This is a genomic window from Corynebacterium meridianum, from assembly GCF_016342265.1.
Lineage (GTDB): Bacteria > Actinomycetota > Actinomycetes > Mycobacteriales > Mycobacteriaceae > Corynebacterium > Corynebacterium meridianum.
In genome coordinates this window covers 230686-288356 of the sequence record NZ_JAEIOS010000012.1, presented here as the reverse complement: position 1 = coordinate 288356, position 57671 = coordinate 230686, and the positions used below count along the sequence as shown (strand labels likewise).

General features: G+C 64.5%; 42 protein-coding genes, 1 tRNA gene, 1 other RNA gene and 3 pseudogenes (1 of these 47 running past the window's edge). 26 read left to right on the top strand and 21 right to left on the bottom strand.

The features are described from left to right. Positions 1-101: 101 nt before the first annotated feature. Together nrdF and nrdI are read right to left on the bottom strand one after the other, a co-directional pair. Positions 102-1100 (bottom strand): class 1b ribonucleoside-diphosphate reductase subunit beta, encoded by a 999-nt coding sequence (gene nrdF / locus JDV75_RS07800; protein ID WP_198738693.1) that lies wholly within the window; start codon positions 1098-1100, stop codon positions 102-104. Positions 1101-1121: 21 nt separating this feature from the next. Continuing rightward, positions 1122-1556 carry a class Ib ribonucleoside-diphosphate reductase assembly flavoprotein NrdI gene (gene nrdI / locus JDV75_RS07795; RefSeq protein ID WP_232958324.1) on the bottom strand — a complete coding sequence of 145 codons (435 nt, stop codon included), beginning with the start codon at positions 1554-1556 and terminating at the stop codon, positions 1122-1124. Between the two features lie 87 nt (positions 1557-1643). Here nrdI and JDV75_RS07790 point away from each other — a divergent pair, with 87 nt between their 5' ends. Further along, entirely contained in the window at positions 1644-2048 is a 405-nt protein-coding gene (locus JDV75_RS07790; RefSeq protein ID WP_198738691.1) for a pyridoxamine 5'-phosphate oxidase family protein, read from the top strand. After that, positions 2045-2557 (top strand): flavin reductase family protein, encoded by a 513-nt coding sequence (locus JDV75_RS07785; protein ID WP_198738690.1) that lies wholly within the window; start codon positions 2045-2047, stop codon positions 2555-2557. Before JDV75_RS07790 ends, JDV75_RS07785 begins: the two co-directional genes overlap by 4 nt. 10 nt (positions 2558-2567) lie before the next feature. On the opposite strand, the gene JDV75_RS07780 is transcribed toward JDV75_RS07785, so the two are convergent. Then, positions 2568-3266 (bottom strand): metal-dependent transcriptional regulator, encoded by a 699-nt coding sequence (locus JDV75_RS07780; protein WP_198738689.1) that lies wholly within the window; start codon positions 3264-3266, stop codon positions 2568-2570. Between the two features lie 189 nt (positions 3267-3455). On the opposite strand from JDV75_RS07780, the gene JDV75_RS07775 reads away from it, so the two are divergent. From JDV75_RS07775 to JDV75_RS07765, 3 genes are all read left to right on the top strand, one after another. Beyond that, positions 3456-3971, top strand: a complete 516-nt coding sequence (locus JDV75_RS07775; RefSeq protein WP_198738688.1) for a type IIL restriction-modification enzyme MmeI — start codon at positions 3456-3458, stop codon at positions 3969-3971. Between the two features lie 271 nt (positions 3972-4242). Beyond that, a complete protein-coding gene (locus JDV75_RS07770) occupies positions 4243-5667 on the top strand; it encodes a nucleobase:cation symporter-2 family protein (protein ID WP_198738687.1) in 1425 nt (474 codons plus the stop codon). A gap of 488 nt (positions 5668-6155) precedes the next feature. Then, a complete protein-coding gene (locus tag JDV75_RS07765; RefSeq protein WP_198738686.1) occupies positions 6156-6617 on the top strand; it encodes a hypothetical protein in 462 nt (153 codons plus the stop codon). Between the two features lie 242 nt (positions 6618-6859). On the opposite strand, the gene ssrA is transcribed toward JDV75_RS07765, so the two are convergent. The 5 genes from ssrA to ftsE all read right to left on the bottom strand — a co-directional run bounded on the left by ssrA (position 6860) and on the right by ftsE (position 10743). After that, positions 6860-7237, bottom strand: a transfer-messenger RNA (tmRNA) gene (gene ssrA / locus JDV75_RS07760). Between the two features lie 125 nt (positions 7238-7362). After that, positions 7363-8445 (bottom strand): hypothetical protein, encoded by a 1083-nt coding sequence (locus JDV75_RS07755; protein WP_198738685.1) that lies wholly within the window; start codon positions 8443-8445, stop codon positions 7363-7365. A gap of 84 nt (positions 8446-8529) precedes the next feature. Next, positions 8530-9021 carry an SsrA-binding protein SmpB gene (gene smpB, locus JDV75_RS07750; protein ID WP_198738684.1) on the bottom strand — a complete coding sequence of 164 codons (492 nt, stop codon included), beginning with the start codon at positions 9019-9021 and terminating at the stop codon, positions 8530-8532. A 91-nt stretch (positions 9022-9112) separates the two neighbouring features. Further along, the gene (gene ftsX, locus JDV75_RS07745; RefSeq protein WP_198738683.1) at positions 9113-10015 is read right to left on the bottom strand and encodes a permease-like cell division protein FtsX; all 903 of its coding nucleotides are present in this window, start codon (positions 10013-10015) and stop codon (positions 9113-9115) included. Between the two features lie 38 nt (positions 10016-10053). Next, positions 10054-10743, bottom strand: coding sequence for a cell division ATP-binding protein FtsE (ftsE, locus tag JDV75_RS07740; protein ID WP_198738682.1), 690 nt, complete (start codon positions 10741-10743; stop codon positions 10054-10056). Positions 10744-11162: 419 nt separating this feature from the next. Here ftsE and JDV75_RS07735 point away from each other — a divergent pair, with 419 nt between their 5' ends. Further along, positions 11163-12761, top strand: coding sequence for an AbgT family transporter (locus JDV75_RS07735; protein ID WP_232958359.1), 1599 nt, complete (start codon positions 11163-11165; stop codon positions 12759-12761). 127 nt (positions 12762-12888) lie between these two features. On the opposite strand, the gene prfB is transcribed toward JDV75_RS07735, so the two are convergent. Further along, positions 12889-13995: a peptide chain release factor 2 gene (gene prfB, locus JDV75_RS07730; protein WP_198738680.1), complete on the bottom strand. Its 1107-nt coding sequence runs from the start codon at positions 13993-13995 to the stop codon at positions 12889-12891. Between the two features lie 38 nt (positions 13996-14033). On the opposite strand from prfB, the gene JDV75_RS07725 reads away from it, so the two are divergent. From JDV75_RS07725 to JDV75_RS07705, 5 genes are all read left to right on the top strand, one after another. Then, entirely contained in the window at positions 14034-14966 is a 933-nt protein-coding gene (locus JDV75_RS07725) for an inositol monophosphatase family protein (RefSeq protein WP_198738679.1), read from the top strand. A gap of 135 nt (positions 14967-15101) precedes the next feature. Further along, the gene (locus JDV75_RS07720; RefSeq protein ID WP_198738678.1) at positions 15102-16916 is read left to right on the top strand and encodes an HlyD family efflux transporter periplasmic adaptor subunit; all 1815 of its coding nucleotides are present in this window, start codon (positions 15102-15104) and stop codon (positions 16914-16916) included. Positions 16917-17047: 131 nt separating this feature from the next. After that, on the top strand, positions 17048-17722 hold the full coding sequence (locus JDV75_RS07715; RefSeq protein WP_198738711.1) for an ABC transporter ATP-binding protein: 675 nt from the start codon (positions 17048-17050) through the stop codon (positions 17720-17722). Beyond that, complete coding sequence (locus JDV75_RS07710; protein WP_198738677.1) at positions 17719-19017, top strand: ABC transporter permease; 1299 nt, start codon at positions 17719-17721, stop codon at positions 19015-19017. The genes JDV75_RS07715 and JDV75_RS07710 overlap by 4 nt, the downstream gene beginning before the upstream one ends. A 218-nt stretch (positions 19018-19235) precedes the next feature. Continuing rightward, entirely contained in the window at positions 19236-20231 is a 996-nt protein-coding gene (locus JDV75_RS07705) for a DUF2189 domain-containing protein (RefSeq protein ID WP_198738676.1), read from the top strand. Between the two features lie 165 nt (positions 20232-20396). On the opposite strand, the pseudogene JDV75_RS07700 reads toward JDV75_RS07705, so the two are convergent. Together JDV75_RS07700 and deoD are read right to left on the bottom strand one after the other, a co-directional pair. Then, positions 20397-21773, bottom strand: a pseudogene (locus JDV75_RS07700) (MFS transporter); the annotation flags it as partial. Between the two features lie 29 nt (positions 21774-21802). Continuing rightward, a complete protein-coding gene (gene deoD / locus JDV75_RS07695) occupies positions 21803-22519 on the bottom strand; it encodes a purine-nucleoside phosphorylase (RefSeq protein WP_198738674.1) in 717 nt (238 codons plus the stop codon). A gap of 186 nt (positions 22520-22705) precedes the next feature. On the opposite strand from deoD, the gene hisN reads away from it, so the two are divergent. After that, positions 22706-23491: a histidinol-phosphatase gene (gene hisN, locus JDV75_RS07690; RefSeq protein ID WP_198738673.1), complete on the top strand. Its 786-nt coding sequence runs from the start codon at positions 22706-22708 to the stop codon at positions 23489-23491. Between the two features lie 30 nt (positions 23492-23521). On the opposite strand, the gene JDV75_RS07685 is transcribed toward hisN, so the two are convergent. From JDV75_RS07685 to JDV75_RS12110, 4 genes are all read right to left on the bottom strand, one after another. Continuing rightward, positions 23522-29056 (bottom strand): Rib/alpha-like domain-containing protein, encoded by a 5535-nt coding sequence (locus JDV75_RS07685; RefSeq protein ID WP_198738672.1) that lies wholly within the window; start codon positions 29054-29056, stop codon positions 23522-23524. A gap of 328 nt (positions 29057-29384) precedes the next feature. Then, a complete protein-coding gene (locus JDV75_RS07680) occupies positions 29385-30584 on the bottom strand; it encodes a S1 family peptidase (RefSeq protein WP_198738671.1) in 1200 nt (399 codons plus the stop codon). A gap of 259 nt (positions 30585-30843) precedes the next feature. Beyond that, positions 30844-31116 (bottom strand): hypothetical protein, encoded by a 273-nt coding sequence (locus JDV75_RS07675; protein WP_198738670.1) that lies wholly within the window; start codon positions 31114-31116, stop codon positions 30844-30846. Positions 31117-31822: 706 nt separating this feature from the next. Beyond that, positions 31823-31948 carry a hypothetical protein gene (locus JDV75_RS12110; RefSeq protein WP_255520518.1) on the bottom strand — a complete coding sequence of 42 codons (126 nt, stop codon included), beginning with the start codon at positions 31946-31948 and terminating at the stop codon, positions 31823-31825. A 79-nt stretch (positions 31949-32027) separates the two neighbouring features. Between JDV75_RS12110 and JDV75_RS12340 the strand changes: the two genes are divergently transcribed. The 10 genes and pseudogenes from JDV75_RS12340 to JDV75_RS07635 all read left to right on the top strand — a co-directional run bounded on the left by JDV75_RS12340 (position 32028) and on the right by JDV75_RS07635 (position 43618). Further along, a complete protein-coding gene (locus JDV75_RS12340) occupies positions 32028-32267 on the top strand; it encodes a DDE-type integrase/transposase/recombinase (RefSeq protein ID WP_418884389.1) in 240 nt (79 codons plus the stop codon). A 95-nt stretch (positions 32268-32362) separates the two neighbouring features. Beyond that, entirely contained in the window at positions 32363-32488 is a 126-nt protein-coding gene (locus JDV75_RS12105) for a hypothetical protein (RefSeq protein ID WP_255520517.1), read from the top strand. Positions 32489-32595: 107 nt separating this feature from the next. Further along, positions 32596-32685: pseudogene (locus JDV75_RS12335) on the top strand (helix-turn-helix domain-containing protein); the annotation flags it as partial. Between the two features lie 39 nt (positions 32686-32724). Next, on the top strand, positions 32725-34506 hold the full coding sequence (locus JDV75_RS07665) for a type I restriction-modification system subunit M (protein ID WP_232958322.1): 1782 nt from the start codon (positions 32725-32727) through the stop codon (positions 34504-34506). Then, positions 34503-35723, top strand: coding sequence for a restriction endonuclease subunit S (locus JDV75_RS07660; RefSeq protein ID WP_198738667.1), 1221 nt, complete (start codon positions 34503-34505; stop codon positions 35721-35723). Before JDV75_RS07665 ends, JDV75_RS07660 begins: the two co-directional genes overlap by 4 nt. Before the next feature lie 11 nt (positions 35724-35734). Then, on the top strand, positions 35735-38890 hold the full coding sequence (locus tag JDV75_RS07655) for a type I restriction endonuclease subunit R (protein ID WP_198738666.1): 3156 nt from the start codon (positions 35735-35737) through the stop codon (positions 38888-38890). A 969-nt stretch (positions 38891-39859) separates the two neighbouring features. Further along, positions 39860-40515 (top strand): annotated as a pseudogene (locus tag JDV75_RS07650) (type ISP restriction/modification enzyme); the annotation flags it as partial. 423 nt (positions 40516-40938) lie between these two features. Then, the gene (locus JDV75_RS07645; RefSeq protein WP_198738665.1) at positions 40939-41928 is read left to right on the top strand and encodes a CPBP family intramembrane glutamic endopeptidase; all 990 of its coding nucleotides are present in this window, start codon (positions 40939-40941) and stop codon (positions 41926-41928) included. Between the two features lie 80 nt (positions 41929-42008). Continuing rightward, positions 42009-42782, top strand: coding sequence for an 8-oxoguanine DNA glycosylase OGG fold protein (locus JDV75_RS07640; RefSeq protein WP_198738664.1), 774 nt, complete (start codon positions 42009-42011; stop codon positions 42780-42782). A gap of 74 nt (positions 42783-42856) precedes the next feature. Further along, positions 42857-43618, top strand: coding sequence for a 2-phosphosulfolactate phosphatase (locus tag JDV75_RS07635; RefSeq protein WP_198738663.1), 762 nt, complete (start codon positions 42857-42859; stop codon positions 43616-43618). Here the strand turns inward: JDV75_RS07635 and JDV75_RS07630 are convergent. From JDV75_RS07630 to JDV75_RS07615, 4 genes are all read right to left on the bottom strand, one after another. Beyond that, positions 43596-44870, bottom strand: coding sequence for an MFS transporter (locus tag JDV75_RS07630; RefSeq protein ID WP_198738662.1), 1275 nt, complete (start codon positions 44868-44870; stop codon positions 43596-43598). The two genes, JDV75_RS07635 and JDV75_RS07630, sit on opposite strands and share 23 nt — an antisense overlap. A 2-nt stretch (positions 44871-44872) precedes the next feature. After that, positions 44873-48514 carry an ABC transporter ATP-binding protein gene (locus tag JDV75_RS07625; RefSeq protein ID WP_198738661.1) on the bottom strand — a complete coding sequence of 1214 codons (3642 nt, stop codon included), beginning with the start codon at positions 48512-48514 and terminating at the stop codon, positions 44873-44875. Positions 48515-49077: 563 nt separating this feature from the next. Continuing rightward, positions 49078-49154, bottom strand: a tRNA-Met gene (locus JDV75_RS07620). Positions 49155-49323: 169 nt separating this feature from the next. After that, a complete protein-coding gene (locus JDV75_RS07615) occupies positions 49324-52374 on the bottom strand; it encodes a UPF0182 family protein (protein WP_198738660.1) in 3051 nt (1016 codons plus the stop codon). A gap of 92 nt (positions 52375-52466) precedes the next feature. On the opposite strand from JDV75_RS07615, the gene JDV75_RS07610 reads away from it, so the two are divergent. Together JDV75_RS07610 and JDV75_RS07605 are read left to right on the top strand one after the other, a co-directional pair. Continuing rightward, positions 52467-53039: a PPA1309 family protein gene (locus JDV75_RS07610; protein ID WP_198738659.1), complete on the top strand. Its 573-nt coding sequence runs from the start codon at positions 52467-52469 to the stop codon at positions 53037-53039. Positions 53040-53106: 67 nt separating this feature from the next. Beyond that, entirely contained in the window at positions 53107-53901 is a 795-nt protein-coding gene (locus tag JDV75_RS07605) for a hypothetical protein (protein ID WP_198738658.1), read from the top strand. On the opposite strand, the gene JDV75_RS07600 is transcribed toward JDV75_RS07605, so the two are convergent. Further along, positions 53898-54965 carry a PDZ domain-containing protein gene (locus JDV75_RS07600; RefSeq protein WP_198738657.1) on the bottom strand — a complete coding sequence of 356 codons (1068 nt, stop codon included), beginning with the start codon at positions 54963-54965 and terminating at the stop codon, positions 53898-53900. The genes JDV75_RS07605 and JDV75_RS07600 overlap by 4 nt on opposite strands. A 148-nt stretch (positions 54966-55113) precedes the next feature. Here JDV75_RS07600 and JDV75_RS07595 point away from each other — a divergent pair, with 148 nt between their 5' ends. Then, entirely contained in the window at positions 55114-56571 is a 1458-nt protein-coding gene (locus JDV75_RS07595) for a zinc-dependent metalloprotease (RefSeq protein WP_198738656.1), read from the top strand. Positions 56572-56613: 42 nt separating this feature from the next. Here JDV75_RS07595 and JDV75_RS07590 read toward each other — a convergent pair whose 3' ends face one another. Beyond that, positions 56614-57135 (bottom strand): M48 metallopeptidase family protein, encoded by a 522-nt coding sequence (locus JDV75_RS07590; protein ID WP_198738655.1) that lies wholly within the window; start codon positions 57133-57135, stop codon positions 56614-56616. A gap of 82 nt (positions 57136-57217) precedes the next feature. On the opposite strand from JDV75_RS07590, the gene JDV75_RS07585 reads away from it, so the two are divergent. Continuing rightward, on the top strand, positions 57218-57671 hold the 5' portion of the coding sequence (locus JDV75_RS07585) for a hypothetical protein (RefSeq protein ID WP_198738654.1). The gene runs 419 nt beyond the window's last position; only the first 454 of its 873 coding nucleotides appear in the window; it begins with the start codon at positions 57218-57220; its stop codon lies beyond the right edge, outside the window.

Sequence of the window (57671 nt, the reverse complement as noted above, 5' to 3'; positions counted from 1 at the left end):
TCCGCGAAGGGGGTAGCCCCTTCGCACACGACCCGGTCACCGCCATCCGACTGTGGCCGGGCGGCGGTGACCGCGTCGTGTGAACCCAGGGTTAACGGGACTCAGAAATCCCAGTCGGATTCCTCCGTCGATTCGGCCCGGCCGATCACGTACGAGGATCCGGAACCGGAGAAGAAGTCGTGGGTCTCGCTGGATTCCGGCGCCAGCGCCGCGAGCACGTCCGGCTCGACACCCGCCGCCTCTTCCTCGAAGCGGGCCGGGTATCCGAGATTCATCAACGCCTTGTCGGCGTTGTAGTGGACGAAGGCCATCACACCGTCGATGAGGCCGAATCCCTCATAGAGGTCGGACGAGTATTCGAGCTCCATCCGGAGCAGTTCGTCGACGAAGTTCCCCGTGAAGTCCTCCATCTCCGCGCGCCGTTCGGGATGGGCGTCGAGGCCCCGCTGGTACTTGTACCCGGAGTAGTAGCCGTGGACGGCCTTGTCCCGGAGGATCAACCGGATCATGTCCGCGGTGTTCATCATCTGGCCGCGGGCGGAGAACCGCAGTGGCAGGTAGAAGCCCGCGTAGAGGAGCAGGGAACTCAGCAGCGTCGCCGCCACTTTCCTCTTGAGCGGGTCATCTCCGTAGTAGTGCTCCATGACGGCGGTCGCCCGTTGCTGCAGCAGCGGGTTGTCCGTGGCCCACGCGTATGCGGTGTCGATCTCCGTGGTGGAGCACAGGGTGCTGAATACGGAGGAGTAGGAGCGGGCGTGCACCGCCTGCATGAACGCGATGTTCGCGTAGACGGCCTGCTCGTGCTCGGTTCGCGCATCGGGGATCTGCGAGATCTCACCGACGGTGGCCTGCACCGTGTCCAGGAGGGTCAGGCCGGTGAACACCTTTACCGTGAGTTGGCGTGTGTTCTCATCCATGTTCCGCCACTGGGCGGCATCGTTCGACAGCGGAACCTTCTCCGGGAGCCAGAAGTTGGCGGTCAGCCGCTGCCAGATCTCCAGGTCCTTCTCGTCGTCCAGGCGGTTCCAGTTGACCGGCCGGAGGGGGCGGGTCTCACCGGGGCGCCACTGCGGCGGGGTGAGTGAATCTGCGATTGTCATGACTTTTGCTCTCTTCCGGGGTTACTTGTCGGCACCCACCCGGATGGTGGGTGCGTCGGTGAAGAATTCGGTGAGCCCGGCGCGTACCCGCTCGACGTCTCGCGTGGTTCCGAGGAGCTCGAAGCGGTAGAGCTCGGGCACGCCGCATTTCGCGGCGATGATGGGGCCGGCACAGCAGAAGGCTTCACCGAAGTTCGTGTTTCCGCTGGTGATCACGCCGCGGAGCAGTGCGCGGTTGTCCGGGTTGTTGAGGAACCTGATGACCTGTTTGGGAACGGCCTTGGCCCGGGACCCCCCGCCGTAGGTCGGGGTTATCAGCACGAACGGCTCGGCCACCTCGAGTTGCGGTTCCTTCGCCCGCAGCGGGATCCGTTCGGCGGGGATGCCCAGCTTGTCGACGAAGCGGGCGGTGTTCCCGGAGACTGATGAGAAGTAGACGATATGAGGTTCCGACATGGCGACACCATCACGAACTTTCATTTACGGCCCAACGAACTATACTGACGCCGGTAACCGTACCCGACGCTCCAAGGAGAACCAACAATGCCAGTCATCACCACCGAGATGCGCGAGATGCTGGGTGCCCAGCTGCCGATTCTCGCGACGGTCACCGATCCGAGCACCCCGAACATCGGCCCCAAACGGTCGCTGCGGGTCCTCGATGACACGCACCTGATCTTCAACGAGAACACCGGCGGCCAGCACCTCGCGAACATCGAGGCCGGTTCCCGCCTCGCCGTCGCAGTCATCGACCGTGAGGCACTCGACGGATACCGGTTCATCGGCACCGCCGAACTGTTCAACGAGGGTCCCGCGTGGGACAACGCCGTCGCCTTCGCGAAGGAGAACGGGATGGGCACCCCGAAGCACGCCGTGGTCATCTCCGTCGAGGAGATCTACTCCCTGCGGTCCGGAGCCAAGGCGGGAACCCGGATCGACGAGAAATGAGTTCAGACGCACTTCCCACAGGCGAAGGTCTGAGAACGTTCTTCCGCGGCTGCGCATCAGGGGTGTGGATCATCACCACCACCGACCAGGACGGCGAACCGGTGGGATTCACTGCATCATCGGTGGCCTCGGTGGCCCTCGATCCGCCCACCCTGCTCTTCTCCCTCCAGGCAGGCTCCTCCTCCTGGCCCGCGGTGGAAGCCGCGGAGGAGGTGATGGTCCATGCCCTCGGTGTCGATGACGCCCACCTGGCCAGGCGCTTCTCGACGTCAGGGATAAGCAGGTTCGAGGGTGTCCATCACCTTCCCGGTCCGACCGGGCTCCCGGTGATCCGGGGTCTCGGCGCCACACTGCGCGCGAGGATCCTCACCACCATCCCGGTCGGCGGATCCAGGATCGTGCTGGCCCAGTGCGTGGAGACGTACATCGCCGGCGACCGCCCCGATCCCCTCGTGCACTCCGCACGGAGTTACTGGAGACCGGTTCCGCTGAACTCCGACGAAGACTGACGGACAGGCGTCACGCCCCGTCGACGGGCTGCCCGGACACGGGCAGTACCCGGATGCTCGCCGCGATGTCCCGGGCGAGCGGGATATCCCGCCCCAGATCCCCCGACCTCAGGAGCATCACGCCGGACGTCGCACCGGTGTCGGTCACAGCGAACTCCGCGCCAGGGACTATCCCCAGGCTCCCGAGGTGCCGGAGCACAGCCGGGTCCGCATCGCGGATCCGGCTCATCTGTATGTGGTCCCCCACAGAGCAGTCGACCAAAGGCCGCAGAATACGGTCGGGCAGGCCCCCGTCGGAGGACGGGATGGGGTCACCGTGCGGATCCAGCTCCGGGTGACCGAGCGCGGCGTCGATACGCTCGAGCATCTTCTCCGAGATCGCGTGTTCGAGCCGATCGGCGTCCTCGTGCACCTCGTCCCACTCATAACCCAGCATCTCCGCGAGGAAGGTCTCGGCGAGCCGGTGGCGCCGGACCATCTGCAACGCCAGCGCGCGCCCCTCGTCGGTGAGGGTCACCGAGCCGTACGGTGCATGATCGACGAGCCCCGCCAGCGTCAGGCGACGGATCTGATCCGACACCGACGACGGCCGCAGATCCAGGTGCCGGGCCACCTCCGAGGGGGTCACCGCGCCACCGGTCCACTCGGACAGCGTCCACAGGCACTTCAGGTAGTTCTGTGCGCTATCGGTCAGGTCCTCGAGATTCATGCCCACACCCCACCACAGTTCATGAGGAAGAACGGAACACACCGGATCCGCGTCTTTCCTCGCTCAGGTTTCATACCCCAAGACTTTAACCTGCACCAGCAACTTCCGCAGAGCCACTGCCCCGGCACGGTGCGGTCCGGGCGACCGGAAGGGTGCAGGTTCCCGATCCCGCACGTACACTCGTCGACCATGAGCAACGAAGAATACAACCTGGACCGTGAAACCATCGTCGACAACCTGACCGTCTTCGCGGACGCCCGCGCCGACCGAGCGAAGAGCTTCGCCGGCGGCGACGCCAAGATCGACGACACCGACGTCCGCCAGTTCTTCACCGGCCTGTTCCAGGCCTTCGGGACCGACCCGGACCGCGTCGCAACCAGCTTCGACGAAGCCGAGCGCCTGTCCGAAGGCTCCGACAATCCCCTGTCCGTCTACTGGCCCGGCGTCATCGCGGGAGTCATGAAGAAGCCCGGCTCCAACCTGGAGGACGCCATCCAGGGAGCACTGCAGACCCTGGCCGCACAGACCGAAATGCCCGAGTACCTGCTCGTCACCGACTACGCCAACGTCGCGCTGATGAATCTCGCCGACGACTCGGAAACCACCAAGTTCCACGTCGGTGAGTTTCCCAAGCACGTCGACGAACTGATGAGCCTGTCCAAGAAGGAGATCGACCCCGAGGACGATGAGGACGAGTCCAAGTAGCTGGGCCGTCCCACCGAACAAGGCCCCGCCCGGAGCAAGCACCCGGCCGGGGCCTTCGTCTGTGTTCCAGGCGATAAGCCACTGCTGTTCCCGCAGCACTTGTTGGGCCCTGTCAGACAACTCGTACTAGAGTCTCAACCGGTGTCCGATCATGCACACCGGCCAGGGGGCGGGGCACAGGTCCTCCCCTGGTCAACCTGATCACCCCGGGACGGTCCCGACGGTGGTCCCCCACGCCCCCGACAACTCTTGATCAGATGGGTCCGCCACGTTGAGCTCCCCGAAGAACGAGTCCACCGCACTCGACACCCCCGACAACTCCGTCCATCCCGTCGACCAGATTCCACCGGCCGCACAATTGTGGCCGCTGTCCTTCCAGCATGTTCTGGCCATGTACGCCGGAGCCGTCGCGGTTCCGCTCGTGTTGGGTGGCGCGATGATCGAGGCCGGCCGAATGCAGCCGTCCGATCTGCCCTACCTGATCACAGCCGACCTTCTGGTCGCCGGAATCGCCACGATCCTCCAGTGCGTCGGTTTCCTGCGGCTCGGCGCACGCCTGCCGATCGTCCAGGGCTGCACCTTCACCGCCGTCCCACCGATGATCGTCATCGGCGTGAACTACGGCCCCGCCGCAATCTACGGATCAGTCCTGGCCTGCGGCCTGTTCATGTTCCTCATGGCCCCGGTCTTCGCTCGGATCCTCTGGATGTTCCCGCCCCTGGTGACAGGCAGCGTCATCACCTGTGTCGGGCTGTCACTCATCCCGGTCGCCGCGACCAACATCTCCGGCGGCTACGCCGATGACGCTGGCAGCGTCGCGAACATCAGCCTCGGACTGTTCACCCTCCTCGTCGTCCTCGTCGTCGAGCGCTTCGCCCCCGTCGCCATCGCCCGCACCTCCGTCCTCATCGGGCTCGCCGTCGGCACCGTCGTCGCCGCATTCATGGGCAAGGTCGACCTCTCCGGTGTCGGGGAGGAACACTGGATCGGCGTCGCCACCCCCTTCCACTTCGGGTTCCCCGAGTTCCCGATCTCCGCGGTGATCGCCCTCGTTCTCGTCGGACTGGTCACCCTCGTCGAGGCCACCGGCGACTTCCTCGCCGCCGGCGAGATAGTCGGGAAGAAGGCCACTCCCCGCCAGATCGCCGACGGCCTGCGTGCCGACGGATTCTCCACCATGCTCGGCGGCGTGTTCAACACCTTCCCGTACACCGCCTTCGCCCAGAACATCGGCCTGCTGGCCATGAGCCGGGTACGGTCCCGCTACGTGGTCGCCGGCGCGGGCGCCATCCTGGTGGTACTCGGCCTGCTGCCCAAGCTCGGCGCGGTGATCGCCGCCGTCCCGACCCCGGTTCTGGGTGGGGCCACCGCCGCACTGTTCGGCATGATCGCGGCCTCCGGTATCAAGACCCTGACAAAGCTGGAGATGAACCAGAACTCCGTCCTGGTCATCGCGGTCTCTCTGACGATGGGCCTGCTTCCGGTCATGCACCCGACCCTGTTCGAGCAGTTCCCCAACTGGTTCGGGACCGTGTTCAACTCGGGCATCACCACCGGCGCGTTCACCGCGATCCTGCTGAACCTCCTCTTCTTCGGTACCAGGCGCACGCCCGCCAACGCAGGCGTGGAACTCGACGATGCAGAGTTCGCGGGCGTCGACGCCAACGTCTACAAGACCGGCACCGAACGCAGCTAGATCAGTACCGCACAAAGAGAAAAGACCCCGCTACCAGAGACTGCCCCCGTTCCTATTCGTACGGTATCGCCTATGAATCATCCCCTCACCGGCTGGGATCGCGAGCCAGAACCCACGGACAGCGCGTGATTCGTCTCGGAATCTGGTCCAATGAAACAGGCGTCGGTCCCCGTGCAGGGCGCAATTGACACTTCACCGATAGATGGGTACTGCACTGGCCGCTGCACTCCGTCTGCAGGGATGCGCCGCTTTCCTTTTCGAGGACACCCCGCGGATTCGCGTCCGTATCTGTCACCGACATGCTCCATCTGATTTCGAGGTCTCTACCGGTTTGGGAGTACGTCACGGGCGCAGGGTCGTGGTGGTAACCGGGGTGAGGTAGGTGTCGATGCCGGGCAGTAGCGGTGCGCCCAGCACTTGACTAGAGGTTTCAGGTTCTTCGGCGCATCGAAGAAGCTACGCGAAATACACTTTTCCTGACACAAAACATGAACTTCTCAAGCCAGTGCTCTCCGCGCCAAATGATGCGACCAGGGTATGATTGGGCGATGGGGAACCTAGGGCAATATCAAGAGATTGTCGAGCTAGCCAAGCGTTCCGGCGGCGTCGACCCAATGATCGAAAAGATCCAGCGAAAGGCTGTCACCAAGGCAGCACCGAAAGTATTTTTTGCAGGCTTAGCTGCTGGTGCCGTAATTGTACCTGTCGCACAACCGGTAGTTGGATGGGTCAAGGGCAGGCTGAATGTGAATGTTCGTCGTACAACGCCCATAGAGGATGCAGCAGCTATCCAAGGCTTAGAGAAGATCGTTCAGACCGAACAAGACCTTGCCCCAAACGAAGAGAAGTCACAAGCTCAGGACGCGTCCGTCGAAGAATCCGAATTTGATGACCTAATGCCCCGCACTAAAGCGGAAGCTAAAGAAAACGACGATGTCGACAAGACGTAGCGCCTACATCATTCTCAGGAATGAGTAAGCCTGATTCACGCTGGGCGAAACTCTAAAGATGCCACAATGACGCTGAGCAGGTACGGCCACCTCTTTCCAGATGACTTGGACCCACTGATTAGCACACTCGGAGCAATCCTGTTCACAGAAGATTGTGGGCAAAGTGTGGGCAAGAATGAAATGCCAGCTGTCTGAAGCTTCGAAAAAAGGCCCCTTACCTGCGTTAACAGGTAAGGGGCCTTTGGTGGAGCTGCCGGGAATTGAACCCGGGTCCTCCGCAATCGCGCCAGGGCTTCTCCGTGCGCAGTTCGCGCCTGATCTCTGCTCGGCCCTCCGGCTCGGACGAACACGTTCCGGATGATGGGCCCAGTCAGCGGTGAGAGTCCCGTACGGCCCCGCTGACGCGGCCGGACGGCAAGTCCCTTGATCGATGCCGGCTACCAGGTCAGGGACGAACCTGGGCCGACAGACACGCGGTCGCTGGTATTAGGCAGCGAGGGCGTAGTCGCGCTGAGTGTTCTCGGCGCTTATGAGGTTGCTACGACGCTTACGGTGGTCTCTAGCCTGCACCGGCACGCTTCCCCTGGCTTGATGCACGAAGTCGAAACCATATCAGCCCCTTGCATCCTGCGTTCTTCCCGATTTCCCTCAGGGCAACCGGTGGGTTCCACAGTCCTGTGGTGGGTCGTACGTTGACCACAGGATCACTCACTTTACGCTGCGGGACCCCCACCCGCAAGCAGCTTCACCGACCGGCGGGATCATCCGGTTCCGGGGGCGGTTCGGGTGTCTCCCCGCCATCGACTCGCCGGGACGACACCGCCGGCTGCGTCTTCCCGATATCACTCCCGGCCTGTTCCCGCTCCCAGCGTCTCCGGGTCTCCCTGGATTTGCGGCTGTTGCGCAGTGAGATCAGCCCGATGACGACCCCGAGGACGATGGGTGTCCACACCTTCGGGTGCTCGAGCAGCCATTCCAACCATCCGGGTATCTCGTAGTCGGGCCACGGGATCGACGGGAGGTTGAGATCGGGCCACGGGATGGAGGGCAGTCTGATGTCCGGCCACCGGATGGACGGCAGTGTGATGTCGGGCCACGGGATGTCGACGTCGGGCAGACGTTCGATGATCCAGTCGAGGATAGTCCCGATGATGCGGCCGATGAGCGGCAGCAGCACCAGGGCGGCAATGGCCCAACCCGCTTTGCCCAGTCCCGCACCCAACGGGTAGAGCACTCTTTTCCAGGGGGTCTCCTCCATCTGCCGGTACCGGTCCTCGGCGGGCGATCCGGGTGGCGGGGTGAATTCGATGATCTCGTCGCCGGCGCGACGGAGGATGACCGATCGGACCTCGTGGAAGGCGTTCGCGTCGATCTTCAGGCGGGCGCCGCGTCTCTTCCTGTCGTTCCGGCTGTAGGTGCCGGAGGAGATGGTTTCGTCGATCCGCACGGTGGTGTCCTGCACGAGGGGAAGTCGTCCCCGTACGACGCCGTCGACAGTGATGAGCACCCCTTTCTCCCCGGCCTTCCGGATGCGGGCCGCCCCTGCCTCGAGTTTCGCGGTGCGGGCCCCCACCAGCGGCAGCCGACCCACCATCGGGACCGTCTTCCCGAGGAAGCCGTTGGTTGCCGTCAGCCCGAAGGCTGCGGTGTCCGCCCAGTCAGCTTCCTTCTTAGCTTGTTTGTCCACGCTTCCGCCGGCTTCTTCCACGCCTTCGACATCCTGTTTGGACATCGGCCAGCCGGAGTCGAGTTCGCGGAGGCGTTCCGGGGAATCGAGGATCAGCTCGATTCGGCCCATCCCGGGGTGGTCGATGTGCCAGGTTTCCACGGTCAGACAGACTCCTCCTCGATCGATCGGCGCTCTGGAAAACGATGTTAACTGCGCCGACCGGGGCCTGCCACAGGCCGGGAACTAGCCCTTGATGCCCTTGATGCGGCGGCCGAGCTCACGGGTGATCTCCCGTTCCTCGGTGCGGCGCTTGATGTCCTGGCGCTTGTCGTAGTCCTGTTTGCCCTCGGCGAGACCGAGCTCGACCTTCAGGCGTCCGCCGACGAAGTACAGCTTGAGGGGCACCAGCGTGCGCCGCCCGTCGCGAACCTTACCCATGAGGGAGTCGATCTCGTTGCGGTGCAGCAGGAGCTTGCGCGTGCGTCGGGGCGTGTGGTTCGTCCAGGAACCGCGGGAGTATACGGGGATGTTGAGGTTGTGCAGCCACACCTCCCCGTTGTCGATCATGGCGAAGGAGTCGACGAGGTTGGCCTTGCCCTCACGCAGCGCCTTGATCTCGGTGCCTACGAGCACAATGCCGCATTCGTGGGTGTCGAGGATCTTGTAGTCGTGGCGCGCTCTCCGGTTAGTGGCGATCACCGGATTTTCATTCGCCTTTTTCTTCTTCTTAGCCATAACCCGTCCGATGTTACCGCACCCGGCACATGACGACGCCCGCCTCACTCACCGCTGTCGCGGGAGGGGCGGGCGGCCGGGAATACGGGCGTTACTTCCGCACGTACAGGCGGAGGGTGACCTGCGCGGTGATCGCCGCGAACACGACGCCGACGAGGGCGACGACGGGCGCGATGACCCAGATGTCACCGGTGGTCACCGGTGCGATGAGCTGCGAGTCGTAGAGGCCCTTCAGGGCCTTGTCGACGACGAAGCTCTTGCCCGCCATGAGCCCGAGTACCGCGAACACGGAGCCGAGGAGGGTGGCGATGACGGCCTCGAGGACGAAGGGCGCCTGGGTGAACCAGCGGGAGGCACCGACCATGCGCATGATGGAGATCTCCTCGCGGCGGCTGAACGCGGCGATCTGCACCATGTTGGCGATGAGGAAGATCGCGGCGAGGGCCTGGATGGCGGCGACGAGGAATGTGGCGTTCCGGACGGCGTCGAGGTTGTCGGTCGCGGACTGCAGATCGTCGATCTGGTCGATGACGGTGTCGACCTGCGGAAGATCGCGGACCGGGTCGAGCGGCGAGGTGTCGAGCGGGTCCTCGAGTCGGACGTGGACCGCCGCGGGGAGCGCGTCGGGGGACGTCGCCTCAACCAGCGTCGGGTCGGTGTCCTTGAACACCTCGACGAAGTGGTCGTAGGACTGTTCGCGGCTGCGGAAGATGACGGACTCGACACCGTCGGAGCCGTCGAGTGTGTTGAGGACCTCGCGGCACGGTTCGGTCGAGCAGTCGGAGTCGTTGGCGGAGATCTCTTCGTCGAGCTGCACCATCACCTCGACGCGGTCCAGGTAGATGTCCTTGGTCCGTTCGGTCATGCCGGTGACCAGGAAGCCCGTGGCGAGCAGTGCCAGGGAGATGGCCGTGGTGATGATCAGGGCGATGGTCATGGTGAGGTTCCGTCCCAGCCCCTGGAACGCCTCGCGGGCGACGAATCGGTATCGCATGCTGTTTTCTGATTCTCCTAGAAAGGTGACCGGGTGGGTTAGTGTCCGACGCCGTAGACGCCGTGGGTGTCGTCACGGACGAGCTTGCCGAGGTGGAGCTCGATGACTCTCCGGCGCATGGCGTCGACGGCCTGCGCGTTGTGCGTGGACATGACGACGGTGGTGCCGGTGCGGTTGATCCGGTTGAGCAGCAGCATGATGTCGTTCGACGTCTCGGGGTCGAGGTTGCCGGTCGGCTCATCGGCGAGCAGCACGAGGGGCCTGTTGACGAAGGCTCTGGCGATGGCGACGCGCTGCTGCTCGCCGCCGGAGAGCTCGGCCGGGAACCGGTTTCCCTTGGCCTCCAGCCCGACGAGTTCGAGGGTCTCGGGGACGAGTTTCTCGATGACGCTACGTTTCTTGCCGATCACCTCGAGCGCGAACGCGACGTTGTCGTAGACGTTCTTCTTGGACAGCAGCCGGAAGTCCTGGAACACGTAACCGACCCGCTGGCGTAGTTTGTTCACCTGGGCACCGCGGAGTTTGTTCACGTGGAAATCGCCGACGTGGACGTCACCCGAGGTGACGTTCTCCTCGCGGAGCATCAGTTGCAGGAACGTCGACTTGCCGGACCCGGAGGGGCCGATGAGGAAGACGAACTCCCCTTTGTCGATCTGCACCGAGACATTGTCCAGCGCGGGGCGGGTCGAGGTCTTGTACGTCTTTGTTACCTGGTCGAAGGTGATCACACCCGTCACCTTAGTTGATTGCAGCCACTGGCGAAACTCTGACCACTTCCTTGCCTGGAACTGTGGCGCTGCTGTGACCTGCGATTTCCCGGCGACACCCGAATCATCCCACCGTGACCCTACGCCCAGGGGAACCTCGGGCGCCGGTCCCGACCGGACAACCGGCGGGGGGAACGACAGTAGCTACCGTCGTCACGCGGTTGCTGTCTCGGTAAGGTACCCCGGACCGGGGTAGCGCCAGCACCACCCCGCAGCATCTGCCCCGTACCCCCGTGGTCACGAACCGACACCAGGAGTCGCGAGAAGCAATGACCGACAACAAGGCAACCACCACCCGGACACCGGACAACTCCACCGAAGACGGGAAGAAGCGGGAACACGCGACCGGCTTCCTCGGGCTCGTCGAGCGCCTGGGGAACATGCTCCCCGACCCGTTCTGGCTCTTCGTGATCCTCTCCGGGCTGGTCCTCGTCTCCAGCTTCATCGGCGAGAAGATCGGCATGACCGCCACGAACCCGTCGACCGGCGAAGAAGTTCAGGTGACCAACCTCCTGTCGGCGGAGGGCCTGCAGCGGATGATCAACGAGGCGGTCCCGAACTTCACCTCGTTCCCGCCACTCGGCCTCATCATCATCGTGATGCTCGGTGTCGCCGTCGCCGAACACTCGGGGCTGATCGGTGCGGCGATCCGGGGCGCGATCGGCCGGGTCGGACCGACGATGCTCACGTTCGTCGTGGCACTGGCCGGTGTCACCGGATCCATCGCGTCCGACGCCGTCTACGTGATCCTCATCCCCATCGGGGCGACCGCCTTCCGTCACGTCGGCCGCTCCCCCATCGTCGGCGCGATGGTCGCCTTCGCGGCGAGCTCCGCGGGGTTCAACTCCTCACTGATCCTCAACATCACCGACGTCCTGCTCGCGGGCCTGTCGACGTCCGCGGCGGAGATCGTCGAACCCGGCTACGAAGTCTCGCCGCTGGCGAACTACTTCTTCGTCGTTCCCTCCGCTGTCGTTCTGGCACTCATCATCACGGCGGTCACCGAGTTGTTTGTGCGGCACAAAGCCCGCGAGCTCGTCGACCATGATGACGTGGACTACGAGGCAGCCAGCTTCGGGGAAACCCCACCGAACGCCTCGAACCGGGACGCTGATTCCGATTCCACGAGCGCTGACGCCGACTCCTCGACTGATGAGGACACCGCGACCGGCGACGACGGAGACACCGACGGTGACGATCGGGACGAGGCACGTCTCGGACTCCACGATGTGGAGAAGCGCGGACTGGTTCGGGTCGCCGTCTGGTCCCTCGTGCTGCTGGCCGCCTACTTCGCCGCGATGTTCGTCCCCGGGTCACCCCTCCAGGGTGAGGACGGCGCCGTCATGGACTCACCGCTGATCCGCTCCATCGCCGTGGCCATCGCCCTGTACTTCCTCATCGTCGGCATCATCTACGGGCGGGTCACCGGAACCATCACCGAGGCCGCCGACGTCCCCGCGTTCATGGCGAAGGGGATCCGGACCCTCGTCCCCATGATGGTGCTGTTCTTCGCCGTCGCCCAGTTCCTCGCCTACTTCAACTGGTCCAACCTCGGTGTCTGGTCGGCGATCCACGGCGCGGAGCTGCTCTCCCGGGCGGACCTGCCGAACCCCGTCCTGTTCGGCCTGTTCGTTCTGCTGGTCGCCGTCCTGAACCTCATGGTGACCTCCGGCTCCGCGCAGTGGGCGCTGATGAGCCCGGTGGTCGTCCCGATGATGATGTACGTCGGCGTTTCCCCCGAGGTCAGCCAGATGCTCTTCCGCATCGGCGACTCCCCCACCAACATCATCACCCCGATGAGCCCCTACTTCGCCCTCGCACTGACCTTCCTGCAGCGCTACTACAAGCGGGCCGGCATCGGGACGCTGATGTCCCTGGCGCTGCCCTACTCCATCGCGATGCTGGTGGGCTGGTTCCTGTTCTTCCTCGTCTGGTACTTCCTCGGATTGCCTCTCGGTCCGGGCGTTCCGGTGCGCTAGAGCCTGCGGCGACCGGCCGCTGCGGAAACCCCGCACGCGGAGACAGCCCCCTTCCGATGTATCGGGAAGGGGGCTGTCTATCGTTTTCAGGTTCGACAGCGGCCCGGAGAACCGGGACTACGCCGGATCAGCTCTCTTTCTGCTGTTCGGCCATCCGCCAGCGGATGCCCGACTCGAGGAATCCGTCGATCTCCCCGTCGAGGACCTTCGAAGGGTCGTTGACCTCGAAGTTGGTGCGCAGATCCTTGACCATCTGGTACGGGTGCAGCACGTAGGAGCGCATCTGGTTCCCCCACGAGTTCGAGCCGTCGCCCTTCAGGGCGTCGAGCTCGGCACGTTCCTCCTGCCGCTTGCGCTCCAGGAGCTTGGCCTGGAGGACCCGCATCGCGGACGCCTTGTTCTGGATCTGGGACTTCTCGTTCTGGCAGGTCACGACGATGCCGGTGGGCTCGTGGGTCAGCCGGACCGCGGAATCAGTCGTGTTGACCGATTGCCCGCCGGGGCCGGAGGAACGGTAGACGTCGACGCGGATCTCGTTGTCGGGGATGTCGATGTGGTCGGTGGTCTCCACCACCGGCAGGACCTCGACCTCCGCGAAGGAGGTCTGGCGCCGGCCCTGGTTGTCGAACGGACTGATCCGCACGAGGCGGTGGGTGCCCTGTTCAACGGAGAGCGTGCCGTAGGTGTAGTCGCCGTGGACGACGAAGGTGGCGGACTTGATGCCCGCCTCCTCCGCGTAGGAGATGTCGTAGATGTCGACCTTGTGCCCGGCCTTCTCGGCCCAGCGGGTGTACATGCGCATGAGCATCTCCGCCCAGTCGGCGGCGTCGACGCCGCCGGCCGCGGAACGGATGTTGATGACGGCCTCGCGGGCGTCGTACTCACCGGAGAGCATCGTCTTGACCTCGTAGGCCTCGATGTCGGCACGCAGATCGCGACGCTCCTCGTCGACGAGGTCGGTGGACTCGTCCTCCTCCTCGGCGAGCTGGTACATGACCGGGAGGTCCTCGAGCCGCTGGCGGAGTTCACCTACCTTGCGCAGCTCGGCCTGCATGTGCGACAGCTTCGAGGTGACCTGTTGGGCGTGCTCGGGGTCGTCCCACAGCGTGGGGTCGGAGGCCTGTGCCTCGAGCTCGCGGACGCGGTCGGCCATCGCCTCGGGATCCATCACCTTCTCGATGGTGGTCAGCGTGGCGTCGAGTTCATTGAGGTCTGCGGTTACATCAGGTTGCACAGTGGTTAACCCTACCGTGACGGTGCACAATGGGCAGCATGAGCGAGCAGTACCGGCGCAAGGACCCGTCAACCAACCCCTCTCCCCCCACCGCACAATCCGGGATCCGCCCGTCGGACCCGGTGCCCGCCGAACTCAGGCGTCTTTTCGGCACCGACATCCGCGCACTGGTCTCCGCTTTCGTCGACAGCCACCGGCATTCGGCCGACCCGGAACTGGCGTGTGCCCTCGTCGCCACCGCCGGTCAGCTGGCACTCACCATCCGCGACAGCGGTGGGCTCGGGGTCGACTACAAGACGTCCGTCTCCGACGTCGTGACAGAGGCGGATCGTGCCGCGGAGGCGTTCGTCGCAGACGCCCTGTCCACGCTCCGGCCGGACGACGGGATCCTCGGCGAGGAGGGGGCGGCCCGGGAATCGACGTCGGGTCGTACGTGGGTGATCGACCCGGTCGACGGCACCTACAACTTCACTGCGGGGTCGGACTACTTCTGTTCCGCGATCGCTCTGGTCGAGGGACCACCCCCGGCGCCGTCCAGGGTGTACTTCGGTGCGGTGCACCGCCCGTCCCACAACATCACCCATCTGGGCGGCCCGGAGATGCCGACCACCGTGAACGGATCTGCGGTCGCGGGTCTCTCCGACGCCTCCTGCCCGGAGATATCCCTCGCCACCTACATTCATCCGACATTCCTGGCCGATGACGCGGTGCTCGGCGCCTGGCTCGCGGTTTCCACGCGCTTCGCGACGCTCCGGATGCTCGGCGCGGGGTCCATCGATCTGTCGGGGGTGGCCGAGGGACGTTTCGGCGCGTGGATCCAGCACAGTGTCGCGGACTGGGACTGGCTGCCGGGGCGAGCTCTCGTCGAGGGCTCGGGGGGCGTGTGCCGGAAGATCGAGGCCGGGGGAAAGACGTGGTGCGTCGCCGGGAACCGACTGGCGGTGGAGGAGATCACCGCCGCCTGGTCCTGACCATCACCGGCGGGCCGAGGGGGTGATGTCACCGGTTCCTTGAACGGGGGTGGAACCTGGATCGGGGAAGTCGTCCGCTCCTAGGGTGGGGGTGACTATCTCTGTTCGCCCCCAGCGAAAGGACCGCTGTCTCCCGTGCGCCGAATCCATCTTTCCCCTATCCACGCAAGGCCCACGTCAGGCACCCTCCGGGTGCTGGTCGCCACCTCCGTGCTCACCCTGGGTCTGGTGGGCTGCGGCTCCGACGGCGAAGCGACCCTGGCACCGCACGAGTACCGCGTCGTGGAGATCGGCGACGTCTCCCAGGAACTCCAGGCCCGGGGCACGGTCTCTGCGGGAAACACGAGATCGATCAATACCGCGCTCACCGGACCGGTGGAGACCCTGAACGTCGCCGTGGGCGACCGGGTCGAGGCTGACCAGATCATCGCGACCATCGACGTCTCGGAACAGGAGCGTGCCCTGCGGGACCAGCAGGCACAGCAGGCCGATGCCGTCGCAGGCGCCGTCAACGGGGTCGAACAGGCACAGCAGGCGTACGACCAGTACCAGGAGGGCCTGAGTGAGGGCCTGAATCCGGAGATCAACGGTGCCGAATCCGCGCTCCGGACGGCGACGACGGCCTACGAGGATGCCCGCCGCGCGTTCGAGGAGAAGAAGAACAACGTCGACGCCGGACGTGATGAGCGGTTGATCACCCAGGAACAGGCGGTCGAGGCGGCCCGGAAACAGGTCTTCTCCGCGTCGGTCAACGTGGCACGCGCCGGAGTCGGGTCAGTCGCCGCGGAAGCCCGCGACGCGGAGAACGACACCGCACTCGCGGCCGATCTCGCAACGCTGGAAGAGCTGCGTCGGGAACTCGCCGCGGCGAACGGGGATCAGCGGAAGACCGCGGAAATCACCGCGAAGATCGAATCCCTGCAAGCGTCGATCGACACCCGCCGGGGGTCGGACAGTGTCATCCCCGAGGCGGAGATCAACGCACACCTGGGCACCGTCGAGTCGGTCGCGGGGCTCGCGGACTCGGTCCAGTCCCTCAACCGCCAGCAGCAGGCCTACGACACGGCCCTCCGCACGGTGGACGCAGACCTCGCCCAGTCCCAGCGTGCGGTCGCGGCGGCGTTCGAGCAGAAGAAGGATGCGGCCGTCGCACTCGAGACCGCCCGGCTCAACAGCCGCCACCAGCTGCAGACCCTGGCCAGCGGTGTCGAGCAGGCGCAGCGGTCCGCCCAGGCCACCCGGTCCGGGACCAGCCGCAGCGCGGAGGCACTGAACGCGGACATCGCCTCGGGTACCGTCCGGGCACCGTTCGCGGGGCTCGTCATCGCGGTGCCCGCGGAGGTCGGCAAACCGGCTTCGGGATCGATCGTGACGATCGCCGACGACACCGGACTCACGGTGACGACCCAGGTCCCGGAGATCGACGTCGCGAAGCTGTCCCCCGGCGCGAAGGCGGAGTTCACCACCCCCGCCACCGGGTCGCGCACCTACAGGGGAACCGTCAGGTCCGTCTCCCCCGTCGCAGCGGCGGTGGAATCCGCGGCATCAGCCGGTGGTGCCGCCGGCGCCGGAACCGGAGGCGGCGCGAAGGACACCAAACCGACCTTCGAGGTCGTCATCACCGTCGACGGCCCCACCGACGGACTCCTGATCGGCGGCTCAGCGAAGATCACGATCACCTTCGCGGAGGAGTCGGACACCATGGCGGTGTCCCGGGACGCGGCCTACGACCGCGACGACGGCACGAAGGCCGTCCTCGTCGTCACCGACGACGGCACCGTCGAGGAACGGGCCGTCACGTTGGGTACCGCAGGGGACTTCACGGTTGCCGTCACCGGGGGGGAGCTGAAGAAGGGGGACAAGGTGATCAACCAGGGATCCACCCACCGCTATCTCATCGGCCAGAAGGTCACGCTCCAGACCGATGACGACGGGAACGACGGCCGATGATCGGCCGTCGGAGGAGACGCGATCCGGACAAGCGCGACGCCCCGGTCCCGGGACCACCGGTGTCGGAACACACCCCGGCACCCACGGCGGCAGCGGCCCCGGGTCCCCGGGACTCCGGTCTCCTGCTCGAGATGCACGGGATCACGAAGACCTTCAACATCGGTACGGACAACGAACTGACGGTGCTCCCGGGGTGTGATTTCACGGTTCTGGACGGCGAGTTCGTCTCGGTGGTCGGCGCCTCGGGATCCGGCAAATCGACGCTGATGAACATCATCGGACTCCTCGACTACCCGACGACCGGCAGCTACACCTTCGGCGGGGTCGACATCCTGCGCATGCCCGGTGACAAGCTCGCCGAGTACCGGAACCACCACATCGGGTTCGTGTTCCAGAACTTCAACCTGATCGGCCGGATGAGCGCCGCACGGAACGTGGAGATGCCGATGATGTACGCCGGCGTAGGGCGGAAGGAGCGCGCCCGGCGCGCGGCGGAACTCCTCGATCTCGTCGGAATGGGAGACCGGATCAGCCACAACCCGAACGAACTCTCCGGCGGTCAGAAACAGCGCGTCGCGATAGCGCGGGCGCTCGCGAACAATCCGGACCTGATTCTCGCCGATGAACCGACGGGCGCACTGGACTCCGTGACGGGACGCCTCGTCATGGACATATTCCACGAGCTCAACACCCGGGAGGGGAAGACGATCGTCCTGATCACGCACAATCCGGAACTCGCCGCGGAGACGACCCGCACCGTCACCATGACCGACGGACGACTGGACAACGGGGTGATGGTCCCGTGACCTACGCTGAGGCGATCCGTCTCGCCCTGGGGAGTTTCCGCAGCAACAAGATGCGTTCCCTGCTGACCCTGCTGGGCGTCATCATCGGCATCTCGTCGGTCATCGCGATCCTGACGCTAGGGGCTTCCCTGAAGGCGCAGATGGTGGAGGGGCTCGCGGCCGCCGGCGTCAACGACTACACCGTCAAGGTCGAGTCGCGCCCCGAGGAAGGCGAGGAGCAGACCACAGACGCCAACGCGTTCATGTACACCCCACCGGAGCCGATTGCCAGGTCCTCGAAGATCACCCCCGAACTCATCGACACCCTCTCCGACCGGTTCGCTGGCCGGATAAGTGGCGTGTCGGTGGGATCGATGTCGTTCCATCCCGGAGAGGCCGCACCCTCCGATGATCCGGAGACCACCCACAACGTCACACTCAGTGCCGTCAATCCGGACTTCATGGCGATGCAGAGCTCCGAAATCGGGTACGGCCGTACGCTCGCCGACGACGACATCACCGGTCAACGGTCCGTCGCCGTGGTGAATCAGCCCGTCATCGATGCGCTGTTCGCCGGCGACGCCGCGGGTGCGCTCGGTGAGACCATCGACTACACCGCGTCCGACGGATCGACGTTCCCGCTGATGATCGTCGGCGTGCTCGCGGAGGATCAGACCGGTGGGCTGCTCGCCGGTTCATTCAAGGAGTACAGGGTCTACGCCCCCTGGACCGTCGAGTCCCGGCTCGACAACGATGATCCCGGGCTCTGGGATCAGGTGTCGGTCCGGCCCGCTCCCGGTGAGAACGGGGAAGCGCTCCTCGCGGACCTGAATTCCTTCCTGGAGCTCGCGTACGCCGATGATCCGGAGTTCACGGCCTCCGCCCGGGACATGAGCAAGGATTTCGATGTCCTCAAGACCATCATCGATTCACTGAGCATCGGGCTCTCCGTCATCGCGGGAATCTCCCTGCTCGTCGGTGGTATCGGGGTGATGAACATCATGCTCGTGACGGTCACCGAACGGACCCGGGAGATCGGTGTGCGCAAGGCGCTCGGCGCCCGGAACGGCGACATCAGACGTCAGTTCGTCATCGAGTCGATGATCATCTGCCTGGTCGGTGGCGTCATCGGTGTGCTGCTCGGCGGAGTGCTCGGCATGGTCGGCGCGCACTTCCTCGGCAAAACCGTCCTTCCACCGGTCATCGGGGTCGTCGTCGCTCTCGGATTCTCCATGGGGATCGGGGTGTTCTTCGGGTTCTACCCCGCCGAGAAAGCGGCACGGATGCGCCCGATCGATGCCCTGCGCTACGAATAGGCCCCGGTCTCACGTCACGTCGGTCCGGTACCCCCTTGCGGGGCACACTCGGTTGACCTATACAGGACGGAGAATCACCCGGTGGAGTTCCGACGGGCCTCAACCGGGGGCGATCGCCCTTGGAAAGGGGTGACCGGCTCCGTTGCGGATAGACTACGAGACTCCGCCCGCGAGAACCGTTAACGCACCTGCCGGTGCAGACAAGAGGAGAACACACAGTGGCCAAGGACAATTACCCCTCCTATCCGGGTGGCGACTACCACCCGGAGAACGACAACAGCTCCGGTAATCCCTACGGTGGCGCCGACGACCCCGACTACTGGTCCGACGACACCGACTCCGGTTACGGGGCATCCAACGCCTCCTCCGGTCCCGCCAACGGATATCCCGGCTACGGCGCACCCAACGACCCCTACGGTTCATCCGGCTACGCCGGAGCCGCACCCTACGGTGCCGGTGGGCGCCGTCTGGTGCAGGGCGACGGGAAGGTCCGCGCCGTGGAGAGCATCAGCTACGGTTTCCGAACCGTGTTCGCCTCGCCCGCGGCGTGGATCGTCGGCAGCCTCATCGTGGGTGTCATATGCACCGCGGTGTTCACCGTCGGTACCTTCATGACGATGAGCACCATGGCGGCGTCCGGTGCCTTCGACCCGGAGACCGCCACGACATCCCCGTCGGTCGCCGGTGGATTCAACCCCTTGGCGATGATCCTCTTCTTACTGTTGATGGTCGCCGTACAGGTGACCTTCGCCGCCGCGGCGTTGAGGGCGGCGGACGGCGCGAAGATCACCTTCGGTGATTTCTTCAGCAACCCCAATCTCGGGAAGACCATCGTCTTCGCGCTGATCGTCAACCTCGTCACCGGTGGGATTCCGTACCTCATTCCGATGCTGTACGGGTCAGACACGGACATCGCGATGATCGTCCAGATGCTCATCAACCTCGCACTCCTGTTCCTCGCACCCCTGTACATGCTGATGTACCTCTTCGTCCTCGACCAGGGGGCGTCCTTCGGCGACGCCGTCAACCGCGGTTTCCAGGCCGGCAGCCGAAACTACCTCTCCCTGCTCGGGTTCTCCCTTCTGTGGAGTCTCATCATCTTGGTCTCGGCCATTCCGCTCGGGCTCGGTCTGCTCATCACCATGCCCGCGTACATGGCCGCCCTCGCGTACGTTTTCCGTCAGGCCAGCGGCGGTATCTACCCGGAGGACTGATCCCGGGCCCGTTGTTACGTCACGAAGAGCCGCCCCGTACCGGATGCCTGGTACGGGGCGGCTCTTCGTGTGTCAGTCGTTGCCGACCGGGCCGGTTTCGGCCCGGTCAGATCCGGCCGGGAGCGGGGACCGCTGGTGCTCCGCACCACCCGGGGTGGCGTCACGCTTCTCATCGGCCGTCATGCGGCGGTCAGCGAGGAGGTAGACCGCGCTGCCGGTCACGGCGACCAGGGTGATGATCCAGAGGACCGTGGCGTACCGGACGCCGGTGTCCGAGGAGGCGGTCGTGGCGAAGCGGAAGAACTCGAACTTCAGGTCCATGAGCTTCGCGGTGTAGGCGATGCCCACCGGGATGGCGATGTTGATGGTCAGGTTGTAGAAACCGATGGCCACACCGGATTTCTCCGCCGGGATCGTGGAGATCGCGGTGGACACGAGCGGCGCGTAGAGCAGCGCGAACGCCGAGGCGAAGAGGATGATCGAGACAACCAGGACCGCGACACCCGCGGTCGTGAACACCGCGGGCAGCGCCAGTGCGAGGACGATCCCGCCGAGCGCGACGGCGATGGTCTGCCGTGAGGTGAGGTGGTTTCCGATCTTGCCGGAGAGGGCACCCACGACGATGGCGACGGCGTAGCCGGGGGCCAGCAGCATCGAGGCCTGGTCGATCTCCATTCCGTGGAGGTCAGCGGTGGCGAACGGGAACATGAAGATGTAGGCCAGCTGCACGGAGTAGACGACGAGCACGAGGACGAGCGCCCAGACGTAGCGCCTGTTGGTGAAGAACTCCGGACGGACCAGAGCGTCCCTGTGCGCACTGATGTGCCAGATGAAGCACGCGGTGCCGAGAACTACCGGGACCAGGTAGAGCCAGTTGAAGTCCTGCATGAACAGCATGACCGAGGTCGCGATGACCGCAATGAGGAAGAGACCGAGCACGTCCAGGTGGCTGGACACGGCCTTCGCCGGCGGGACCCGCCTGATCAGCAGCGGGATGGTGAACACGAGGATCAGCGGGACGAGGAACATCGCCGTCCAGGACACGGTGGTGGCCAGGAATCCGGATCCGAGGATGCCGAAGAGCAGTCCCGCCTGGAATGCGGAGGTGGAGAAGCCGAGATAGGTCTTCTGGTCCTTCGCATCCAGGTACTTGGTGACGTAGATGACGTAGAGGGTCTCCGCCGCCGCGAGACCGGTGGTCTGGATGACGCGACCGGCGAGAACCATCGGCCAGATGTTCTGGAAGAAGAAGCCGATGAGTGAACCCGTGACGATCAGGGCTATGCCGGTGATCATCAGGGACCGGATGGAGAACGCGTCGGCGAGGGCCGCGTAGACCACCGCACCGATACCGATGACGATGCCTGCGAGGGTGGCCTGCAGGCTGACTGTGGTGACGCTGAGATCCAGGGCATCGGCGATCGGCTTCGACATGAACTTGAAACCGTTGTCGATGACCAGGCAGAACACGAAACTGAAGAGCAGGATCGGCACAGCCCTCTTGGGGTTGACACCGCGCGCTGCCGGGGTGGGGTTGTCCATTGTTTCGCTCCTTGTCACGGGCGGGTGTTCTAGGCGCCGGCGAGCGGCAGGGCGAGCTCCATCATGCGGGTGAACGCGGTCTGCCGTTCCTCGGGCGTGGTCCTGGCGCCGGTGACGATGTTGTCGGAGACGGTGAACAGGCCGAGTGCGTCGGCGCCGTTGGCGGCTGCGACGGCGTAGAGGCCGGCGGTCTCCATCTCGACGGCGAGAACCCCCATCTTCGCCCAGCGGTCATTCGCGGTCTCATCGGCGTGGTAGAAGATGTCGCTGGACAGGATGTTGCCGACGTGCGTCTCCACGCCCTGTTCACGGGCCTGTTCCTGCAGGGCGGACAGCAGCCGCCAGGAGGCGGTCGGGGCGTAGGTGCCGGGGACGTTGTACTGGGAGAGGAAGTTCGAGTCGGTCGACGCGGACTGCGCGACGACGACCTCGTAGAGATCGAGTTCCCGCTGGAGGGCACCGCAGGATCCGATGCGGATGAGCTTGCGGCAACCGAAGACGTTGATCAGCTCCCAGGAGTAGAGGGAGATGGAGGGGATGCCCATTCCGGAGCCCATGACCGAGATCTCGCGTCCCTGATAGGTGCCGGTGTAGCCGAGCATGTTGCGGACGTCGTTGAACTGGACGGCGTCCTCGAGGTAGGTCTCGGCGATGAACTTGGCACGCAGCGGATCACCGGGCAGCAGGATGGTCTCGGCGATGGGGGCGCCCTTGGGGTTGATGTGCGGGGTGGATTCGGTGCTCATGGCGCAGCTCCTCATGTGTTGTCGGGGAGGGGGCCGGGCGGCCGCCCTGTGGTTCCTGGCCCCATTGTGACCCAATCGTGGAACATTTGTCTATGTGATTCTTTTCATTTGTTCGCGAGTGTCCCTCCTTCGACTTCCCCTCCCGTACCCCATCGACTCCGGGAATCTGGCCTACCATTGGCATTCATGAACACCTACGCTGACGATCTCGCCCTGGCCCTCGAACTCGCGGACCTCGCGGACGCCCACACCCTCGACCGCTTCGAGGCCGCGAACCTGTCCGTGGAATCGAAGCCGGACATGACCCCGGTGAGCGACGCGGATCTGGCGTGCGAGAAACTACTGCGCGAACGGCTGTCCACGGCACGGCCGGCGGACGCCGTCCTCGGCGAGGAGTTCGGCGGGGACGCCACCCTGGAGGGGCGCCAGTGGGTGATCGACCCGATCGACGGCACGAAGAACTACGTCCGCGGCGTCCCCGTGTGGGCCACACTGATCGCCCTGCTCGTCGACGGGAAGCCCGTCGTCGGTGTGGTCAGCGCACCCGCACTGGCCCGCCGCTGGTGGGCCGCGGAGGAGCAGGGCGCCTGGCGTTCCTTCTCCGGTGGTTCACCGAAGCGCCTCGCGGTGTCACGGGTGTCGGAGATATCGGACGCCTCGGTGTCCTTCTCCTCCCTGGACGGTTGGCGGGACCGGGGAATGCTCGACGCATTCCTGAAACTCTCCGACGACACGTGGCGTCTGCGCGGCTTCGGTGACTTCCTCTCCTACTGCCTGCTCGCGGAAGGCGCCGTGGACATCGCCGCCGAGCCCGAGGTGGAACTGTGGGACCTCGCCCCACTGTCGATCCTGGTCACCGAGGCGGGCGGTCGTTTCACTTCCCTTTCCGGGGTCGACGGCCCTTCCGGTGGCGATGCACTGGCCACCAACGGTCTGCTCCACGAGGAGGTGCTGGGGAGATTCACGGTGTGAACACCGCTCCCCTCCCCCGCGACCGTGTCCTCAGCGGTGGGAGAACCACAGGGACGGCAGTCCCGGGAGCCCCGGGATCATCCCACTGTGCATAAGTGCGAACCCGATGGCCCCGATGAACAGGGGCAGGGCGAGGAGCAGCGCCAGGAAACTCCGTCCGACGGAGGATCCCGCGTCCGGGGCTTCGGGACGTTCCGGCACATCGACGGTGAAGGTCGTGCGCGCGGGGGTTTCCCCGGGACGAACCGTGACCACGGTGACCGTCACGGTCCCACCCGCGGTATCCGGCGTGGGAGTGACCCTCACGGTACCGTCGGCCGCGATGCTCACGCCCTCCGCGGATCCTTCGTCGAGGCTGAACTCCACCCCGGTGAGATCCGTGTCCGGGGCCGGGGAGACCGTGACCGTTCCATCGGGGTGCAGCACCGGGTCACCGTAGGACACCGGGGTCGGCGCGGTCCATGCGGTGAAGGGAACCTCGACGACATCCTGCGAGCCGTCGGCGTAGGTGACCAGGACCGTCGCGGGGGTGCCGCCGTCACCGGTCGTGGTGACCTCTCCGTCCCCGGTCACCTGCACGCCCGGTGCACCGCCGTCCACCGGTGCGAACCGCACCCCGTCGGGGCGGGCCCCGTCGAAGACTATGCGTGAGGCGAATGCCGCGGGCTGTACCGGCCTGAGTCCGGTCTCCACCTGCGGGTCGTGGGTCTCCGCGCCGGTCCGGGTGCCGTTCTCGTGGACGACGAACCGCGCCGTGGTCGAGACCGTTTCGCCGCCACCGGGGAAGGACACGCTGACGGGTACCTCGACGATCCCGTCGGCTGTCGCGAGGTGGCTCCGGGTCGTGGCGATCCCGACCGCGCCGGTGGCGTGATCGATGACGACACCGGCGGGCGCCCCGTCCGCGAGATCGAAACGCAGCCCGTCGACGGGCACGGAGAACCGCCCGCCGTCGACCCGGACGAGCGGTTCAGCGAAGGCGTCGGACCCCGTGTCCACGCTCACCGCCGGGTAGATCACCCGGGTGTTCTCCGCCGTGGGAACCGCCGCGGCACCGACGGCAAACACCACGGGCACGGTGACGGTTTCCGTGTGCTCATCGTTGAACGTGATCTGAACGGGAATGGTGATCTGGCTGTCGCGGTCGTCGTCCGTGACCGCGATGGTGAGCACACCGGTGTCAGGTTCGAGCGTGACCTCCCGATCAGTGAGTGCCGTGACGTTGAGTATCCGCCCGGCGCGCCACAGATCGACGAGTTCACCGGTCTCCGGGTCGTGCTCACCCGCGTGCCGCGGACGGTACTTCGGTGCGAACCGGAGCGGCCCGGAGGTGGCGCTCCGGGCATCGTTGTCCACGGTGACGGGGTCGTAGAAGAAGCGCACTGCCGCTGCCACGGAACCACCGTGACCGTGGTCATGGTCATGTCCGGGGTCCGTCACGGTGGTGCGGAGTGTCGCCACGACGCTGGTCCCGTCGGGGTAGGTCAGGGTGACCGGGAGGTCGACCTGCTGATCCGCGAGGCGGTCGGGGGCGATGAAGCTCAGCAGATCGGGATGGTGTTCGCGGCGGGTGATGTGCGGGGAGAACTCGTCCCAGACGTCACCGGTGGGGTCGACGGACTGGATGAGCCACCGCTTCGGCCCCCAGCGGTAGTGGGAGTGCTCCCCCGCGAAGGCATCGACGGTGACGACGGTCCGGTGCCCGGCCTCGGCGGTGAGGTTCGCGGTGAGTCCATCGGGCACGATGGCGTCGGCGTAGCTCTGTGTGTGATAAGCGAGTTCCCCACGGGCGGCGTCGCCGTCGGTGAACTCGACGATGATGTCGCCCCTTCCGTCCCCGGGTTCACCTGCGGGTGTGTAGGTGACCACGCCGGTCGTCGGGTCAATCTCCATGCCCTCTGGCGCGTCCAGCAGGATGAAGGTGGCGACCAGGTCACGGGAGACCTCCGGAACGAAGATGGGGGCGCTGACGGAGGTCTTCCCCTCCGCAACGCCGTAAAGGTCACGGTAGATGACGGAAACATCGCTGCTGGCCCGGTCGACGGTGAAGGTGGCATCGGCGGTCGCGGTGGACCCGCCGGGCAGGTGCGCCGTGGCGTTCAGCGTGCGGGTCTCCCCCGCGTGGGCCACGGGATCGAGGAGGGTCACCTCACCGGAGTTGCGGTCCACGGTGAAGAGGTCGGCGTTCTCCTGCCCCGGGGTGGCCTCGAACCAGGTGCCGTAGACGGTGGGTCGCTGCGTTCCGGCCGCACCGTTGACGAAGGTGGGCAGGACCGCGTTCTCGTTGGTCACGTGCTCGTCCTCCAACCCGATGTGAACGCGGCGCTCCGGGTAGGCGAACGTCAGTTTGTCCAGGTAGGCGTCCCGCGTGAAGTGAACGACCGACATCCGGCTGGAGCCGTCGCGGTAGGTCACCCGCACCGGCACATCGGCCTCTCCGACGTCCGCGGCGAGGGTCGTGGTGACCCTGCCGGTCCGGGGATCGACCGAGGCGTCGGGGGTTGCCTCCGGGTCCGCGAGTTCATAGATCGGCTCGGGCGCGGGCGCACCGTGCGGCGCGCCCGACCGCACCACATGAGTCGGCCAGCCGCCGGTGACCGGGGATGAGCCGGTGATGTCGGTGACCCAGTCGTAGACCGTCACATAGGACACCGCCATCGACGTCGTGGTCACGTGGACGTTCTGGGTGTACCGGGAACCGTCGCGGAACACTGCGGTGACCACTATGTTCCGGGAGTCATCCGCGCCCATGATTCCGTCGTCGATGGTGATCACGCCGGAATCATCGATGCTGATTCCCGGTTCCGGGGTGACGAGTTCAAAGGACACCGGATCAACGCGGAGGAATGCGGTCTCCGGTTCCACCGTGATCGGCCCCACCGCGAGCAGGTCCGCACTGTTGTAGTGGATGCGTGAGCCGGCGAGGCTCACCACCTCAACGTTCAACGGCGCACTCGTGGTACCGCCACCCGCGAAGCTCACCTCGACGAGGGCCCGGACACCACGGGCCGGGGCATCGTCCGGCACCTTGGCGGTGATCACACCGGTCCCCGGATCCACGCTCAACCAGTCGGGGGCCCCGTCGGACAGCCGGTACGTCGCAGCCACCGGGCCAGCACTCCCCCTGGGATGCGGGATGACATATGGGCTGAAGGTGCGGGTTTCACCCCGCACGACGCGCAGATCCCCGTAGTCGATGGTCGGGGTGAGGACGCTGCTGTCGCTCACCCGGACGACCCACGCGACATCACCACCGGTGCCGTCGGCACGCCGGATGCGCGCCGTGGTCGCAAACGTCTTTCCCGCATCAGCGGATTCCGGGGTGAACACGATCCCCTGCCCCCTGAGGGTGAACCTCCCGGATGCGTCATCGACGAGCGTCACATCGCCGGCCGGTATCCCGCCGCCGAGGTCCCACGTACTCGCCGCACCGGACGGTACCGTCTCGTAGTTGTCGGCGGGCAGCTCATAGTCAACCGGGTTGTCCACGATTCGCACCGTCTGGGTGGTGGTGAGCTGCTGCCGAGCGCCCTCGGCGTCCACGATCTCCACCGCGACCTCCACCGTGAAGCTCGTCCCCGTCGGGACGTCGGCGTCGACGCGGACCGCCCGATCACAGTTGGCGTATCCGAAGCCCTCCTCGAGATGCACACCCGCAGGCAGGGACTCGGGCGCGGTAATCGTGCAGGTGGAACCGCCGACGCCGGTGAACTCCGGGAAACGCTCAACCGTTCCCCCGAAGTCCGCGTCGGTGAACAGCAGATCACGCAGCGTCAGGTCCCGGTCCGAGCCGGGGGTGAGGTAGACGTCCCGCATGCTGTAGCTACCCTGCGGGCCCGCCGCGAGAACCGCATCGACAAACGCCCCGGAATCCAGGGTGGTGAACACAGCGACATTCCGGTCCGTGGAACCATCCAAGTAGGTCACGGTCACCGGAACCTTCAGGATCTCCGCCTCCACTACCGCTGACCGGGGGACCGACACGGTGCCGTCCGCGGCGATCGACGCCCCCGCGGGCGGGTTCTGTCCCAGGGTGAAGGTGAGTTCCCCAGGCTCGGTGCCGTACTCCCGGTCATCGTCGGTGATGAGCACGGGGGAACTGACTTCTCCCTCTCCCGGCTTCACATCGACAATGTTGTTGTAGTGGTTGTCGTGCCGGCCGTTGTAGGGACGGGTGACCAGCCGGACAGGGACAGTCACCGGTTCGTGGTCACCGACGACGGGGGTCGCCGTCACAACGAGGCGAATCTGCTCCCTCCCCGCCTTCGGCGCTGTGAAACGGATGACCCTGTTCCCCGGCTCTTCCTCGGTTATCTCCGCATCGACGTCATCCGAGGAGACGGTGAACGTGTAGCCCGTGGCATCGACTGGTTCCTCCCCGCGCATGAGTTGCGGAAGCGGCACGGAGGCTTCCCGTCCCGGGATCACCTCGCGCCCACCGGCAGGGGCCAGGTGGTAGTCCCCGATGCCGCCACCGTCGGATGGGGTGACCCGGATGGTGAACTCGACCGGGACGTCGCCGGAAGGCAACCCGACCGACACCTGTACGCGGTACCCACCGGGGGCGACACCGGCACCGGGCAGGGCGAGGATCGAGCCGTCCGTCACCGTGACCCAGTCCGGGCCGTCGGTGATCTCGACCGGTACGGGCAGGCTGTCCGGTATCGCCCATCCGTTCTTCTCGTAGCGGACGGGAATCACCGAGCGGGAGCCCGCCGCAACCGGGGAATCCGGGATGACCGGGGTGATGTCCGACGCGGTACCGACGTGCCAGACAGCGACGTCGTCGGTGGCGCTGCCGTCCCGGTAGGTGATGGTCACCGGCAGCGTGAGCGTGCGGTCGTAGACATCGGGTGTGACCACGAGTTCCACCCGATCATCCCGGATGCGGGCCCACGCCGGGGTATCGACACCCGCCTGCGGGAGGATGGAGTCGATGAGCTGCGCCGCCTCGTAGTCGTTGCTGCTCCCGTACTCCAGCTCCACGGGAACGCTCTCCGTGAGCACGTTGTCCACCGTGACCGGTACAAGTGTGTATCCGCCACGGTCCGACATCCGCCCCACCGCTGTCTGCACCTGGACGATGCGGGTCGAGCCGTCGAGGAACGTGACCTCGACGTCCACCGGGTCGTTCGGCCCGGGTGCGGCACCCTCCGGCGCCTCGTACACGACGTTGCCGGTGTCGATGTTCACGGAAAGGCCCGGGACGTCGTCGACGAGGCGGAACGTCATCAAACCCCAGGTGCCGACGGGAAGCCCGGTCGTGGCGTCGTAGACGTCGGGGAAGGACTCCGCGACCACGCCCGGGGTTCCGGTGATCACCGGGTAGGTGATCGCGATCGTGGAGAAGTCCCGGTCGTGTGCGTCCGTCTCATCTGGGGCTTCCGCCGCGGTCGCCACCTGGGGGGCGGTGATCGGGGCGGTGGTAAGAGGCATGACCAGTGCCACGGATGCGACCGCGGCGATATAGGCGACCCGGGTGGAGCGGCTCGACCGGATTCTGCGGAGCAGTCGGGATGTGCGCATGGAGTTGTCCTGTTCCTCGGTGGTGGTGACCGCGACCACCGCGTCCCCCTCCCCGCTGCGGATGACTGCGGAAAGGAGTGAGGCGGATACGGCGGCGGCTCGAAGCTATCAGGTTTCCGGCACCTTATCCGGGCATATTTCAGCTAAATTGGAGACAGCGACAGGGCCATGAGCAGCATAAACATCTAATGAACTGGACATTCATTACCATTATCCGGCGCCTAAACTGAGACCCACACCATTTCTACACAGGGTGTTATTACCCCTTGATGGGGTTGTTTTTCACTAGACGTCCGGGTGCGGGGTCCGGGCATAAAAAAACCGGCCCCTCTCGGGGACCGGCATCAGTCGTATGGTCGGAACAACCTCAGTGGCTTCGGGCGACCGCGAACGGCCCGCCTTCCGGAGGAAGCACGAAACCCGCACCCTCCGCTCCCCTGGCATCGAGATTGTCGGTGATCGCGTCGATCGTGGGGCTCGCGGTCGGCATGAAGAACGGGCCCTGGAGCGGGGTCCGGCAGGACAGGTTGTGATCCGGGATCACCCCACCGGAGACGACACCGACGAGGCGGTCGCCCGCCATCAGCGGGGCACCGGAATCACCGCGCATGGCGCAGACCTGCGAGAAGTTCACGCGCTTCTCACTGATCCAGGAGGTACCACAGGTGTGGCCGGTTGCGACGCCCTGTTTGCACAGTGTCTCGCCGTTGACCGGCGAACCACCCACGGAGTTGACGGTAACCCCGTTGTAGCTGCGGGTGAGTGCCGCCCGGTCGTTGAATTCGATGACCGAGTAGTCGTAGTTCCTGCTCGAGGCGACGACCTTGCCCGCCGGGCCGACAGGCCACGAATCGGCGGAGATGACCATCTCGCCCGGCTTGCCGCAGTGACCGGCCGTGATCCCCACGGCCCGCCCCTCCGCGTCATAGCCCGCGACGCCGAGGGTGCACAGGGTCTTCGGACCGATGAACACCGGGGTTCCCGGGCCGAAAAGTGACTTGCCCTCACGCTGCGCGGCGAATGATTCGTCCGGGATGTCCGGGCCGTCGAACCAGCTCCCCGTCACGCGGTTGAGCACCGGCCCCGGCCGACCGGCCATGAGCTGCGAGAGGACATCGGAACGCCAGTGGTAGTTCGGCCCACGTCGGGACGCGTCGAACGTGTCGACGACCTCACCCGTGGTGGCGACGGTACCGGCCGGCTGGATCGGATCCGCGTACGCTGCAGTCGCCGGTGAGGCCGGTGTACCTGTGGCGGTCACCGGTGCGGCTGCGGCGGCGGCCTCGATGACGTTGTCGGGGATGATCTGGCCGAGCCCACTGCCGATGGCCGCCTCATTGAGACGCTGTGCGGTCTCCGCGGCGCCGATCCCGGTGCCGGCCCGGAGCGCACCGTCGAAGGCCCGGTCGATGTCGGACTGGATCTGCCCAACCACCGAAGTGACCTGCCCGTTGAACTCCGTCACCGGGTCCGTCTCCGCGGCGGACGCCTGCGGCGCCCCGAGAAGCAACCCCATCCCGATGACGGTGACAGGAAGAACACGGCGGAGTTTGACCAGGTTGGGCATGAAGACGCTGACTGCTTTCACATGAACGGAAGTGGGCTCTCGGACACCCGGGAAAACGGGGCCGGAGAAGATTCGGCAACAGGTCCATACTGCCACAGATTCTCCCGTTTTCCGGACCACCGACACAGGGGCACCCACTATCCGGTGCCCTCCAGCCAGACTTGTGCCAGATGACGCGCGAAACAGCCGCAGGCAACAGCGTTACCTGGATTTAACCTGGGGATTTCCGGACAGTTTCGGCTTCCCCGAATACCCGCGGTCAGTCCGCCGCCCGCGCCCATACCGCGGAGAAGAACGCGACCGCGGCAACCAGGGACACAGCCACCATGATGAGACCGGCGACGACATGATCGGTCCACCACGGCACGGGCAGACCCGCATCCGCGGCGTCGATCCCCACGGAGAAGGCAGCCGCCAGATAGCCGAGTGACGCGAGGAACACCCCGGTCGAGGCGACCGCCGTCCACTCCAGGGCACCGGCACCCCTCCGCGCAGCCCGTACCGCCAGCACGATGAGGATCACCGGTGCCACGAGGAGAGCCGGACCACCGAAGACGGTCGCGGAAAGGAGGATGACGACGACACCGGCCCACGCGGCGCAGGCCGGGGGTCTGCTGCACGGGTAGTCGGCATCTGGTCTGGTTTGCCCGCGGACTGGGCCCTGGAGGATGTTGCTGTAGCGTTATCCGAGTGAGTTTCTGTGACAACGTTGTGCACGTGGCGAGGAACCACAAGCCGGGAGTGATGATCGGGCAGATCGTGGGAGATTTCGGTGTTCACCTGATGCCACTGCAGAAGTAGATGCGTCGTGTCGACATCGACGAGGGCACCAAGCCCAGACAGACTCGGATCGACGCGGCCAAGCAGCGCAAAGCCCGCAAGCAGATCCGGATACTCGAGCAGAACAACGAGGTTTAGCATCGGGCGGCGGGGTATCTGTCCCAGGCGAACCTGCCGGGACAAGATTCCCGGCAGGTGAGCGAGCTTGCCGCTGCAGGGATCCCTCTGACGGTGGAGGTCTCGGTTGCTCAAACTCTCCCGCCAGCCCTACTACCGGTGGCTGGCCAAGCCCCATACCCCAAACGAGATGGTGGAGGCGTAGTGCACGAACGCGGTGTTCGACACCCACCGGGACGACCCCGAGTTCGGGCATCAGCCACTCGCCGACGAGACCCGCGATAACGGTGAGGCGATGTCCGACCAGGCCGCGTGGCCGATCGCATCCAGCAGCGGCTGGTTCAGCGTGTTCGCGACGCATAGACGGAGCACACGGCCTGCAGGGCCGGTCCCCACCAGTGCACGACGACTTCTGCGCCGTCGTAGGCGAACATGGTCCGGACCATGTGTGTGTTCGCTGTGGACACGCCGAACAGGCTGTGGCGGACAGGCATCACCGAACACAAGACCACCGAGGGCCAGCTCAACTTTGTGTGATCAAGGGATATCTATTCGGGTCGGATCGTGGGATACTCAATCCACTCGAGGGTAAAGTCTCCACCTACTGTCCGGGTCCTCGATAACGCCGTCTTGATCCGAAGCAGCGTCGCCGTCTGTGTAGTTCACAGCGATAGAGGCAGCCAGTTCCAAAACCGGAAGCTCCGGCGTGTTCTCACCTGTTATCGCGTGGTTAGGTGCATGGGCCGGCTCGGGTCGAGTGGTGACAACTCCATCAGAGCCGTCTAGGCCGTTTGTCACCCATCGGGTTTGAGACGGTTATGAACACGTCCGTAGTACTCGTGGCGTGACTACAACCTGCCGCCTACCCGTCCAGCAGTCCCGTGGAGAACACCTACAAGGTTTCCGGCGTCGATCACAGTCTCCTTTGGCCCCTCATCGAATACAACAAGGACACCGAGGAAGGCCGCTACGGCTCGCTGAAAGGCGTCATCGGGGTGGCAAAGTAGGAAGGCTCCCAATGACAACACCCATGGTCGGCTATGATCCGATATGGAAAATATTCCTCGACGAAAACATGACAAAATAAACCCTCTGTAAGGTCACCGGCCTCTCGACAGCTAAAATGGGCCGAGACCAAACCGTGAGTGCACAAGTCCTCGCTCGAATTTGCGGAGCACTTAGTTGTCAGATAACCGACATTGTTGAAAGAATACCTGCTAGTGAAAACGAAAGAAGAAGACGCATGAGCCAACTCGGATCATTCATCTGGGGTACTGCCGATGTATTGCGCGGCCCGTACAAGGCCAGCCAGTACGGCAACGTCATCCTGCCCATGACGATCCTGCGGCGGCTCGACTGCGTCCTAGCTGACCACCAAGCCACTATCAAGCCCCTGGTGAAGCGCTTCAGCAACCACCCTGACCTGCTTGCTGCGCAGATTCAGCGGGCCACCGGGCTGTCGTTCTACAACACAAGCCCATGGACGTTGAGAAGCCTGCTCGGAGACCCGAAAGGGCTGGAAGCGAACCTGAAGCAGTATGTCAACGGGTTCTCCGATAACATGGACGTTTTCGAACGGTTCAAGCTTGCCGACGAAATCAGCACGATGACGGAGAAAAACATCCTTTACATCGTGGTAGAACGCTTCGCCAATATCGACCTACACCCCAAGACGGTCACCAATGCCGAGATGGGCGATCTCTACGAGTACCTTATCCGGACATTCAACGAGTCATCCAACGAAGCACCCGGTGAGCACTTCACCCCACGCGACGCCATCCGACTCCTCGTTGACCTCGTGCTTGCTGGAGATAATCATGCACTCAGCGTTCCAGGCACGATCAGGTCTATTTATGATCCCACAGTAGGCACAGGCGGCATGCTCTCCATCACAGAAGAGCACCTCATCGGCACTCCAGACAAACCGGGGCTGAACCCTCAAGCCCAGCTGCGTCTATATGGTCAGGAAATCAACGACCAGTCCTACGCTGTTTGTAAATCTGATCTACTCATTAAGGGGTACGACCCGAGCAATATCCAGTTGGGAGACACACTCGCAGACGACAAATTTGCCGGACAAACTTTTGACTACTGCATGTCGAACCCACCGTACGGTGACGACTGGAAGGGCAGTCAACCAGCCGTCATGGACGAACTGAAAGAGCTTGGTAGCGCCTCACGTTTCTACGCTGGTGGTGACAAGCCCAAACAAAATGTGCCTGCTGTGAGCGACGGGCAGATGCTGTTCCTCCAGCACGTCGTGAGCAAGCTCCGTCCCAAGATCAAGGGCGGCGGCCGTGGCGGCATAGTTATGAACGGCTCGCCCCTCTTCAACGGTGCAGCAGAATCCGGCCCATCGAACATCCGCAAGTGGCTCCTCGAACATGATCTCGTCGACGCGATCGTGGCACTGCCGACAGACATGTTCTACAACACAGGCATCGCCACCTACATCTGGGTGGTCGACAATAACAAGCCCGAAGATCGCCAAGGCAAGGTGCAACTAATCGACGGCACCGAGTTCTACGCCAAGATGCGCAAAAAACTCGGCGACAAGGGACGTGAGCTTACCGAGGCCAACCGCGCCACGATCGTGCAGCTATACGCCGACTACGTCGAGACTGAACACTGCAAGATTGTCCCAATCGAGGAGTTCGCCTACTGGCAGATCACCGTCGAACGTCCGCAGCGTGATGACGACGGCGAGATCATAACGAACACCCGCGGTAAGCAAAAAGCAGACACCAGCCTGCGGGATACCGAACGCGTCCCCTTCACCTACAACGGCAACAATCACGCAGACGCAGGCCGCGAGGAGACCATCCAATCATACTTCGATACCGAGGTGAAACCCTATGTACCCGACGCCTGGGTCGATAAGAAGAAGACCAAGATCGGATACGAGATCCCCTTCACCCGCTACTTCTACCGCTACCAGCCACCCCGACCCCTCGAAGACATCGACGCCGAACTCCAGCAAGTCACCCAAGAAATTCTCGCCCTACTCAACGAGGTGATCGAATGACGATTTCTCCGTCGAAGTTCCCCACTCGCTGGGAAACAGTTCCGTTTGGCGCTGTGCATAGTTTCAACAAGGGGATATCTATCACCAAGGGGGAGCTGGTTGACAGTGGAATTAGGATTATCAACTATGGGCAGATTCACGCCAAGAACAACCTTGGAGTGACCACTACCCCTGAGCTAATTCGCTATGCCCCTGCAGGCTTTGACTTAGGTGGTGTTCGACCGTTGAAACAAGGGGACTTGGTATTTGCCGACACCTCTGAGGATCGTATCGGGGTTGGCGCTTTTTTGAGATTTGACCGTGACGAGGAGGTGTACCCCGGCTACCACACATTGGTGGCTCGCCCCCATGACCGCTTTCGTCACAAGTACTTTTCATACCTCTACCTTTCAGATGCATGGCGCGACCAGATCCAGCGATCTGCAATGGGGGTCAAGGTATTCTCCATTAACCAACCCCTCATAAAGCAAGCAGTTATTTTAGTTCCGCCCCGAACTCTACAGCAGCGAATTGTTCGGTTCCTCGATGCGGAAACCGCAAAGATCGACCACCTGATCGCCAAGCAACGTCAGCTCTTCGCCTTGCTTGATCTTCGCAATGAGGCTCGTTGGCACGCGGCATTTGTGGAGTTCACACCTGTAAAGACACGTCCGTTGAAGCGTTTGCTTGTGAAGCAGTACCGACCAGTGCTCAAGGGCTCTGGCGTCGTCACTGCTTTTCGTGATGGTGAGGTGACGCTGCGTTCAAACCGTCGTGAAGAAGGGTTCACTTTCTCCGAGACGGAGGCTGGATACCAAGGGGTTGCAGCGGGCGACTTAGTGTTTCATGGCCTTGATGGTTTCGCGGGAGCGGTTGGAATCTCAGACAGCGATGGGCAGTCGACGCCTGTCTACCACGTCTGCCGACCCCGTGACTCGGAAGACGATCTTCGTTTCATCGCCTACTCGCTTCGATACTTGGGGCATAGCGGCTTCTTAGCTACCCAAGCATCGAGCGTCCGTCAACGTGCCGTTGATTTCCGAAACTGGCAGACCTTTGGGCAGATTCCACTATCGCTACCTGAGGGGAAAGAACAGCAAAGGATTGTTGCTGAACTTGACGCAAGTGCGGCGGCACTCGCTGATGCCAAGGCAACTATTGAACGAGCTGTTGGTTTGTTGCAAGAACGTCGTTCAGCGTTGATTACGGCTGCTGTGACTGGGCAGATCGAGGTATAGGGAGAAGGGCGATGGGTATTCAACACGAGAAGATTTTCGAGACCGAGATCTGCGAGTACCTCGGCTCGCATGACTGGCTCTATGAGGAGGGGTTCGCGGGCTACGACCAAGAGCGCGCGCTGATCCCCGAGGATGTGTTCGCATGGTTACAGACTACGCAGCCTGAGCAATGGTCACGTGTGGTTCCCCAGGATGCGTCGCCGGTGGAGAACGAGCTGTCCAAGCGGCTGTTGCTGGATCGCTTGGAGAAGGAGCTTGATCAACCTCTTGAACACGGTGGAGGTTTGCTGGCTGTGCTGCGTGGAGGGTTTAAGCGCACTCCGGCGAAGTTCTTCATGTGTGCGTTCAAGCCTGCCACGTCGATGAACCCGGTCTCACAGCGACACTACGAACTGAACCGGCTCCGGGTGGTACGGCAGGTCCATCACTCTAAGAGGCACCCTCAGGACTCCATTGACTTGGTGTTTTTCGTCAACGGACTGCCCGTAGCGACAGCTGAGTTGAAGACCGACAACACCCAGTCGATTGATGACGCGGTGCGCCAGTACCGCAGGGACAGGTTGCCGAAGGGTGAGCCGTTGCTGAAGTTCGGGTCTCGCGCGCTGGTACATTTCGCAGTCTCGACGAACGAGATCCGGATGACCACGAAACTTGACGGTGCGAACACGGTGTTTTTGCCTTTCAACCTGGGGAACGACGGTGGCGCGGGTAACCCGGTCAACCCACATGGTGCCGCGACGTCATATCTGTGGGAGCGGGTGCTGCAGCGCGATAACTGGCTGCAGATCCTCGAACGCTTCGTGAACCTACAGATCGACGAAAAGGTCGATCCCATCACCGGAACCCGTACCCGCAGCCAGCAGATGATCTTCCCGCGCTTCCACCAGTGGGAAGCCGTCACCAGCTTGCTGGACACGACCCAGGCCGAAGGGCCAGGCAATAAGTACCTGATTCAGCACTCTGCTGGTTCTGGAAAGACGAACTCGATAGCATGGTTGGCGCATGGGCTCGCTAACCTGCACGACGACACCAACGTCAAAGTCTTTGATTCGGTCATTGTGGTGACCGACCGCACTGTGCTCGATGATCAGCTCCAGAAAGCCATTAAGGCGATCGAAGGCACCAAGGGCGTGGTCGGCACGATCAACGCCGATGAGGTGCGTAAGGCCTCGGCCACATCGAAATCGGATCTGCTGGCGAAAGAACTGGCCAGCGGCAAGCTCATCATCATCGTCACGTTGCAGACCTTCCCGTTCGTGCTCGAGGCACTCGCTGAGCAGGGCGGGCTTGCTGACAGGAAGTTCGCGGTGATCGCGGACGAGGCTCACTCGTCCCAGACCGGTACGAGCGCGCAGAAGCTTCGCCAGGTGCTCTCACAGGCCGAGGTCAAAGCACTTGAAGATGGCGGGGAGGTCAGCGTGGAGGATGTGCTCGCCGCTGAAATGGCAGCACGGGCAACCGCTGAGAACATCTCGTTCTATGCGTTTACCGCAACCCCAAAGGGCAAGACGCTGGAGATGTTCGGTCGCCCCGGCGCGGACGGTAAGCCCGCCCCATTTCACGTGTACACGATGCAGCAGGCCATCGAAGAGGGCTTCATACTCGATGTACTGCGGAACTACACCACATACAAGACCGCTTTCCAACTGGCTCAGAAGACCGGGGATGTGATCGATAATGATGATGAGTTGGTGGATGAGAGCACCGCGAAAAAGGGACTGATGCGGTGGGTGAGTCTGCACCCGACGAATATCGCCCAGAAGGTGCAGATCATCGTTGAGCACTTCCGCGAGAATGTCTCCCAACTTCTCGATGGTCACGCAAAAGCAATGGTAGTCACCTCCAGCCGTGCAGCGGCACTGAAATACAAGATGGCAATCGATGCCTACATCGAGAAGCACGACTACCAACTCGGTTCCCTCGTGGCATTCTCCGGAAGCCTGACCTCCGAACAGATCGATGACAGGGTGCCGGAAGTGCAGGAGCCGTACACCGAAACGAACATGAACCCTGATCTACGCGGCAGGGGCATCCCACAAGCATTCGTCGGCGATGCGTATCAGGTGTTGATCGTCGCCAACAAGTACCAGACCGGGTTCGACCAGCCGCTGCTGTGCGCAATGTATGTCGACAAGCGCCTGGACGGAATCGAGGCAGTCCAAACCCTGTCGAGATTGAACCGCACCCTGCCAACCAAAGGCAAGGACACCACCTTCATCCTAGATTTCGTCAACGACGCCGACACCATCTTGGAAGCCTTCCTGCCGTACTACCAGACCGCCGAGATCGTCGAGACCACAGATCCCGACCTGGTGCACGATCTAGCACGGAAATTGGAGATTCAAGGGATCTACACCCGCAACGATGTCGACGCGTTCGCTACGGCATTCATTATCGGTAAGGCCCACGGGAAACACACCGCGCCACTCAAGCAGGCAGCTGACCGGTTCAATGACCGCTACGTGGCTGCCGTGCTTGACAAAAACACTGCCGAGATCGATGAACTCGACCTGTTCCGCAAGGACGTCGGCTCGTTCGTGCGGCTCTACGACTTCCTCTCCCAAATCGTGGACTACGAGGACACCGACCTGGAAAAACTCGCACTGTTCCTGCGCCTGTTGCGGCCACGACTCACCGGGCGCAAGACCCCAGAGGAGCTGGACTTCAACAATGTTGAGCTCACCCATATCAAGCAGACCCGCAGAAGCGAGGGCGCTATCCCGCTCGTGGGTAAAGGCGACAAACTCAAGCCGATGGGTGTTGGTGGGGGGCACTCCCGTGACCCGAACCTGGTGGCGTGGGAAGAAATCCTCAACAACATCAACGCCTTGTTTGAAGATGAGGACTTCGATCCCGGTTCAGTCCAGTCATGGGTACAGGGGGTGGTCACGATCCTCGTACAAAACGATGCGATCAAGGATCAGGTCAACGCGAACACCAAGGAGCAGTTCCGCGAATCTCAGACGATGGAGACAGCAGTCACCAACGCGGTGCTCGACCACCAGGACACGCAAAACACCATCTTGGAGAAGTTCTTTGAGAGTGCACAGCGCCGGGGTGGGATCATCAAAGAGATCTCCGACCTGGTCTACTGGGAGCTCCGGCACCAAACACAAGAGAAGGATCAGCCCGACGATGGCGCGGAGGCAAATGCTGAGCAGGCCTAACCATAGCTGTGCGCGAAAACCCGACTGGTTTACCCCACCAATAAGACCAGCCGAGACTGCTCATCACGCCCTCCTCGGTAGCTCCAGTCACCACCACTGGGTGGCCGAAATTACTCGAAGTCTCTAGCAAAACGCGGCATTAGCATCCACCTAGGCAGGAGTTTGTATCCATCATGGCATCACGTGCGAACCGTTCACGGTTATGGGTACGTTCCCCTCAAGATTTCTCCCGTCCTGACTGATTCTCGAAAAGAGGACCTCGCCCACAAGTACGCAACCGAAATTATGGTCCCATCTACGTCGGGGCCATCAACATCGAGATCACCTACGTCGCACTCGATGCGAACGAGGATGGCAACCCCGGCGAATACCAACCGTTTGAGAGCATCGCACTGGCCGATACCCTCCAGGTCACCGAAGACGCCGACGCCATGGATCTGGGTGTGTTCGTGGAAAACAGTGACTGGATCGAGCGCGAGAAGTCCACCCCATTCACGTGATCGTGGGTAACCGCCCTATTCTGCGTGTCAGAACAGCGCCAACGATCTCAATGCAAACGTGAAGTGCCCAACGTACCGAGGAAACCTACACAACGCGTTCAACAGCAACTAACAAGGCAGTCGTTACGATTCCGCTACCTCTGTGCCCTACGTCGGGCCACCGACCGCATCGGTGACCACGGAATCGTGGCGTTCGTGTCCAGCGGCATCTGGATTGATGGCCACACTGCGGACAGGATCCGGGAGTGTCTCACCGATGAGTTCAGGAGATGTAGGTATTCAAGCTCCGCAGGAATCAGCGGACCATCGGCGAACAATCACGGAAGGAAGGCGGAAAGATCTTCGATTCAGGCAGCCACAGCAGCGTCCGTTGCATGCAGTGCCTGGGAACCCGTCAAAGCACCGACGGGAACCCTCGACTTCGGTTCCACCACTATGTCAAAGACCGAACCATGTACCGAGGGCGAGGGTCCTCGACGGTTACCGGCGGGTGGACAACATCACCGATGAGATTCTCGCCATCTACCGGGATGTGCTCGGTAGCGACATCTCCAAGGATGACATCTTCTACTTCGTCTACGGTCAGTTACACGATCCAAACTACCGGGAGGCCTACGCCGCAGATCTTAAGAAGATGCTGCCGCACGTGGAAACGCCGTCATCACGCGAACGCTTTGATCAGCTCACCGAGGCCGGACGGACGTTGATGGATCTGCACGTCAACTACGAGGATGTTGATCCCTACCCGGTCGATGTGCAGGTGAAGAAGCCCGCCGATCCCGATGACCGGGAGACGTGGCGGGTGACCAAAATGAAGTGGGCGAAGAAGAAGGACCCGGAGACGGGAAAGAACGTTAAAGACACGACCACGATCATCTACAGCCCGAAGGTCACGGTCAACGGGTATCCCGGAGGAGGCAGAGCGCTATCTCCTTGGCTCACGCTCCGCTCTCGGGTGGATCATCGATCCGCTACCAGGTGAAGAAGGACAAGGCCTCCGGCATCGCCAACGATCCGAACGACTGGTGCGATGAGGTCGACGATCCGCGCTACACCGTCGACCTGATCGCCAAGGTCACCCGCGTCTCGGTGGAGACGGTGAGGATCACGGATTCACTGCGCTGAGCCCGTGGACGCGAGCGGTTTCCCGGAGGCGGTGAGACGGGTCGGCGCGACGTAAGAATCTTGTTCGGTTGCGTCGTGGTGCCGATCCTCGTTCTTACCTTCCCAACCGTTGGGCCAGTTTGTCCCGGGCAGACGGCGCCGGTTTTCATTCGGTGGTTCTGCAGGGACATGAGGCTGTTGCGGTGAGGGCAACCTGGGGCATGATCATCATCACTATTGATTATCTCCCGAGATGCCGCCCCCACCCGCATGCGGGTGCGCGTGTACCGTCGAACGAGAATATGTCAGTTTGGGGACAAACGCACCGCATGATGACCGCATATACTTTCGTACGGCAACGACTGTCAAGCAGTGTCCACATCATCCCGAGGCTACGTCCTGCTCCACCATGACTGCCCGCACAAGAAACGGAAAATCCACGCTATGTCACCAGTCAAAGATTCCCGGGCTCCACGCTCCGGCAGGCACGCCGCAGCTTCTTCCACTGACGCGGTGATCCCGGTCAGCAACTTCGAGGATAGGGTCCTGCCCTGGGTCAGGCGGAACATCCTGATCTGTGTCCTCGTCCCTACTGTCGTCGCATTCTTCCTGCTGACGGTCAACGATTTCATGAGCCAGTTCTTCTCCGAGTTGGTTGGGTTGCTGCCGCTACCTGCGTTGAGCTCCCCCATCACCTTCGGGTCGACGCTCGGAAGGGTGCTCGCCGCGACGCTGTTCGTTGTGCTGATAGTGAAGGTGTTCCGGCTGAAGCTCGCCGATCTGGGGATGGTCCGGGAGAGTCGGCTCCGGGCGTGGCTCGTCGGTGTCGGTTTAGGGTTCGCCGGGGTGACGGTGATTCTGCTGATCAACATGGTTGTGGGGGCGGTGCAGATCAGCAGTGTCTTCGACGCCGGTACTCTCTGGATTCTTCCGCTGGCTGCGGTGTTCTTCGCGTTCCAGGGTTTTGTGGAGGAGTTGCTGTTTCGTTTCTATCTGATCCCTGCCTACGCCGCGAAGCTCACGGTCGCCGGAGCCATCGGCCTGTCGTCGCTTCTGTTCGCCTATATCCACATCAACAACCCGAACCTGACGGTCTTCGGCATGGTGAACCTGGTGCTCTACGGGGTCGTGTTCGGTGTGATGTATTGGCGTACGGGGAATGCCTGGTTCGTCGCCGGTTGGCACAGTGGCTGGAACTTCGTGCTCGCGATGATCTACGGCTCGCACGTCTCGGGCAACGTACTGCCGGGTTCCCTCCTGTCCTCGACGCCGAGCGGTAGTGAACTGCTCAACGGCGGCGCCTTCGGGCTCGAGGGCTCCGTGCTCTCCACGCTTCTCGGTATCGCGATCATCGTGTGGTGCATCAAGACGAACCCCGAGTCGAACCTCGGCCTGTTCACGCGACCGTCGAAGCCCACCCGGGCGCTCGCCTGACGCCACCCGATCTGCTCCCAGCCTGCGACACCCCGTCGGCCGGACAGACTCAGGGACGAGACAATCAGAGAAAGAGAGATATGAAGCTGACCTCTGCCGACCTCGACGCTCTGGTCACAAAACTTGAGTCGACGGAGCAGCAGATCCACGAGGAACTGATGTGGACGGACGACGAACGCTCCGATTATTCGAGGTTTGTGGAGCTGGTGTCGAGACAGCGGGAACGCTTCCGGCCCTCCGAGTGGATCGGCCAGTGGTACAAGGATCCAGACCCGGTCCCGTTCCCGCCACCACCGTTCCTGACGGATCAGCCTGACCACCAGTACCTTTCGGTGACCAGGAAAAGACTCTTCGAACTCGGGGAGAACATCTGCGACGGCACCGAGACGGACGTACTGAACTTCTATGTCGCCGTCTACGCCTGGGGGGCGGCGCAGTACAACCTGCAGATATACCGGGGAGTTCAACCGCTGAAGGATCCTCGAACCCCCGGGCGGCTCCTCGCGGGGCTGCAGGCCGGAAGGGAATCGGCCGAGGCCGGTTACCGGGCATTCAATACCGGAGGCGCAGCGAAGATCCACAAACTCGGCCCGGCATTCTTCACCAAGCTCCTCTATTTCGCCGCTGGCCGCCCTGACCCGTCCGACGAGCATCACCCGCTCATTCTCGACAGCAGGGTCGCGAAGGCTCTCGACTGGAATACCACGGACGGCTGGAGCGTCGCCCGGTATTCCCGGTATCTGGACACTGTGCGGGCTGTCCGGGAGCACTGGGGACGGGAAGACCTGCCCACGGATGTCATCGAGTACCTGTTGTTCCAGGCAGATCGTTTTCCGTACGCGCCGAGCATCTGATCGCATCGGGGCCGTCTCCTCCGGCGGACGGGCACCGCGGCAGTCGGTCGACCGGTGCCGTTACGCTTGATCCCATGTGTGACTACTTCGGGCAGACCGACTACGCGATCCGCATGGACTGGGGTCCGGAGGGCGCGCGGCGATGTACCGCGGATGTGAACATCATCGTCGACGTACTGAGCTTCTCGACGTCCGTGACGGTCGCCGCGGAGCGGGGAATGACCGTGTACCCCTGCCGGTGGAAGGATGCCCGGGCCGCGGAACATGACGCGACACTCGCGGTCGGTCGACTCGAGGCAGGTACCGCACCGGGAGCCCACGGGATCTCACTGTCCCCGGCCGGGCTGCTCACCGCCACCCGGTCCCCGCGGATCGTGCTCCCCTCCCCCAACGGCTCGACGATCTCGGCGATTCTCGCCGAGCACGGCGCGGAGGTCGTCGCCGGCTGTCTGCGAAACGCCACGGCCGTCGGCCGGTGGGCGGCGCAGCAGGTGGATGTGGGACGGAGTGTGGCGGTCATCGCCGCCGGGGAGCGGTGGCGTGGGGACGGGTCCCTGCGTCCGGCGCTGGAGGACCATCTCGGTGCCGGGGCGATCCTCGGCGCACTCGTCACACCACGTCACATCGGGGTGTGCAGCCCGGAGGCACTCGCTGCGGCCGGACTGTTCGCCGGGGCACAGGAGTATCTCTCGTCGCTTCTGACCGACTGCGTCGGCGGGCGCGAGCTCACCGCGATGGGCTTCGAGGAGGATGTCACCGTCGCGGCGGATCTCGATGCCTCCGCTGTCGTCCCCATCCTCACCGACGGGGCGTTCAGTTCGCTCCGGGTCGTCTGACGGCAGCCGCCTCCAGCACCGGCCCGCACCCACGGATGACCACACCCACTCCGATGAATGCCAGGACCACGGCGACCACGGAGACGGGCAGGAAGCCGATCAGACCGGACAGCGCCATGCCGCCTCCGGCCGAGATGACCATCACGAGCGCCGCGAGGGTGCTGAACACGGTGAAGTCGGTTCCGGCCGATTCGTAGCGGGTGAGGTCCATCGCCACCGTGTACACCACGGTCATCGTGGCGGCCACGCCTCCGTAGAGGATCCCGATGATGAGGGTCGCGGCCCACGTTCCGGTCATGCCCAGCGCGAGCAGGACCACCCCGACGGTCGTCGTCGCCTGGATCAGGCCCAGGGTCTGTACCGCGTGGTGACGGGACCATTTCCGGGTCAGGATTCCGGCGCCTATCCCGGCGACGATTCCGAACAGGCTTCCGCAGATCACGAAGAGTATCCCGATGCGGGTGGCCGACCAGTCGGCGGCGACGAGGATGGGGCGCACCTGGTTGTACGCCACGGCGACCCCGGCGAAGTAGAGCGGCATGTGGACCAGTGCCCACCGCCGCCGGGCGCGGTCCGCGAAGAAGGAGCGGATCACGTTCCCGTCCACACCGGGCTCGGGGAGCCGGGCGGTGCTCTGCCGTTCCCGCCACAGGAGGACGAACGGAAGCGGGACCGCGCTCCAGAAGGCGAGGCTGAGTGCGGCGGCCTGCCATCCGGCGGTGTCGTAGATGACGAGGACGAGCCCACCACCGACGACCTGGGAGAACGCGCTTCCCGCCGACTGGAAGCCGTTGCCCAGTCCGCGATCACCGGCGGACAGGAGCCGGGTCGCCGTCGCATCGGCCGCGATGTCCTGGGTGCCCGCCACGATGAACAGGAACCCGAACACGACGAGTGCAACGGAGAACTGTCCGACGGGGTCGATGAAGCTCAGCAGCGTGCAACCGGCGACCAGGGTGATCTGCATGGCCATGAGCCAGCTCCGGTAGTGCCCGAATCTGTCGGACCCGAACCTGTCCACGACCGGTGCCCACAGGAACTTCAGGACGAGGAGGGTCGCCAGTCCGCTGGCCCCACCGATCCTGGTGAGAGGTACCCCGCCGGCCTGGGCGATGGTCAGGAACGCGTAGGCGAACATGGCGAGGCTGAGGTTCTGGGTGCTGTAGAGCGAGGCTATCAGCGCCATGTGGAACTTCCGGCCGCGCACCGGGGGACGCGTGTCCTCGGGCGGAGCGGTTTCACTGCCGGTCACGGTCATTCTGTGACTCCTCGTGTGGTGGTCGGTTGGTGCGGGAGACCGAGCAGTTCCCGGTAGACGGGACTCGTCCCGATGATCTCGTCGTGTGTCCCGGCGCCGTCGACCCGGCCGTCGGCGAGGACGACGATCTGGTCCACGTTGCGGACCGTGTTCAACCGGTGGGCTATGACGAGCACGGTCCTGCCGTGGATCAGCCTGTTCACCGCGGCCTGGATGCGCCGTTCGGTACCCGGGTCGACGGCGGCGACCGCCTCGTCGAGTAGCAGCACCGGGGCGTCCTTGAGCAGGGCCCGCGCGATGGACAGCCGTTGACGCTGTCCGCCGGAGAGATTCGTGCCGCCGTCGGTCAGGACCGTGTCCAGTCCGTCCGGCAGAGCGGCGACGAAGTCGCTCGCCTCCGCCTGCGCGAGTGCCGCCCACACCTTCTCGTCGGTGATACCGGGGGAACCGATGGTGAGGTTGTCCCGGATGGAGACCGGGAAGAGGTAGACGTCCTGGTAGACGGTGGAGACGGTCTCCCGGCGCGTCGCGGCGTCCATGTCCCGCAGATCGACGCCGCCGATCCGGATCGCCCCGCTGCCGGGGTCGAAGAACCGCGCGACGAGGTTGACCACGGTGGATTTGCCCGCGCCGGATGGCCCGATGACGGCGGTGACCGTCCCGGACCCGGCGGTGAACGACACGTCGTGGAGGATGTCCCAGTCGTTGTACCCGAAGGTGACGCCGTCGATCTCGACGGTGGAGTCGGTGGGTGTCCGGGGGTTCTCCGGTTCCGGCAGCTCCCCGGTGTCCCAGACCTCGGCGAGGCTCCGGGCGATGCGTTCCTGCTGGTGCCGGTACGCGGAGAGTTCGAGCAGTTCCTGGAAGGGCCGGTACATGTTGAGCGCCAGGATGAGGAACAGCAGCAGAGTGGTCGCGCTGACCGATCCGCCGGTGAACAGGCTGGATCCGAGCCACAGCATCGCGACGAATCCGGCCTCCAGGACGATGGTGCCGAGCGTGGTCATGGGGCTCGTGCGCACCGCCATGCGGACACTGGCACGGCGCAGGGCCTCCACCCGGGCGCGGTAGACCCGCGCCTGCGGGGCGTCGGGGAAGGCGCGGAGGACCGCGGTGCCGCGGCAGAACTCGAGGAGCGCGGAATTGGCCTCCCGCCTGGCGGCGGTGACATCGGTGAAGGTGGCCTCGTGCGCCCGGTCGGTCATCTTCAGGGTGAGCAGGAAGAACGGCACACCGATGAGCGCCGCGGCGGCGAGCCGCCAGTCCAGGGAGAACAGCACGACGGTGATGAGGACGGGCTGGACCACCGCGATGATGAGCTTCGCGGGGAGGTTGATGAAGTCGACGAGGGCGAGCTCGGAGACGAGGAGTGTCGTGGTGCGGCCCGCGTCCATCCGGTCGAACACCCCGAGCGGCGCCCGGGTCAGCCGGCGGAGCACCGAGCGGCGGAGATCCGAGATCGCCCGGAACGCGACCGGCCACCAGTGTCTGGCCACGCCGATTCCGACGGTCAGCCGGGCGAGGAAGATGAGCAGGAGCGCGCCGGACAACAGGTGGACGTCCCGGGTGGTCAGTGTGTCGTCGAGCACCGCCAGGAGGCTGAAGAAGACCACGACCATCGGTGCCGAGGTGAAGAATCCCTCGAGCAGCAGGCGCCAGAGTCCCACCCGCCACAGTTGCCCCCGGTGGGTTCCCAGCATCGCGAACCACTGGCCGACGGGTCTGAGACCGGTCAGGTTCCGGACCGGTGGAGTGTGTTCGGCGAATCCGCCGTCGGACGCGGGTTCCGCGGCGGACGTCACCAGTGCGGGCGACGGGGCTGCGGGCGGGCACCCGTCGCCGGCTTCCATCCCCCACTTGTCCACGGCGACGAAATCCCGCCAGAGACGGCGGTACGTGTCGGAGATCTCGGAAAGCTCCTCATGGTCACCCTCGGCGACGATCCGGCCGTCGTCCATGACGAGGATGCGGTCGTAGCCGGTCAGGGACCCGAGTCGGTGGGCGACGGTGATGACGGTGCGACCCTGCTGCAGTTCCGCCAGCGCCGCAACCACCGACCGCTCGTTGGTGGCGTCGAGTGATGCGGTCACCTCGTCGAGCATCACCACCGGGGAGTCGGCCAGCAGTGCGCGGGCGATGGAGATCCGCTGCCGCTGTCCCCCGGAGAGCCCCGCACCGGCGGAGCCGAGCACGGTGTCCCATCCCCGGTCCAGTTCGTCGATGAACTCGGTGACCCGTGCCCGCCGGCCCGCCGACTTCACCTCTTCGTCGGTGGCGTCCGGCCGGGCGAGGCGGATGTTCTCCAGGACGGTGTCGTTGAAGATGTAGTCGTCCTGCTGGACGAAGGCGATCGCCCTGGAGAGTTCCGCCGGGTCCAGCTCGCGGACGTCGGTTCCACCGAACGTGACCTTCCCGGCGCTGACGTCGATGAACCGGGCGATGACACGGAGCAGGGTTGATTTCCCGGCGCCCGATCCACCGATCACCGCCACCCGTTCACCGGGTTCAATGACGAGATCGATGTCCTTGACGACGTCCGTGTCCCCGTAGGTGACGCGCGCACCACGGAGCTCGATGCGCGAGCCGTCCCGGGTGGCGGGGATCGATGGCACCGGTAGGTCCGGCTCCGCCAGGAACCCGGAGATGTTCTTCAGCCCCGCCTCGATCTGGTACTGGAGGACAGCCGCCGACAGTGTCAGTGACATCAACGGCTGGGCGAAACCGACGCCGACGAGGATGAAGAACACGAAGTCCTGGGGTTCCAGCGAGCCCGAGCGGTACAGCCACAGGCCCAGCGGCAGGATGACGATGATGCTGATCGCGACGAGTGTTGCCGCACCCGCTGCGCCCACCCGGCCGCGCTCGGTCTTGTCCAGCTCGATGTCCTCACTGGCGACGATCGCGTCCCGGATACCATCGAAGAGGAACGTCGAACCGACGAAGCCGCGGATCACCCGGATACCCCGGACGAAGGAGACCGCCTCGACGTTGAGCTGCTTCTTCACATCGGATTCCCGCTCCATCAGGTCCTTCGACGCGGTGACCGCGACGGCGACGCATCCGACGATGCCGAGGACCACTACGAGGGCGGCGAGGGCCATGCGCCAGTCGATGACGAACATGATGATCAGCGTGGTGACCGGGACGGTCACCGATGCCGCGATGTCGGGAATCGCGTGCGAGAGCCCGAGTTCCAGCTGCTCGACGTCGTCCTGGAACACCTTCTTCACCTCGCCGCTGCTGCGTGCCTGGGCCCGGGCCAGTGGCATCCGGGCGAGACGCTCCGCCAGCGCGAGACGGATGTCGGCGAGCGCCCGGTATGCGGCGATGTGTGCGACGTTGTTCGCCGCCATGCGCAGCAGGGCCTTGCCCGCCACCCCGGCCGCGGCGACGGCCACGAGGAAGGGAATGCGACCGGTCTGCTGCTCGCCGACGAGAAGATCCCGGGCGAGGAGGTAGATGACGACGTAGGGGACGAGTCCGGCGAACGCCCCGAGCACGGAGAGCACCCCGCTGGCGATCAACCGGGGTTTCTGCTTCCCGATCAGTGCGCCGACGGAGGCGCCGGGCGATGGGTCACTCACCGTTCCGGGTGAGCCTGCGGTGGCCTCGGGATCCGGGTCGCACGTCTGCTTCATGGGAAAAGGTTAGCCTCACCTGTTTCTCGGGGCAACCAACTTTCCGTTTCTCTCCCGACATAGGCCACACCACCGCACCACCCCGACTCGGACACACCACGACCGCGCTGGACCCGGATCCCCGAAGCAGCGCAACCGAATGGGCGCACACGGCCATCGATGGTGGCCGACCACTGCCGTTCCGTATCGGGTGAGGAAACATCCACGCCACCGAAAACGCCACGAGCCCACGAATCTCACGATCCTGGACCGCCCACCCGGTGACCCCAGCCTCGTTGTCGATCGCGGTCTGTTCGGCATTGGCCCGCGCGGCGACCGAGCCTGCGGGGTCGGTGGTGATGTCGGGTTGCGATGTCAGGGTCGGGGTCAGAGTTGAGCCCAGCCCGTGGTCCGCGACAACCGCGAGCAGCGGTCCGGGTACCGGGAACGCGCTGTTCCCCTTCCTGCCGGAGACCGGAAATTTCATCTGCCACTCCCCGAGGTGACAGAGACAGGACATGTTCAGCTTCCGGGAAGCGGACACGAGAAACCCCCTCTCCCGAAGGAGAGGGGGTTCGTGTACGTGGTAGCGGGGGCAGGATTTGAACCTACGACCTCTGGGTTATGAGCCCAGCGAGCTACCGAGCTGCTCCACCCCGCGTCGGGTGCTACGTACTGGCACCGTGCCGGGAAACTTTCGTTCGTCTGCTCCCTGGCAACGTTGAGTTACTTTACATAGCTTCCCCGTGAACGTCCAATCGGGGCGGTGAACTGCGAAAATGAGAGAAGCGGCGAACCCGGTTAGCCGGACCCGCCGTTTCTCTCAGCCGTCAGGCGTCGGCGGACTCCCCTGCGGGAGTGCCCTCGTTACCGGCGCTGTTCTGCAGCCGCTGGTACTCGGCGACCGCACGGTCGAGTCGGTCGAGGGCTCGGCCGTACTGCTCGTGGGACGCGTTCTTGGCGTCGTTCAGGCCCTTCAGCGCCTCGGAGACGCGGTCCATGGCCTCGTTGAGGTCAGCGGCCGGGACACCGCCGATGGTGGTGGAGGGCTCGGTCGCCTCCCCGCCGCCACCGGAGTCGCCACCGGCAGGCGTCTTGTCCACGCTGTCCGGCAGATCCGTGGCCTCCTCGACGTCCGCCGCGGAGCGCGGGTCGATGCCGACCTGGCTCAGCGCCTCGGCGATGGTCGGGGCGTAGCCGACCTGACCGTTGTAGTTCACGAGCACACGCAGCAGCTTCGGGAAGGCGGAGTCCTGGTCCTTGCGCTGGGTGTAGATCGGTTCGACGTAGAGGATCTCTCCGCCGCCGACGGGCAGGGTCAGGAGGTTGCCGTTCTTGATGTCGTTCGTGCCCTCCCACAGCGACCGGTCGCGGGCGACCTGGTCGGAGGACATCATCGTGTCCTGCGCCTGCGCTGGGCCGAGCGTCTGGGTCTGGGTGGGCAGGACCCGGACTGTGATCTTGCCGAAGTTGTCCGGGTCGGAGGACACGGACATGTGCGCGGCGAGGAACTGGCGCTCCAGACCACGGAACGGGGTGATCAGCTGGAAGCCGGCGTCCCTGGATTCGGGGTCGGCGGCGACGACGTAGTACGGGGGCTGGTTGACGCCCTCGACGCCCTTCGAGGCGTTCGGGTCGCTGGGCACGGACCAGAAGTCGTCGGAGGTGAAGAAGACGCGCGCGTCATCGACGTGGTACTTGGCGATGATCTCACGCTGAACCTTGAACAGGTCCTCCGGGTAGCGGAGGTGCTCGCGCAGGTCGTCGGAGATCTCCTCCTTCGGCTTCACCGTTCCGGGGAACACGCCCTCCCACGCCTTGAGCACCGGGTCGGAGTCGTCGAACTCGTAGAGCTCCACGGATCCGTCGTAGGCGTCGACGACGGCCTTGACCGAGTTGCGGATGTAACCCACCTGGTCGGTGAGCAGGCGCTGGTTCGTGCCGTTGGCGTTCAGCGAGTCACGGGTGACCTCGCTCAGCGCGGTGCGCTGGGCGTAGGGCAGGTTGCTGAGCGTGGTGTAGCCGTCGACGATCCACTTGATCTTCCCGTCGATGACCGTGGGGTACGTCGCGGAGTCCGTGGTCAGCCAGGGCGCGACCTTCTCCACCCGGGAGCGGGGGTCGCGTTCGAAGATGATCTTGGAGTTGCCGTCGATCCGGTCACTCAGGAGCATGTTGATCTCCTGGTAGCGCAGGGCGAAGGCGGTGCGGTTGACGATGTTGCCGATGGAGACGCCGCCGGAACCGGTGTAGGTGTAGCTCGATCCGTCGGTGTCGTACTCGAGGGCCTTGCCGTCGAGGGTGCCGCCGACGATGGCGTAGTCGCTGTTCGTCGGTCCGGAGGCGATGACGGGGCCGAAGTACACGCGGGGCTCATCGACCTCGATGCCGAGTTTCTCCGCCTCCTCGTTCTCCGCGCGGCGCTGCAGGGTCTGCAGGTCACTCACGGTGTAGACCGGGTAGCCGCCACGGGTGGATCCGACGTCGCGGGCGACCTCGTCGACCTGGTTGGCGGGCGCGGCCACGAGGCCGTTGCCGTGGGTGTAGACGGTGTGCCGGTTGATCCAGTCCCGCTGGTTGTCACGCAGGGCGTTGGGGTCGATCTCACGCGCGGCGACGACGTAGTCGCGGAGCTCGCCGTCGACGGTGTAGCGGTCGATGTTGAGCTTGTCCGGGAACCCGTAGAAGTTCTTGAGCTGCTGCTGCTGGGTGAACGTGTCGGAGAGGATCTGCGGGTCGAGCAGGCGGATGTTCGACAGTGTCGCCACGTCATCGGCGACGGACTCCTCCGACGCGCCTTCCGCACCCCAGTTGGAGATGTAGGTGACCTCGTCGTCGGTCACCCCGTAGGCGTACCGGGTGGCCTCGATGTTGCGGGCGATGTACTTCGACTCCTTCTCCGCGCGGTTGGGGGCGACGGAGAACTGCTCGATGGCCAGCGGCCAGGCGGTCCCGATCACCACGGCCGACAGAACCATGAGGCCGGTCGCCAGGGCGGGGATGCGGAGATCCCGGAGGACCACCGCGGAGAAGAACGCCGCGGCGACGACGACGGCGATGACCATGAGGAGGATCTTGGCGGGTAGGACGGCGTTGATGTCGGTGTACGAGCCACCGTAGAAGGAACTGCCCTGTCCGCCTCCGTGCTGTGCACTCAGCAGGTCGTAGCGGTCGAGCCAGTAGCTGACGACGCGCAGCAGCATCCAGAGCCCGGCGGTGACCGCGAGCTGGATGCGCGCGGGGTTGGACATGGCCCCCTTCTCCGAGAAACCGTTGGCCCCCACCCGGATTCCGCCGAGCAGGTAGTGCCCCACGAGTGCCACGAGGAAGGCCACGATCAGCAGCGACGAGAGGGATCCCACGACGAGCCGGATCAACGGGAGGGTGAAGGCGTAGAAACCGTAGTCACGGTGGAACTGGGGGTCGGTCACACCGAAGTCGGATCCGTTGAGGAACAGGGAGACGGTGGTCCAGTTCGCCTGTCCGACGATGCCCGCGAGGATTCCGATGAAGATCGGGACGCCGAGCATGACGCGCTTGAGGGACTGCTCGATCGCGGCGCGGTACGCGCGGATCGGGTTGTCCGGTTCGAAACCGAATACGTCGTCCATGTCGTCCGGGCGGTACCTGAACGCCAGGTACCCGGCGAGCCACACGATGGCGGCCGCGATCACCCCGAACACCAGGAACAGGACGATTCGGGTGACCAGGACGCGGGTGAACACACCGCGGAAGTCCACCTCGGAGAACCACAGCCAGTCGGTGTAGTAGCCGACGAGGATCGGCCCCACGAAGATGACGAGGGCGACGAGGAATATGATTCCGGTGACCACCCGTGGGGGTCGTTTGAACGGCTTCTGGGGGCTAAGGCCGCTAGACAAGCCAACTCCTTTAATTAACGTGCACGTGACGGATAGAATTCAACAGTACTTTCTTTTTTCCGTATCCGAGACAACCGGGAGCACCCATCCCCATGCCAGCAACGCCGGAGTCCCCCCGCACCCAGCAGGCCCTCAACCGGGCCATGATGGAGGCCGTCGAACACGTCCACGCCGGAGGCTGGGACTCCTCCCCCGCTCTCTTCGCCCTCGTCGAGACCTCGATGCTCGCCGATGCGACGGGAGCGGCGGACCTGATCGAGGACGATTCCCCGCTGACCCTCGTGCAGCAGGACGATCTGCCGCCACACATCGAGGGCGGTTCCGATGAGTTGGGGGATTTCATCTCCCGCCTGGCGTGGCCGGAACAGGTGTGCGGGGTCATCCTGGCCCAGGAGATCCTCTTCCGGGACACGGCGGGAACCGATCCCGACGAAACGGGGGACGGCCCGGGCGACGGGATCGAGGCGAAACCTGCACGCCTGTTCTCGGGCGTTCTGCGCAGCGGGGAGGAACTGACGCTGCTGCAGCTCCGTCCCACTGAGGAGGAGCTCGCGGCGGCGGGTCCCTTCGCGGATGACGAGATCAGCCTCCGGGGCGGACCCGGTGTCGCTCCCGGTGTCATCGCCGCGCTTCACTACACTCTTGAGCAGCCGGCCGTCGACTGACGCACGGCGAGAGAGAAGACCATACGGCGGTTCCCGTCCGCCATCACCGAGGAGCTGACTGATTCCAGTGTCCGACATCCCTTCCAGCAGCTCCTCGCGCCGTCTCCGGTTCGCCGCAGCCCTGACCGCCACCGTTCTCCTCGCCGCGTGCGGCGGAGGCGATGGCGATGTGGGCGGACAGGACCCGGAAGCGGAGGGTACGACGGAAGCGACGTCAACCACTTCAGCGACCTCCACCACCGGCACCGCCCGGGATTCGGGGAGTTCCAGTTCGACGACGGCACCCCAAACTACAGCGGACACCGCGGACAGGAGCCCCCGACTTCCACGGAGCGTCCAGGACGCCTACGAACGCTTCGGTACCCTCGCACCGCGCTCACTGTTCGAGAAGTTCGACTCCTGCATGCCGAACGGCGTGGCGGATTCCTCCGCGTGCTCGGGCGAGGAGGTCGGCCAGTTCCAGTTCTTCGCCAACGAAGCCAAGGCCGCGTCCACCACGCAGTTGCTGACCGAGTTGCGCAGCGCCCGGATAGTGCAGGACGACGGCGACGTGATCGTCGGCTGGTCGAACGTGGGCACCGTAGCCATCATCACCGTGGTCGACAACGCGAACGGCGTCGTGCTCCAGCAGATGATCTCCACCGATGAGCAGGACCCGCGGGAGCGGATCATGGAGCTCGGCCTCGCCCGAAGGACGCCGACGACTCCGCAGCGCACGGCGACGGGAAGCAGCCGGTCGTCCACGACGGCACCACCGGGAAACCCGACGACACCAACCAGCGGTGCGGGCGGTACCGGGGCCACCGATCCGTCGACCTCGTCGGCGTCGTCGACGAGGTCGACGGATCGGTCGAAGAACTAGTTCGAGAGATAGTCCTCGCAGGTCAGAGCACTCCCAGGGCGGGCATCATAGGCCGCCATCTGATCGATCGCCTCAGCGAGCGTGTCCACCTTCAGCACGGCCATCTCCCCGTGATCCCGACTCACCGCCTCGGCGCAGTTCCCGCTCGGGGAGAGAAACACCTCCGCGCCGGCATCACGCGCGGCACGGACCTTGTGCACGATCCCGCCGATGGGACCGACGTCGCCGGTCGCGGCGATCGTCCCGGTTCCGGCGACGAAACGGCCACCGTTCAGCGCCCCCTCGCTGAGTTTGTCCACGACCGCAAGGCTGAACATCATGCCCGCACTCGGGCCGCCGACGTCCTCGAGGTTGTAGTTGACGGTGACTCCGTCAGCGGGGGCGGCATCCATCAGGACCCCGAGCAACGGCACATCGGGCTGTTCCGCGGGGCTTCCGAGTGTGACGTCGATGGTCCGGTCACCGTCTCCCCGAACCACCTCCAACCGGATCCGGTCTCCGGGATTCTTCGCCCGGACGGCCTCCTGTACCTCGATCGGGAGGGTCACCGCGGTGCCGTCGACGGCGCGGATGATGTCCCCGTCCCGGAGTTCCCCCTCGGCCGCGGACTCCTCCGCGATTCCGACGACCCTGACCTGGACCGGTTTGTCGAGGTAGGTCATCGCGGCGATCGTGGCGGCGGACTCCGATGAGGTGAACAGCGCCTCATTCCGCTCGGAGACCTCCTCGAGGGTCTCACCCGGACGGATGAAGTGGTCGATGGGCACGAGAGTGTCCTCGGACAGCCACCGGCGGACCGCCTGCGCGAGGGTCATACCGGTGCGCACCTCGACGGTCGTCATGTTGAGGCTTCCCTCGGTTTCGTCGAGGTCCGCACCGGTGATGTCCACGACCTTCTCTCCCCGGTACTCACCGAGGGTGTCGAAGGTGGGCCCCGGACCTTCGGCGGCGTAGGGCACGGTCAGATCGATCCCCGTCCCGGGGATGTGGTCGGCCATCGCGAGAAAGGTCAACGCGACCACGGGAAGTGCTCCGGCCAGCACGGTGCTTGTTCGACGATTCACGCCTACCAACGATACAGCCCCGCACCGACGACCCCCGCTTGCCGCCGGAAGACGATCACAGCGCCGGTCGTCCGCCCGCCCGCGTTGTTCGCTCAGAGCGTTGTCCCTGTCATGGCGAAGCTCTCACAGCCGCCGGTAGGTTGGAGCCATGAACAACCATGGTTTTGGCTTCCGACCCGGTGACGATGATGACGATGACGACCGCAACGACGGTCAGAACAACTTCGGTTTCTTCAGCTTCGGTCCGGGCATGGGCGGGGGCAGCATGGGCGGTGGCCTGGGCGACATGCTCAACCAGTTCGGCCAGATGCTGTCCGGCATGGGATCGTCCATGAGCTCTCCCGAGGGCCAGGGGGCCGTGAATTACGCCCTCGCCGAACGGATCGCCCGCCAGCAGATCGGTCGCGTCCGACCGGTGCCCGCCAACCAGGTCACCGCAGTCACCGACGCGGTGCGGCTCGCGGAACTCTGGCTCGATGACGCCACCGAACTGCCCACCGCCTCAGGCCGGGTCGAGGCCTGGAACGCGGAAACCTGGTTGGAGCAGACCCTCCCGGTGTGGAAGCGGATGGTCACCCCCGTCGCGGAGCGGATGAATGAGGCCCAGCTGGAGTCGCTGCCGGAGGAGGCGCGGCAGATGATCGGGCCCATGCTGCAGATGATGAATCAGATGTCGGGCATGAACTTCGGGATGCAGCTCGGCAACGCCCTGGGTGATCTCGCCCGCCAGGCGCTGACCGGGTCCGATTTCGGTCTCCCGGTCGCCCCGGCGGGGGTCACCGCGGTCCTCCCGGTCCATCTTCAGGAGATGTCGAAGGGTCTTGACGTTCCGGGACAGGAGGCACTCGTCTACCTCTGCGTCCGGGAGGCCGCGCGCCAGCGCCTGTTCAGGCACGTTCCGTGGCTGGTCGAGCGCCTCGTGTCCTCCGTCGAGGAGTACGCCGCGGGCCTCGTGATCGACACCTCCCACATCGAGGAGGCCGCCCGGGAACTCAACCTGGAGAGCGGCGATCCGACACAGATACAGGACGCGATGCAGCGCCTGCAGGGCATGGACCTCTCGCCGAAGATCTCCTCCCGCAACGCGGCGGCCGCATCCCGACTGGAGACGATGCTCGCGCTCGTCGAGGGCTGGGTCGAACTCGTGGTGACCGAGGCCATCGGCGACCGGATCCCCTCCACCGCGGCGATGAATGAGGCGTGGCGTCGGCGCCGCGCCACGGGCGGCTCCGCGGAGCAGGCGTTCTCCAAGGTCGTCGGCATCGAGTTCGCCGCCCCCAAGGTCGCCGAGGCGATGGAGCTGTGGCGCCGCGTGGAGGTCGCCGTGGGAGTCAAGCGTCGCGACGCGGTCTGGGACCACCCCGATTTCCTGCCGGTGGCCTCCGACCTGGAGAACTCCGCGGAATTCATCGACGGGCTGCTCGACGAGGGTGGTGCCGAGGACTTCGATCCCATCGCGGAGATCGACGCCCTGGAGAAGATGCTCGCCGAGGAGGCGGGCAAGGGGGATTCAACGGACGACACCGCTCCCGGCGATGATTCCGGGAACGATTCCCCCGACGCCGGAGATTCAGACGACGACGGGAACGGCAGGCGGAACTCCTGATCCCGCTCTCTGAGTGAACCCGTGGCGGTTCCCGCCGCGGGTTCACTCTCCGGTGCCCCCGAAACGCTGGTACGCCTCGAGATACCCTTTCGCCCGCTCCGCGTGCGGTGCGCGGTCCGCCCACTCCCAGAAGGACGCATCGTGCCCCGAGTGGATGAAGGTGTGCGTGAGCTCGTGCACGAGAACCGCGTCGAGCACGTATCCGGGGACCTCCCGGAGCCGGTCGGTGATGCGGATCTCCCCGGTGTCCGGGCTACAGGAACCCCAGCGGCGCGTCTGATTGCCCACCCACCGCACGGAGCTGAAGGTGGCGCGCCCCTCGAGAAGCCGCTTGTTCAGCTCCAGGGCGCGGGCCTCGAGTTCCGAATCCCCGGTGTGCACCGATGTGGACCGCCGCCGCACCTTCGCGACGATGTCCGCGACGGCCTCGGCCTCCTGCTCCGCGGTGAGACGCGCAGGAATCCGCACGACGATCCTCCCGTCGACGATCCGGCCGGAGACCGTCCTCGTGCGGCGGGTGGATCGGATCACCTGGATCTCAGGGAGTGTGGAACGGTCGGCCATGGAAACAGAGTCTATCTGTGATGCAGGGGTCGCACCGTCACCGTGATGCGACCTGTGGACAACCACGATCCCGAGGTACCCCATGCCCGAAATCGGAACTCTCATCCAGCTGGCTCCCACGGTCGGCCTCCACCTACGCCGCAACGGAGCGCTCCAGTTCGGTGTCGACTCCGCCTGGGCCGGAGTCATCGACACCCTCACCCCGGAGACGACCCGGCGCGTCCACTCGCTCCTCACCGACACCCGCTCCCCCGTGACCGACGGGGAACTCACCGAGGCACTCGTCGAAGCGGGTGTCGCACCTGCGGAAACCGCCACCCTGATCGATGAACTCCTCGGATACGGCGTTCTCGTCCCCGTGCGCGGTGTGACCCACCGGATCGGTGTGCTCGGTGAGAATCCCCTCGCAGACGGTGTTCGTGATCTCCTTGTGGAACACGGCGTCGAGGTGTCCGGGCGGCTCCCCGGTGAACGGCCCGGCGGTTTCCTCCGCACCTTCGCCCCCGGTTCCCCGGTGGTGGTCACGGGAGCCCCGG

Excerpts from the sequence above, each read along its gene's own strand:
- JDV75_RS07680 (WP_198738671.1), bottom strand. The coding sequence starts at position 30,584 with ATGCCCAACCTGGTCAAACTCCGCCGTGTTCTTCCTGTCACCGTCATC.
- deoD (WP_198738674.1), bottom strand. The coding sequence starts at position 22,519 with ATGAGCACCGAATCCACCCCGCACATCAACCCCAAGGGCGCCCCCATC.
- JDV75_RS07715 (WP_198738711.1), top strand. The coding sequence starts at position 17,048 with ATGCACGGGATCACGAAGACCTTCAACATCGGTACGGACAACGAACTG.
- JDV75_RS07625 (WP_198738661.1), bottom strand. The coding sequence starts at position 48,514 with ATGAAGCAGACGTGCGACCCGGATCCCGAGGCCACCGCAGGCTCACCC.
- JDV75_RS07765 (WP_198738686.1), top strand. The coding sequence starts at position 6,156 with ATGAACTTCTCAAGCCAGTGCTCTCCGCGCCAAATGATGCGACCAGGG.
- nrdF (WP_198738693.1), bottom strand. The coding sequence starts at position 1,100 with ATGACAATCGCAGATTCACTCACCCCGCCGCAGTGGCGCCCCGGTGAG.
- JDV75_RS07660 (WP_198738667.1), top strand. The coding sequence starts at position 34,503 with ATGACGATTTCTCCGTCGAAGTTCCCCACTCGCTGGGAAACAGTTCCG.
- JDV75_RS07645 (WP_198738665.1), top strand. The coding sequence starts at position 40,939 with ATGTCACCAGTCAAAGATTCCCGGGCTCCACGCTCCGGCAGGCACGCC.
- ftsX (WP_198738683.1), bottom strand. The coding sequence starts at position 10,015 with ATGCGATACCGATTCGTCGCCCGCGAGGCGTTCCAGGGGCTGGGACGG.
- JDV75_RS07655 (WP_198738666.1), top strand. The coding sequence starts at position 35,735 with ATGGGTATTCAACACGAGAAGATTTTCGAGACCGAGATCTGCGAGTAC.
- hisN (WP_198738673.1), top strand. The coding sequence starts at position 22,706 with ATGAACACCTACGCTGACGATCTCGCCCTGGCCCTCGAACTCGCGGAC.
- JDV75_RS07610 (WP_198738659.1), top strand. The coding sequence starts at position 52,467 with ATGCCAGCAACGCCGGAGTCCCCCCGCACCCAGCAGGCCCTCAACCGG.
- JDV75_RS07640 (WP_198738664.1), top strand. The coding sequence starts at position 42,009 with ATGAAGCTGACCTCTGCCGACCTCGACGCTCTGGTCACAAAACTTGAG.
- JDV75_RS07595 (WP_198738656.1), top strand. The coding sequence starts at position 55,114 with ATGAACAACCATGGTTTTGGCTTCCGACCCGGTGACGATGATGACGAT.
- JDV75_RS07725 (WP_198738679.1), top strand. The coding sequence starts at position 14,034 with ATGAGCGAGCAGTACCGGCGCAAGGACCCGTCAACCAACCCCTCTCCC.
- JDV75_RS07785 (WP_198738690.1), top strand. The coding sequence starts at position 2,045 with ATGAGTTCAGACGCACTTCCCACAGGCGAAGGTCTGAGAACGTTCTTC.
- smpB (WP_198738684.1), bottom strand. The coding sequence starts at position 9,021 with ATGGCTAAGAAGAAGAAAAAGGCGAATGAAAATCCGGTGATCGCCACT.
- JDV75_RS07590 (WP_198738655.1), bottom strand. The coding sequence starts at position 57,135 with ATGGCCGACCGTTCCACACTCCCTGAGATCCAGGTGATCCGATCCACC.
- JDV75_RS07635 (WP_198738663.1), top strand. The coding sequence starts at position 42,857 with ATGTGTGACTACTTCGGGCAGACCGACTACGCGATCCGCATGGACTGG.
- JDV75_RS07790 (WP_198738691.1), top strand. The coding sequence starts at position 1,644 with ATGCCAGTCATCACCACCGAGATGCGCGAGATGCTGGGTGCCCAGCTG.
- JDV75_RS07780 (WP_198738689.1), bottom strand. The coding sequence starts at position 3,266 with ATGAATCTCGAGGACCTGACCGATAGCGCACAGAACTACCTGAAGTGC.
- JDV75_RS07735 (WP_232958359.1), top strand. The coding sequence starts at position 11,163 with ATGCTCCCCGACCCGTTCTGGCTCTTCGTGATCCTCTCCGGGCTGGTC.
- JDV75_RS07665 (WP_232958322.1), top strand. The coding sequence starts at position 32,725 with ATGAGCCAACTCGGATCATTCATCTGGGGTACTGCCGATGTATTGCGC.
- JDV75_RS07775 (WP_198738688.1), top strand. The coding sequence starts at position 3,456 with ATGAGCAACGAAGAATACAACCTGGACCGTGAAACCATCGTCGACAAC.
- nrdI (WP_232958324.1), bottom strand. The coding sequence starts at position 1,556 with ATGTCGGAACCTCATATCGTCTACTTCTCATCAGTCTCCGGGAACACC.